Source organism: Flavobacterium sp. CG_9.10 (assembly GCF_015752245.1).
GTDB lineage: Bacteria > Bacteroidota > Bacteroidia > Flavobacteriales > Flavobacteriaceae > Flavobacterium.
The window spans coordinates 115,344-157,427 of the sequence record NZ_JADOVD010000010.1; the positions used below are offsets into that span (position 1 = coordinate 115,344).

Here is a 42,084-nt window from a genome sequence, read left to right on the forward strand (position 1 = left end):
GGTGGTCACGGTGATACAACTATGATTCCTTTAACTAGATTGGCTTCATATAATGGAATTCCGGTATCTCAATTTCTTTCAGAAGAAGCATTGAATAAAGTTGCTGCTGATACTATGGTTGGAGGAGCAACACTTACAGGACTTTTAGGAACTTCTGCTTGGTATGCTCCTGGAGCTTCAGTTGCTTTTTTAGTGGATAGTATATTGAATGACCAAAAGAAAATGATTGCTTGTTCTGTTTTTGTTGAAGGGGAATATGGCCAAAATGATATTTGCATAGGTGTTCCTTGTATCATTGGTAAAAATGGGGTAGAAGAAATTCTTGACATTAAACTAAATGACCAAGAGAAAGCATTATTTGCTAAAAGCGCTGATGCAGTTAGACAAATGAATGATGCATTAAAATCGATATTAGAATAATATTTTAATTATAAAATAGGGAAGACTGCATTATTGCAGTCTTTTTCATGAGATTAATCCATAATTAATTTGTTAATCTTAACCTAAATTATATATTTGCTCGGTTTAAAAAAATGATGTAATTCGAAATGTTGTTTTTTAGTAGTAAAAATCGATGTCAGGACTATGTTTTATTGGGATAAAACAAAAATAAATAAATAAAAATAATTAATTTTTAGTAATAATGCAGAATAAAGGACTTATTAAATTTTTCGCAATTCTATTTGCATTGGTGAGTATTTACCAACTTTCTTTCACTTTTGTTTCAAGCAAAGTAAAAAATGATGCAAAATCTTTTGCTGGTGGAAATCCTGAAAAAGAAGTTAAATATTTGGATTCCATTGGAAAAGAAAAAGTATTTAATCTTGGATTTACTGACTTTACTTTTAATGAAGTGAGTGACAAACAAATCAATAAAGGTCTTGACTTAGAAGGAGGTATTAATGTAACACTTCAAATTTCGGTTAAAGACATATTGAAAGGATTATCTAATAATTCTAAAAATCCAGTTTTCAATAAATCGTTAGCGGATGCCACTGCAAATTTAGAAGGGAATAAATCATATTTAGATAAATTTTTTGATGCTTTCGAAACTAATTCAAAAGGATCGGTAAAATTAGCTTCCCCAGATATTTTTGCAAATAGAAGTTTGCAAGGTGAAGGTGGTGTAGATTTTCAAATGACAGATGCGCAAGTACAAAAAGTAATCAAAAGAAAAGTTGATGAATCTGTAGAAAGTGCTTTTGGAGTATTAAGAAAACGTATCGATAAATTTGGAGTAACTCAACCTAATATTCAAAAATTAGGAGAATCTGGAAGAATTCTTGTAGAACTTCCTGGTGCTAAAGATGTAGATAGAATTAAAAAATTATTACAAAGTACCGCTCAATTAGAATTTTGGGAAACTTATAAAATTGAAGAGATAGGTAACTTTTTAATGGCAGCAAATGAGTCATTGAAAAAAACTGAAATCGCTAAGTCTGAAATTAAAACCGTTGCTAAAGATTCTTTGAGTGCTTTATTGACAGATGGGAAAGATTCAGCAGCGACAAAGAAAGGAAACAATCCTTTACTTGATAAAATGATTGGTCAAGGTGGTGGACCAGTTCTTGGTCTTTTCTCACCAAAAGATACTGCAGTTGTTAATGGATATTTGAAAAGAGCAGATATTAGAGTTTTATTAGCAGGAGATCAGCGTTATGCTAAATTTGTTTGGGGTATTCCTTCAGCAATTAAAGATGCAAAGGGAAAAGATGTTGATGCAGTAGAATTATATGCATTAAAAGGAAATAGAGATAACATTCCTGCAATGAGTGGTGGAGTTGTTACTGATGCAAAAGATACTTTTGATCAATCTGGAAAACCAGCTGTGTCTATGCAAATGAATAACCAAGGTGCAAAAGCTTGGGAAGAATTAACAGGTAGAGCATTTACTCAAAAAAGCAATATTGCTATTGTTCTGGATGATATTGTATATTCTGCGCCAGGGGTTTCTAGCGGGCCAATTGCTGGAGGTAGATCTGAAATTTCAGGAACTTTTGATGTTACACAAACTAAAGATTTAGCCAATGTTTTAAGAGCAGGTAAATTACCGGCTGCAGCAGATATTGTTCAATCAGAAGTGGTAGGACCATCCTTAGGTCAAGAAGCAATTGATCACGGTACAAATTCTGCACTTGTTGGATTATTATTGGTATCACTTTGGATGATTGTTTACTATGGTAAAGCAGGTTGGTATGCAAATATCGCTTTAGCAGTTAACTTATTATTCTTGTTTGGAATTCTTGCAAGTTTAGGTGCTGTTCTTACATTGCCAGGTATTGCGGGTATTGTATTGACAATGGGTACGGCAGTAGATGCTAATATCATTATTTATGAAAGAGCAAAAGAAGAATTACGTGCGGGTAAAACACTAGGTGAAGCTGTTGAAACTTCATACAGCTGGAAAGGGGCGATGCGTTCTATTGTAGATGCAAACGTTACGCATATTTTAATTGGAACTGTATTATTTATTTTTGGTTCAGGACCAATAAAAGGTTTTGCTACAACATTACTGATAGGTATTGTTACCTCTTTATTTACTTCTATATTTATCGCAAGAATTTTTATTGACAGAAATATAGCTGGAAAGAATGATTTAACTTTTGTTACAGGATTTTCTAAAAATTTCTTTACAAACTTTCATTTTGATTTCTTAGGTATTAAAAAGTGGACTTATGCTTTCTCTACAATCGTTGTTATTGTGAGTGTTATTTCATTATTTACAAATAAATTAGATCAAGGTGTAGATTTCGTGGGAGGAAGAACTTTCCAAGTTCGTTTTGAGAAGCCAGTAGTAGCAGAAGATGTAAAAGCCGAATTGACTAAAGTATTTGGTAGTGCTGAAGCAAAAATATTTGGTAACGATAATCAGTTGAAGATTACTACAAAATACAAAGTAGAAGAGCATGGAGTAAAAGCTGATGAAGAAGTAAATAGATTATTGTTTAATAGTTTAAAAAATCATTTTTCAGCAGGATTAACATACGATAGATTTGTGAAAACGTATGAAGGTAAAAAATTCGGTATTGTACAAGCATCAAAAGTTGGACCAACAGTAGCTGAGGATATTAAAACAAATGCTTATTGGGCTGTTCTTGGAGCTATGCTAATTGTATTTTTATACTTACTTATCAGTTTCAGAAAATGGCAATATGGTTTAGGTGCAATTGCAGCTGTTGCGCATGATGTTATTTTTGTTCTAGGAATTTATTCATTGTGTTACAAATTTATGCCATTTGGTATGGAGATAGACCAGCATTTTATCGCAGCTATTCTTACTGTAATTGGTTACTCTATGAATGATACCGTTATTGTATTTGATAGAGTTCGTGAATTCTTAGATGGAAAAACAAAGGGTACTTTTGCTGAAATTGTTAATAAATCGATTAATTCAACCATGTCAAGAACTATCAATACGTCATTAACTATGATTGGTGTCTTGTTTATCATGTTTATTTTTGGGGGTGAATCTATCAGAGGATTTATATTCGCAATGTTAGTTGGTATAATCGTAGGAACTTATTCTTCATTGTTTATTGCAACACCAGTATTGGTTGATACAATATCTAAAGAAGATAAAAAGTTAATCGAACAACATCATCAAGAAAGCTAAGATAGCTTTTACAGAGATTTTTATAAAAGAGATTCAACGTAAGTTGAGTCTCTTTTTTTTTAAACCAAAAGTGAGAATCTAAAGTTTTTATTTGTAATTTAATGATCAGGAAACATATCAGTCTTTAAAATAAATTTCATGTTAAAAAAAATATTTTTTATTTTAACTCTCGTCTTTACTTATCAAACATTTTTCGCTCAGTATAAAGGAAGTAAAATAATATTAGGTTTGGCTTATGGTATTGGAAATGAATTAAAAAACAGCGATTATACGTACACTAATAATTATTATAAACTACAAGTGTATTATGCCTTTAAAGATACAAAGAACTTTAGGTATGAGGTCTTGCTGCAGCCAGAACTAAACTTTGCAAAGCACGAGCTTTTGAACTTTTATTTTGTGAAGCCTAACGACCCTAATTATATTGAAAAAAGAGAACGATTTACCAAGTTGAAAAATATAAGAGAATATGTTTTTAATATAGGTTTTTTGATGCGAAAACCTGTTTTTAAAACGGCAAGTATTTATTTTTTAGGAAGTGTTGGTCCTATGTATACTGATACTGAAACAGAGCGGCTGTCAAAAGGATTTGCTTTTTCGGATGTATTGGCGGTAGGGTTCACTTTTAAAATCAATAGTGTAACAGTTGACATAAGGCCTAATTTTCGACATGTTTCTAACGCTGGATTACAAGATTCTAATTCGGGTTATAATACAAAAAATATAGAATTTGGATTTTCTTTTCCTTATTAAAAATTAAGGTAAAATTATACTTTTATACCACTTTCTTAGTTTGAAGTTGAAATTAATTACCTGGTATTGATATTATTATATCCTCGAAGTCAATAATATTTAAAAAAATAAATTTATAATTATTACTAATTTTATATATTTACTAAGCAATCCCAATATATTACCACTTTGTATTTAAAGTTATCTTAAAAATTTAAAGCGATGGAGAAATCTACTAAGTTGTTAATCTTTATGTATTTGCTTATTAATGTTAATCTTTTTGCTCGTGAAGTTAGTAATAAAGTAGAAATTAAAATTGAGACTACTACTGTTGCAACTAATTTAAATAACTCAAAATTCACCCCTGCAATTGATATTACCAGCAGTATTTTAAGAAATCTAAACAAATCCTCTGAATTTTTTAATATTGCCACTCCTCCGCCAACAGTTACTTCACCAATTTATTATTGTCAAAATAAAGTGGCTAATCCTTTAACAGCGACTCCTTCCGCGGGAGGAACTTTAAATTGGTATGGGACAAACGCAACAGGAGGAACGGCATCTTCAACAGCTCCGACTCCTTCAACAACTAGTGTAGGAACGACATCATATTATGTAAGTGAGACTGTAAGCGGTGTTGAAAGTACCCGCTCTAAGATTGATGTAATAGTTGTTGCTGATAATGGAGCTACTATTCTTAATTTTAGATGTGACCCTTCGCAGATTCCAATTTATTCTTTGGATTATTCTCCTCCAGCCACAATTAATAATTCGGTCCTTTTTGATTGGTCAAACAATCTACCCTTAATACCTGATAATTCTTATAATTATAGTTATTCTATTGAAGGTGGTCCATTAGTAAAAGGAAATACAGGAGTGTCACATTATTTAGTTCCGAATATGTTACCAGGACAATCGGCTACATTAACTTTAACGGCAGCAACACGCCCTTGTGCGCCTGCATTAACTTTAACTTGTACCGTGCCTTGTGGTACTTCAACAGTAACACCCAATTTCCCTGCAATTCCGCCGTTTTGCTCTGGAGATACCGCTCCTTTATTTGGGAATACATCACCAAACGGAATTACAGGAACTTGGGCGCCAGCAATAATAAACAATACGACTAGCGGGAGTTATGTTTTTACTCCAAACCCTACTTCCTTTCCTTGTGCCACGACACAAACGCTTGCTGTTACGATAACACCAAAAGCAACACCGAATTTCACAACCATTCCGGCAACTGTTTGTCAAAATGCGACAGCGCCAGTATTGCCATTAAATTCAAATAACACACCGGCTATATCAGGAACTTGGAGCCCTAGTACGGTCAATACTTCGATTCTGGGACCGGTTACTTATACTTTTACTCCAAATTCGGGGCAATGTGTTGTCGGACCGGCGACTACCAAAACAATAACTATTGAGCCAAATATTGCTCCTAATTTTGCTAATATAGCGCCTATTTGCTCTGGGAATCCAGCTCCTGTTTTTGGCACTACTTCGCCTAATGGGATCAACGGTACTTGGTCGCCTGCAACGATCAATACAACAGCCAGTGGGTCTTACATTTTTTCACCTGCTGCTGGTCAATGTGCTACTAAACAAACACTAAATGTTACAATTACTCCAAAAACAGTTCCTAACTTTCCAGCGATTGCCTCCTTTTGTGAAGGAAGTTCAGCGCCAATTTTAGATAATAACGTGGCTTCCCCTAATGGAGTATCAGGAACCTGGTCACCAGCGACAATTAATAATACGGCTAGCGGAAATTATGTGTTTACCCCTAATGCGAATCAATGTGCTACAACCCAAACATTAATCGTTACTGTTAATCCTCGTGTAAGCCCCGCTTTTAGTTCTTTTGCAATTTGTGCAGGAAGTGTTCCTCCTGTTTTGCCATTGACATCTCCTAATGGAGTTAAGGGGACTTGGTCACCTGCTGTAATTGATAATATGAATAACGGTTCGTACATTTTTACGCCAGATGCGAATCAATGCGCTATATCAAAAACTATAAGTGTTACCGTTACGCCTTCGAACACGCTCGTAAAAGTAGAGTGGACTGTTACGCAAGCTTTTGCTGAAAACCAAGTGGTAACTATCACCGCTACTGCGCCAGGAGATTATTTATATCAACTGGATGATGGGCCGTTTCAAGAGAGCCCAGTTTTTGAATATGTGTCATATGGTACGCATGCGATTACGGTAAAAGATAAATTTGGTTGTAATGCTCCAATAACAAAATCTAATGTTTTAGTCATTAATTATCCTAAATATTTCACTCCAAATAATGATGGCATTAATGATAATTGGAATATTTTTTCTCTAGATTATTTATCAAATAGTAGAATTTTTATTTTTGATCGTTATGGTAAATTGCTAAAAGAAATTAGTACAAAAAGTTTAGGATGGGATGGAATGTATAACGGACATGCAATGCCCTCGAATGATTACTGGTTTAGCGTTGAATATGTCGAGAATGATATTTCCAAAATATTCAAATCCCATTTTTCCTTAAAAAGATAAATATCAAAAAACCTCAAAAGCATAACTTTTGAGGTTTTTGATATTCTAATGGTTGATGTTTTTTAGACAATGATAAAAAAAACACAACTTTATATTTGTTAAATTTAATTTCTTCTAAATTATATTTACAGGCTTTTCGGCGGTGAAAATAAAATAGAAACCAATTAATATAAACGGAATACTTAACCACTGTCCGGTAGATAGCAACCCTAAAGCGTTTTCAAATCCTCCTTGGCTTTCTTTTACTGATTCCACGACCATACGAACTGCAAATAATAGCACTAAAAATAATCCAAATAAAAATCCTGATTTTTTTCTAGCATCTGTTTTCCAATACAAGAAAAACAAAATAGCAAAAACAAAAATATAGCAAAACGCTTCATATAATTGCGCAGGATGCTTCGCAGGAACTTGTTCTAATAAAGTAGCAAATTTAGGATCGGTAGCAATAGCATGGTAAGCATCTTTTGGATTAGCTATTTGAGTTGCATTAACGGCATCATTGGGACTAAATTTATCTCGAAGGAAACGAATTCCAAAAGAAGAGGTTGTTTCTTTTCCGACAATTTCAGAATTGAAGAAATTACCTAATCGTACAAAAATAGCGCCACTGGCAACCGGTATTACGATTCGGTCTAGAATCCATAATTGTGGTCTTCTTAATATGTTTTTACTGTAAAAATACATGGCAATAATAATTGATATTGCTGCGCCATGACTTGCTAATCCTTGATAACCCGTAAATTCAAAATTTGGTGTAAAGCGAAAGGGTAGAAATATTTCAAGTAAATGATTGCGGAAATATTCCCAATCATAAAATAAAACGTGACCCAACCGCGCTCCAACTAAAGTAGCAAGAACAGTCCAAATAAATAAAGAGTCTAGTTTTTCTAATGATTCACTTTCGCGTTCAAATATATTCTTCATGATGTACCATCCTAATCCAAAGGCGATTACAAACATTAAACTGTAATATCTAATTACAAAAAAACCTAAATCAATTCCTTCTGATGGATTCCAAACTATATTTAAAGCATGTGTCATTTATTGTTGTTTTTTTAGTGCGTTGTAAAAATAAAGAATTAAAGTAAAATTCGTACCAATAAAAGGTTAATGTTCATGATTGCATTTTTTTTCCGGTACAGGATCGTAACCGCTTCTGCCCCAGGGATGACAACTCAAAATCCTTTTTATCCCTAAAAACCCACCTTGAAACAAACCATGTTTTTGTAATGCCTCTATCATATAGGACGAGCAAGTAGGTTCAAATCTACAGGCAGCAGGAGTAAAGGGTGAAATTGCATTTTGGTAAAATCGTACTAAAATGACAAAGGGTGTAATTAATTTCATGATCTAATTTTCTAATGGAAAAACTATCACAATTATATCGAGAACGTGGTTCCTTCTTTTCCATCTTTCAATTGAATTCCTAAAGCTATCAATTGATCCCGAATTTGATCAGACAGCGCAAAGTTTTTATTATCCCTAGCCTGTTTTCTCATTTCAATTAGCATATTTACTGTTCCTTCCAATTTGTCATTGTTAGTGTCTGAAATTTTTTCGTCTTCAAGACCTAAAACGTCATAAACAAAGGCTTCCATTGCTTTAGTAAATTTCTTTAAATCAGTTGCAGTCAACGTTTCTTTGCCTTCTTTTAACAAATTAATAAAGCGAACACCTTCAAATAATTGTGCAATCAAAATTGGAGTGTTAAAATCATCATTCATGGCGTTATAGCCAGATTGTTCCCAAGCTGCAATATCTAATGTGCTGCTAGAACTTGAACCTAATTCTTTCAATGATTCTATAGCATCCATCAATCTTTTATAACCTTTTTCGGCGGCAACAATAGCATCATCAGAAAAATCGAGGATGCTTCTGTAATGTGCTTGTAGCATAAAAAATCGAGCTACCGATGCAGAAAAAGCTTTGCTTAAAATGGTATTATCTCCCGTTAAAATTTCTCTTGGCAAAATATTATTTCCGGTAGATTTAGCCATCTTTTTACCATTCAACGTCAGCATATTGGTATGCATCCAATAGTTTACTGGGGTTTGACCGGTACAAGCCTCATTTTGTGCAATTTCACATTCGTGATGAGGAAATTTCAAATCCATTCCACCACCATGTATGTCAAAATGATTGCCTAAATATTTTGTGCTCATCGCAGTACATTCTAGATGCCAGCCCGGAAAACCATCGCTCCAAGGCGAAGGCCAACGCATGATATGTTGTGGCTCTGCTTTTTTCCAAAGCGCAAAATCCTGTGGATTCCTTTTGTCACTTTGTCCGTCAAGATCACGGGTATTAGCAAGCATATCTTCTATATTTCTGCCGCTTAATATACCGTAATGATTGGTTTTATTGAATTTTACCACATCAAAATACACTGAGCCATTGGCTTCATAACCAATTCCCTTGTCAACAATAGTTTTGATAATTTCTATTTGTTCAATAATATGTCCTGTAGCAGTAGGCTCAATACTTGGTGGTAAAAAATTGAAAGCATTCAAAATATCATGAAAATCGACCGTATATCGCTGCACCACCTCCATAGGTTCCAGCTGCTCTAAACGTGCTTTTTTCGCAATTTTATCCTCACCCTCATCAACATCATCCACAATATGACCCACATCTGTAATATTACGAACGTAACGTACTTTGTAATCCAAATGCAAAAAGTACCTGAATATCACATCAAATGACATAAATGTTCTCACATTTCCAAGGTGCACATTACTGTAAACCGTTGGTCCGCATACATACATTCCCACATTTCCTTCGTGAATAGGTGTGAAAGTTTCTTTTTCTCCCGAAAGAGAATTGTATATTTTTAGAGTCTGACTTTTATATAATGGCATTTGAGTGTTTTTTGGAGCTATTTCCCGCTGTACGCTATATCTTTTTATGGTCTCGTTCTTTGGAACGAGACCATAAAAAGGATGCCGCTTCCATCAGGGCTAGAGCTTATCGATACTAATGAAATTTATTTTATTTTAGAACTTCGTTTCTAATTTAATGTAATCCAAAAATTCTCTTCGAGTTACACTGTCTTTAAATTTTCCGCCAAACTCAGAGGTCACTGTGCTACTTTCAATATCACTAATTCCTCTTGAATTTACGCAAAGATGTTTTGCGTCAATTACACAAGCTACATCTTCAGTACCTAAAGCAATTTGCAATTCTTGAACAATTTGCATTGTTAAACGCTCTTGAACTTGAGGTCTTTTGGCATAATACTCCACAATTCGATTCATTTTTGAAAGACCAATAACTCTTCCATTAGAAATATAAGCAACATGAGCTCTTCCTATAATTGGTAATAAATGATGTTCGCAGGTAGAATAAACGATAATGTTTTTTTCAACTAACATTTCGCCGTATTTATAATTATTGTCGAATGTAGAAGCTTTTGGTTTTTTTGCAGGATTCAATCCTCCAAAAATTTCTTTTACAAACATTTTGGCTACACGGTTGGGCGTACCTTTCATGCTGTCATCCGTCAAATCCATTCCAAGTGTAATTAGAATATTTTCAACATCTTTTTTTATTTTTTCTATTTTTTCTTCATCAGAAATAGCAAAAGCATCTTCGCGTACCGGATTTTTTGCAGATAAACCAATGTGATTGTCTCCTATTTCGTCTTGAAATTCTTCGTTATTTATCATTAAAAGCAACTATTATAGTGGGTGTATATTTTTAAGGCGTAAAGATAATTAATAAAAATTAAAGAATTTCTATCGCTTTCACTATTTAATGATGACTTTAGGCTGATGAATGGGAATTTCAGTCCATAAATCAGCTTTAAAAACTAAAGGCAATAACTTTTTGGTTATTGCCTTTACTAAAGTATTTATGATTTTTAGATTGCTGGAATAATAAAACCAAGATTTTTTAACTCGCAATTATTGGGCGGCGATTAGTTTTTTTAATCGTATGGCATTATAAATTGGAATAGCTTCTTTTAAAACACGTACAGCACTTATTAGATCTTCTTTTTTTAATACATAAGCAATACGGACTTGATTTAAACCCATTCCTGGAGTCGAATAAAATCCTGCAGCGGGAGCTACCATAACGGTTTCGCCATTGAAATCATAACTTTCCAAAAGCCATTGTGCAAAAATATCGGCATTGTCAACAGGAAGTTGTGCAATGCAATAAAATGCCGCTTTTGGTTTAGTCACAATTACACCTTCTATTTTATTTAATTCAGCTATTAGGGTATCCCTGCGCTCTCTATATTCTGAAATTACTTCATCAAAGTAACTTTTTGGAGTGTCAATTGCCGCTTCACAGGCAATTTGTTCCACAGTTGGTGGACTCAATCGAGCTTGGGCAAATTTCATGGCAGTTGCCATTACTTCTTTATTTTTTGAAACAAGACATCCTATTCTTGCACCACACATACTATATCGTTTTGAAACAGAATCAACCATGATTACATGTTCTTCAAGCCCTGGAATATTCATTACAGAATAATGAGTGTCCCCATCATAAATGAATTCTCTATACACTTCATCAGCAATTAAAAAAATATCATATTTCTTTACTAGTGCTGCCAATTGCATGATTTCATCTTTTGAATACAAATAGCCTGTTGGATTCCCCGGATTGCAAATCAGTATAGCCTTTGTTTTAGGTGTAATTAACTTTTCAAATTCGGAAATGGACGGAAGAGCAAATCCGGTGTCAATAGTTGAAATTACAGGAACTACACTACCACCTGATGCCGTGGAAAAAGCACTGTAATTGGCGTAAAAAGGCTCAGGAATAATGATTTCATCTCCCTGATCCATAATAGTACCTAAGGCAAATAATAGCGCTTCTGAACCTCCGGTAGTAATTATAATATCTTCAAATTCTACGGCTACATTTTGTTGCTTGTAAAACTGGGATAATTTTCTTCTATAGCTTTCATTCCCTGCAGAATGACTGTATTCCAAAATAGTTAAATCAATATTTTTTATCGCATTAATGGCTATTTCAGGTGTTTTTATATCGGGTTGACCTATGTTCAGATGATATACTTTATGTCCTTTTTTCTTTGCTATATCAGCAAAAGGAGCCAATTTACGAATTGGTGATTCGGGCATATTCTTGCCTTTGTTGGATATTTTTGGCATGGTTCAATTATTGAAGTGCAAAATTGCATTTTTTTTTTGAAAATTTCTGTTAAACAGAATTGTAATTGTTGTGAATTCTATACAAATATTCAATATTTTGTGTAATTTTATAAAAATGATTTTAAATGAAAAAAGTATTTTTATTGTTTTTTCTTGCGGTTTGCATTGGACCTATTTTGGGCCAAGATGAATTTAAATTTACTAATAAAGGGGATAAAGTGAGTATTCCATTTAAATTCATTAATAATTTGATTTTTATTCCAATTAAAGTCAATGGTGTAGAATTAAATTTTTTATTGGATTCCGGTGTTGAAGAGACTATTTTGTTTAGTTTGGAAGAAAAAAAAGAAATTAGCTTTTTAAATGTTGAAAAAATTATTTTAAGAGGTTTAGGAAGCGAAGAGGCAATTGAAGGATTGAAATCGACCAATAATATCTTAGAAATTCAAGGGCTAAAATCTTCCAATCATTTATTATATATTGTTTTAGACCAAGAGTTTAATCTTTCTTCTCATGTTGGAATTCCTGTAAATGGAATTATTGGATATAACTTTTTTAAAAATAATCTGGTGGAAATCAATTACGAAAAAAAAAGAATCATTATTCATCGCGACATTGAAAAAAATAGAAAAAAAATAGAAAAAAAATTCACTAAGGTTCCTATCACGATAGAGAGAAATAAACCATACATAATAAATGGTGTAATGATTGATTCAGTAGAAGTTCCTGCAAAATTATTAATTGACATTGGTAGCAGTGATGCCCTTTGGCTTTTTGATAAAAAAGCGGAATGGATAAAAGTACCTCCTAAAAATTTCCAAGATTATCTAGGCAAAGGATTTAGTGGAGATGTGGAAGGAAAAAGAGCTCGGATTTTTAAATTTAAAATGGCTGAATTTGAATTTAAAAAACCTATTGTCGCTTTCCCTGATTCAATTTCAATAAAGAGTGTGAAAATGGTGCCTGGCCGAGTAGGTTCAGTAGGAGGTGAAATTTTGAGACGATTTACAATTATTCTCGATTATACTAATTCCCTGCTTTATTTAAAGAAAAACAAAGAATTTAATTCTCCTTTTAATTACAACAGAAGTGGAATTGAAATCCAGCAACAAGGAATGATATGGGTACAAGAAACGGTTTACCTGCAGACCGTTCCAGTTATAGTGGCGGAAAATCCTTTTAAAACAAAAACAGAAAAAAACAGTAATGAATTTAGATATAAATTTAATCTAAAGCCTATTTATTCAATTGCAAATGTGCGGAAAAATTCACCTGCTTCGGCCTTGGGTTTACAAAAAGGGGACCTAATTATCTCCATAAATGGAAATCCAACCTATAAGTATTCATTGCAGGAAATAAATGCGCTTATGAAATCAGAAAATGAAGTATGGATTGTGATGGAAATTGAAAGAGAAAGTAAAATTCTAAAATTCAGGTTTCAGTTGCAAGATGTTTTATAAAAAAAAGCGCTTTATGAAATTTTCATAAAGCGCTAATTAAAATATATATTGTGAATTTAATTGGCAATTACTTCTCCTTTTATTTTCAGAGCAACTCTTCCTTCGTCGTAATTAACAGCATTGGATTCTACAGTAATTGTTTTTCGAATTGGTCCTGCATTCATAGAATATTTAATCTCTATTTTTCCTTTTTTACCAGGCAGAATAGGATCTTTTGTACTCGATACTATGGTGCAATTTGAGGTGGACTGTATTGAGGTAATGATTAAAGGCGCATTTCCTGTATTGGTAAATTCAAAAACCCGGACACCATTATCATTAGCTTTTGAAACTTTTCCATAATCAATCGTATTATCATTTGCCGTAAAATCAATTTTAGGGCCAGATTGTGCAAAACCTACACTGCTTATTAAAAGGATTGCGATTAACGTAATTATTTTTTTCATTTTAAATTTTTTTAAAATCATTTGAGTAAATATACTTTGTTTTAATTAACGTACAAATATTTATTTCTCTTTTTATAGTCTACTTAATTATTTACTTTTGTTCCCTATATCAATTACAAATATCAGACCAAAGTTTAATTTTGGTTTTAACAGTTGCTTTTTATGACAATTCCTGCACAATTTGACGCTAGAACTATTGAGAATAAGTGGTATGACTACTGGATGAAGAATAATTATTTTCACTCAGAGCCAGATCATAGAACACCATATACCATTGTTATTCCTCCGCCTAACGTAACTGGAGTTTTGCACATGGGACACATGTTGAACAATACGATTCAGGATGTTTTGATAAGAAGAGCACGTTTGAAAGGTTTCAATGCATGTTGGGTTCCTGGAACTGATCACGCTTCCATTGCTACTGAAGCTAAGGTTGTTGCCAAATTAAAAGCGCAAGGAATCAATAAAAATGATTTGACACGCGAGGAGTTTCTTGCACATGCATGGGAATGGACTGATAAATATGGTGGCGTAATTTTGGACCAATTGAAAAAACTGGGTGCTTCTTGCGACTGGGAAAGAACAAAATTCACGATGGATCCAGATATGTCAGCTTCAGTAATTCGTTCTTTTGTAGATTTATATAACAAAGGATTGATTTATAGAGGATACCGAATGGTAAATTGGGATCCCGAAGCAAAAACTACTTTGTCTGACGAAGAAGTAATTTATGAAGAACAAGAAGGGAAATTGTATTTTCTAAAATATAAAATCGAAGGAAGTGAAGATTTCCTAACTATTGCTACAACGCGTCCGGAAACTATTTTTGGAGATACTGCTATTTGTATTAATCCAAATGACGAACGTTTTGCACATTTAAAAGGTAAAAAAGCAATTGTCCCAATATGCGGAAGAATTATTCCTATTATCGAAGATGAATATGTAGATATCGAATTTGGAACAGGTTGTCTAAAAGTGACTCCTGCTCATGATATGAATGACAAAGCGCTAGGAGAGAAGCATAATCTTGAAATTATTGATATTTTCAATGAAGATGCAACGTTGAATAGTTTTGGATTACAGTATCAAGGAAAAGATCGTTTTGTTGTTCGCGAAGAAATTTCTAAAGAATTAGAAACTATTGGTGCTTTAACAAAAACAGAAATTCACCTGAATAAAGTGGGAACCTCGGAAAGAACCAAAGCGGTAATTGAGCCTCGTTTATCCGACCAATGGTTCCTAAAAATGGAAGATTTAGTTAAGCCAGCCATTAAATCGGTTTTAGTGGATGGCGAAATTAAATTGCATCCCGCTCGTTTTAATAATACGTACGCTCATTGGTTAAATAATATCCGTGACTGGAATATTTCCCGTCAATTGTGGTGGGGACAACAAATTCCTGCTTATTTCTTCGGAGATGGTAAAGAAGATTTTGTGGTTGCTGAATCTATCGATGAAGCATTGAAATTAGCACAGGAAAAATCGGCAAATCCTAAATTGGAAACAAAAGATTTACGACAAGATGTTGATGCTCTTGACACGTGGTTTTCTTCTTGGCTTTGGCCAATGTCGGTTTTTGGCGGAATAATGGATCCTGATAATGAGGATTTTAAATACTATTACCCAACCAATGATTTAGTTACTGGTCCGGATATTTTGTTTTTCTGGGTAGCTCGAATGATTATTGCAGGATACGAATATACTGGTAAAAAACCATTTACAAATGTATATTTGACCGGTTTGGTTCGGGATAAACAAAGACGTAAAATGTCTAAATCATTAGGTAATTCGCCAGATCCGTTGGATTTGATAGAAAAATTTGGTGCTGATGGCGTTCGTGTAGGATTGCTTTTGAGCGCTTCTGCAGGAAACGATATTATGTTTGACGAAGAATTGTGTAACCAAGGAAAAGGGTTTACAAATAAAATCTGGAATGCGTTCAAACTGATAAAAGGATGGGAAGTTTCAGATTCAATTCCACAGCCGGAATCTTCAAAAGTAGCTATCGAATGGTATGAAGCCAAATTGCAACAAACACTTTTGGAAATCGAAGACAATTTTGAAAAATACAGAATCTCCGATGCGTTAATGGCAATTTACAAATTGGTTTGGGACGATTTCTGTTCTTGGTTCCTGGAAATGATAAAACCGGCATACCAACAACCAATTGACAACGTTACTTTTGCGAAAGCAATAGAAATGCTGGAAAATAACTTGAAATTATTGCATCCGTTTATGCCATTCTTGACAGAAGAAATTTGGCAAATTCTTGCCGAAAGAACGACAGAGGAAGCTTTAATCGTTTCTACTTGGCCCGAAATGAAACCATTCAATGTAAGTTTAATTACTGATTTTGATAATACGATTGATGTAATTTCAGGAATAAGAACGATTCGTAAAGACAAAAATATTCCTTTCAAAGATACTATTGAATTGAAAATCGTCAATAATGATAAAGCTTCAACTTATTTTGATTCGGTTGTAACCAAATTAGGAAACATCACTTCCTTAGAATATGTTTCTGAAAAAGTGGATGGCGCTTTATCATTTAGAGTAAAATCAAATGAATATTTTATTCCGATTACTGGAAACATAAATGTTGAAGAAGAGATTGCTAAATTGAACGCAGAATTGATATACACCAAAGGCTTCCTAAAATCAGTTCAAGGGAAATTGTCTAACGAGAAATTCGTTGCCGGTGCGCCTGAGAAAGTTTTGGCAAATGAAAAACAGAAAGAAGCAGATGCTTTGTCTAAAATTGAAACTATTGAGCATAGTTTGGCCGGACTGAAATAAGATTAGATTCTTTTTTAATTAACAAAATCCCAGTACTGAAATTTTCAGGATTGGGATTTTTTGTTGGGATTACTTTTCATAGCTTACTTTGTGTTTCCACTTCAGTATCCTCTCTGAGGCAAAGTTTTAAAAATCAAGTTTAGCAATTTGCTTCTTAAAAAATAATCTAAATACCGATAAACCTAATCCTCGTTTTGTACTGGTTTAATTCACTTATTATCATCGTTTTTACCTTTACTTGTAAGAGCATAGGCAAATCCAATTCCAAATAAAACGGTTATTATTGCTGCGAAATAGGGTATAAAATTAATCATTTTTATTTTTTTTTATTACATGTAAGTAAATTCCAAAACCCAGTATTGAGGGTACCCAAAGTCCTATAAAAATCGCTTGATTTTCATGACCATAAAAAAACAAAATTTCAGAGTAAACTAACGAGGCAAAAGCCGCTACAAAAAGCAACTTATCAGTCAAATTAAAATTATTAAACATTATATCTTAATTATTTAAATCCTATTCATATGGCTTTTCGGAATACGCCCTGTTTTTTTTAGTGGGTTCTAGACTCCACTTTTATTTCTTGTTTTTGTCACATTGGGTGGTCAGCCCTTTGGCTTTAGCAAACCTAGTTTTGTTTTTTAAAACGCGCTCATAGCTAATTTGAACTCGAAATCGATTTTCGTAAGTTAGCCGAAAATAAGAGTATAAATAAAACTTTATATCGTTGTATTTATTATCAAATATATACTATATTTTTTACAAATTATCTTTTCAACAGAAACTTAATAATTAGCATATTTTAAAGCAAAAAAAATCCTTCTAGGTATTAAAACTAGAAGGATTTTAGATAGGTGCGTATGTAAATTTTTATCCAAATAAAATCAAGAATAAAATTGGAAATAGAACGCCAGCTAAAGCCAGTTTCCAGCCACGTTGTTTGAAACTGAATTTCCCCCCTTTTATCATTATTGTTCCGGTTAGTGCTATTGTTATTAAACTCAAAGCAAAAATATCTGAATAATAGATCCAGAAATTGGACTCGTTTTTATGTAATTTCATGGTTTGACTTATAATTGGGGTTTTCAGGAACGAGACGATTTCGCCTTTTCCGGTTTTTACATCAATTTCTACATCATGGTTTTCAAAAGAAATTTTTAAATTTCCTTTTTTTACCGTTTGACGTCTCATTTTATCTTCGATGCCTAACTTTTTTCCTAAATCTTCAACAAATTTATCGTCTATTTTACTTTCGTCTGGAAGTTGTACTTGAATGACTTTAGTTTCAGTAGTATATTTTTCGGGATGCCATGAATCTCTGTGATTCATCATAAGTCCTGATAATGCAAAGGAAACGATTAGTCCAATATAGAAATAGCCTAAGTCACGATGTAAATTTCTGAAGGTTTTCTTTTTCATTTTTTGAAAGCTGAATTTATTTTGGGTTGTTTTGCCTTTTGGACTTATTTAAAAGTAAAAGGTTTAATTTTAAATGAGGTAAATCAATTCGTTTGCAATACTACTTGATTTTGTTCCCATTCCAAAACTGAATTCCAAAATTTTAGTTTTTTATTAGAATTTGTATTTTAAACTCGTCATTACTTGGCGTGGCGCAATTGGATTCACACTATAATTTTCATGAACGGTATAATTCAATTCGTTAGTGATATTAGATAATTTACATAATATTGAAAATTGTTTCCAAGTATAACCTGCTGATAAATCTATTGTGGTGTATCCTTCCAATGGAATTTCTCTGTCGTAAATACCATTCGGTAACGATGCGTCAATTTGATTGTTCCATCCAGCCACTCTTTTTCCGATATAGTTTCCTATAGCTCCAAGGGAAGCCCCTTTTAATACGCCTGACGGCAAGGTGTAGAAAAAGCTTAAATTAGCGGTGTTTGCAGGCGTTCTTGCTATACGATCTCCTTCTATGAAGCTTCCTTTCAAACCAGAAGTTTTAGTATAGCGCATGTCGTTATAACTATAACCAGCCATAATATTCAAACCTTCAATTGGTTTTGCAATAAGATCTATTTCTACCCCTTTACTTTTAGTTTCGCCGCTTAAAACTTTTACTGCTGCATCTGTATTGTTTGACCCATCGGCTTTAAATTCGGCTGTTTGTGCCAAATTACTATTGGTAATCTGATAAAGAGTTACGTTTGTGCTTAAGAGTCCTTTCCAGAAATCTTTTTTAACACCCACTTCATATTGATCTATAACGGACGGTTTAATTGCTTTTAAATCAACAGTTGTTCCTGAATTTGGAGTAAAAGAGTTTGCATAGCTTGCAAATAATGACATTTCTTTTGTCGGCTGAAACACAAGTCCTATTTTTGGTGAGAAGGCTTGGTCTGCACGTTTTGGAGCTTCTGTAATTATAACAGGACTCTTAGTTAAATCATATGTGTTAACTTGTGCTTCTTGCCAAGACCAACGTAATCCTGCTAAAACCTTGAATTTTTCGGTAACTGAGATTAGATCTTGGGCGTAAACTCCAAAACGGTTCGTGTCTGTTTTTACTATTTTAGTATTCTTATCCTCTGGGATTGCTCCTCCTTGATTGAAATTATCAAAATCAAAAATATTACCACTACCGTAAGTCGTAGGATTAAATATAAAGGTATAGGCTTGTAAAAATGAGTTTTCTAGATCCACACCTGTGAATAATTGGTGTTTTACTTTCCCTGTTGTGAAATTTCCTTGCAAACTTATTTGTTCTCCAATAATTTGTTCCAAGTTATTGTTTTGTCCCAATGGTCGTTTCCAATCTCCATTAGCTGCAGGTTGAATACGTTCCGTTGCTTTAGAAGTTCTGTTGTAATCTTGGAAAGAAGAATTGAAATTTAATTCCCAGTTTTTATTGAAATCATGGCTTACCAATCCTGAAACACTAGCTTGTTTGGTTTGTCCGTTAGACCAAGTCGCTCCTAAATATAGATTGCGAGGAAGATTTGCAATTTCTTTACCAATTAATCCTGTACCAAAATCGGGTGTCCAATTGTCTTTTAAATAATCTCCTTGTAACGTAATTTCTGTTTTATCACTCACTTTGAAAAGAAAAGAGGGGTTGATATAATAACGTTCTTTTTTTACTATATCTCTAAAGCTTTCTGAATTTTCATAAGAACCTGTAAAGCGGTAGGCGATAATTTTATTTAGAGGACCATAAATATCGATTGATGGTTTGTAAAAGGAATAGCTTCCCATTTGCATTCCTATTTCTCCGCCTTTCTTGAAGGAAGGTGATTTTGTTACCATGTTTAAAATACCTCCTGGAGCGACATTTCCATATAATAAGGCTGCACTACCTTTTAGTATTTCTACTTTTTCTAAAGAAGAAACTTCTGGAACTGAGCCGCCATTTAAACGAAAGCCATTTTTAAACATATTGTTCGATGACATATCGTATCCTCTAGACCAAAATGTTTCTTGTGCTCCACCACGAGCGGAACCAACGTAAACTCCATTTACATTTTTTATCACATCGCTCAATCGTATACTTTGTTGTTGCTCTATAATTTCAGCACCAATTATTTGTACACTTTGTGGGATCTCCATTGGTTTTAAACCTGATCGCAAAGCAGAAACCGGTTTTTTTTGTTGATTTTGTGTTATAATAACTTCTTTGAGTATTCCTCCTTTTTTGTTTTTAACGGTATCAGAAACGGTATCAATATTTTCAATAATATTTGAGTTTTCAGAAGCGTTTGCTGTTTCTTGTGCTTGTGTAGAAAGGCAGAATAGTAAAGTTAATGTGGGGAATAAAATATATTTCATGTCGTTTATTTGGAATAATTAAAAATAACGGTGCAAATATAAAACCCACATTTGAATTAAAAAAACTTATTTAGATTAAATATGAATAATAATTTAAACTAATTTTTATTGAATTGAAAATCAATTTTTTATGAATTGAAATTTTGATTTAATCCAAGTATATGACAATGATTTTGAAACGCTTTTATAGTTTCCAATGTAGAAATGTTAAGTAAAACTTTCTTTTTTAATTCGATTTTAAAGAGGTGTCTTAATTTTTTTGAGCAAATTGTGTCGAATTAGAAGCACTGTTAGACGATTCCAATTAAGACCAGTTTTTTGTAGCTTAGATGCTGAATGCTAAATATTTTTTGAATTCATAATATTTTTTTACCGCGTGAAATCATTATTTCTAAACGGAAAGATTAATCCAAAAAATATTGAAATAAGAGTTTTAAAAAGAAATGGTTTTTACCGATAAATATGGATTTTGTACAAAATTAAATTTCTTTCTATTCTAAATACTTGAAGTGTATTTATGTGGTTTGAACTTTTAAAAATATTCTTCCATGCGTTTGCCACACATCTTTTTAGTCAAGCTTGAATTGTAGTTTGCAAATTCCAAAATAGCGATAAACTTAATTAAACATGGTCTTTCAAAATTTTATAAACCAATTCCTTAGTGGGTTTTTGATCTTTTAATTTTTCTCTGACCACATCAAAAGTTACTTTAAAATCGCAGCCCGATTTATAATGGCTGCAACCATAAGCGGTTTTCCCTTTGATAACCGTTCCGTTTTTACATTTTGGACAAGGCAAAGCATCTGAAGGGGCTTTATTTTCTGTTGATGGAGTAGGAGGTGCTGTTTTCTTAGGTTCTAATTTGAGTTTGAAGTTTTCATCAAAACGAATTAGACCTTCTACAATGCCTCCATCGGTTTTAAAATCTTTTAAATTTACCGTAGACCCTTTTTGAAGTAATCGCAAGTATTGAATCTCTGATATTTTTTTTCCTGCAAATGTAAAGGGCAATATAAAATCGCAGCCTGCTTTATAATTCCCACAGCCGTAGGCCGATTTCCCCTTTACAAGTGTCCCTTTTTTACATTTCGGACAAACTTCGGCCATAATTCCTGCTGCTTTCTTTTTCTCAACGGTTGCCTCTTGTTTTTGAATACTTCCTGCATGCGAAATATTGGCGCGCGTGGTTTCGCTTCGTACTTCATATACCAAAGCTTCGACCATGCGTTTCATATTGTTAATAAATCCAGCGGCGCTATACGTCCCTTTTTCAATATCTTTCAATTGCTTTTCCCAAGATCCCGTTAGTTCAGCTGATTTTACCAAATCATTTTGAATGGTATCAATAAGCCGAATTCCGGTTGGCGTTGGTAATACCTGTTTTTTATTTCTAACAATGTATTGGCGTTTGAAAAGTGTTTCAATGATATTAGCCCGTGTTGATGGACGCCCAATACCATTTTCTTTCATCAATTCGCGTAAATCTTCATCATCCACTTGTTTTCCTGCAGTTTCCATGGCACGTAATAACGTCGCCTCCGTGAACTGATTGGGTGGTTTGGTTTCTTTTTCTAAAAACGAGGGTTGGTGTGGCCCTTTTTCGCCTTCGACAAAACTCGGCAAAAGATCGGCTTCTTTTTCTTTGGCATTTGTGTCTTCAAAAACAACTCGCCATCCTTTTTTTAAGATTTCTTTTCCTGTGGTTTTGAAAACTACATCGGCTGCTTTTCCTATTACGGTGGTATTGGCTACCAAACAATCATCATAAAAAACGGCAATAAATCGCTTGGTAATAATGTCATATACCAGTTGCTGATTGTATTGTAAATTAGTTTGAATCCCCGTTGGAATAATCGCATGGTGATCCGTTACTTTTTTATCGTTGAAAACTTTAGTCGATTTTATAATTTTTTTTCCTAATAGCGGTTCCGTTAATGAGGAATAATTGGTAAGCTTTTGAAGAATAGCCGCTACTTTTGGGTAAACATCGTTTGGTAAAAAAGTGGTGTCGACTCTAGGGTAGGTGACTACTTTTTGTTCGTACAAAGTTTGAGCAATTTTCAAAGTTTCATCTGCCGTAAACCCAAACTTCGTATTGCAATATACTTGTAAGCCAGTTAAATCAAATAGCTTTGGGGCAAACTCATTGCCTTTCTTTTTTTCGATAGAAACAATTTCAAAATCACTTTCCTTGACTTTATTGGCTAAAATTTCTCCGTCTTCTTTTTTCAAAAAACGTCCTTCTTCATAACTAAAAAGCGTCTCTCTATACAAAGTCTGTAGCTCCCAATACGGCTGCGGTTTAAAATTTTCAATTTCCTTAAAACGATCCACAACCATCGCTAATGTTGGGGTTTGCACCCTTCCAATAGACAATACTTGTTTGTACCCACCATGTTTTACGGTGTACAAGCGCGTTGCATTCATACCCAATAACCAGTCGCCAATGGCTCTGGAAAATCCCGCATAGTACAAATTATCATAGTTGGATGATGGTTTTAAGTTTTCAAAACCCTCTTTAATGGCTTCGGTAGTTAAGGATGAAATCCATAAACGTTTCACTTCGCCCTTATAATTGGCTTCATTCATGACCCAGCGTTGTATCAATTCTCCTTCTTGACCAGCATCCCCGCAGTTGATGACCAAATCAGCTTTGTCAAATAAACTTTTTATAATTTTAAATTGCTTTTGAATACCGGAATTCTCTACCACTTTGGTTTCGAATTTTTCGGGAAGCATGGGTAGGTTGTTTAAATCCCAACTTTTCCAGTGCGGTTTATAATCATTAGTCTCTTTCAAGGTACATAAATGACCAAAGGTGTAGGTTACAATATAGCCATTGCCTTCGTAATAACCGTCATGTTTGGTATTTGCGCCCAAAACGGATGCGATTTCGCGTGCTACACTTGGTTTTTCTGCAATACAGACCTTCATTTTATCCTACTGATTTGAGACCGCAAATTAGGAATTTAGAAATTGGTAATAAAGAGAAATTTTATGGAGTTATGAACGAGCTCCAGATGGGAATAATAAAATCAGCTTTATTGAGTAGCGTTTTTTACTTTTTTTGAATCATTATTATTCCAAATAAAAAACGACTTTGCTTTATTCAAGCAAGGTCGTTTCTATGAAGTGTAGTAATTATTTTTTTTATTTAGTTCGTAGCATTATATATTTCTCTGTGCTTGGTTTTCCTTGTAGTATCCCAGAGATTTCGGTTACTAAACTGTCATCGGCGATTTGGGTGTAAATGATTTTTTTAGGGTAATCATGTTTTGGGTTCTCAAAAAATAATTGTTTTTCGGTTGAATTGGTGAGTTTGAAAGTAACCGGTTTGTTGTTATTTTGTCCTTTTACAGTTGCGTTGTAAGTTAATTGTTCTCCTTTTTGGTTCAGTAGTATGGATTCAAAATGAACGGTGTCTTTTCCTTTTATAAAATAAGAGTTTGCTTGGAAAGTACTGTCATTTACTTTTTTCCAATTTTCAGAGAGATTTCCATCTGGTGTTTTATTTTCCCAGTTTCCCAGAAGCCAACGGGATAATTTGATTTTATCTTTTTCATTGGAATCAGAATTTTTGCAAGCGAAAAAAGATAAAAATAATAAGATAACCGTGGCTTTATTTTTCATGTGAATTGTAACTAAAGGGTTTATTGAAAACAATGCAAAATTATGAAAAAGACTGCAACTAGCCCAGATAAAAGCGGTATCCTTTTTAGGGTTGAATGACAGAGGAATTTAACCCTAAAAAGATATAGCGGATAGCTGGAAATAGCTCCAAAAAAAACTGTCGGGAAACTAGACTTAACTATAAACTATTTTTCGTAATTTTGCACTCCAAATATAAGGACTAAGAATATGTTAGATAGACTTCAAATAGTAAAACAACGTTTCGATGAGATTTCGGATTTAATCATCCAGCCAGATGTTATTTCGGATCAGAAGCGTTATGTGCAATTGAATCAAGAGTACAAGAGTTTAAAAGCTTTGGCAGAAAAACGCGATGAATATGTAATTTTGATGGCGAATATCGAAGAAGCAAATGAAATAATAGCTGATAATAGTGATGCAGATATGACCGAAATGGCCAAAATGCAGCTAGACGAAGCAAAAGAAAGATTGCCAGAATTAGAAGATGAAATAAAATTCATGTTGATTCCAAAAGATGAAGAAGACGCCAAGAATGTTATGGTAGAAATCCGTGCGGGAACAGGTGGAGATGAAGCCAGTATTTTTGCCGGAGATTTATTTCGTATGTACACTAAATATTGTGAGAATCGCGGTTGGAGAACCTCGGTTGTGGATATGAATGAAGGAACTTCGGGTGGTTTTAAAGAGGTGATTTTTGAAGTTACAGGAGAAGACGTTTACGGAACTTTGAAATTTGAAGCTGGAGTTCACCGTGTACAACGCGTGCCACAAACGGAAACTCAAGGTCGTGTTCACACATCGGCAGCGACCGTAATGGTGCTTCCGGAAGCCGAAGAATTTGATGTGCAAATCGATATGAACGATGTTCGTGTGGATTTTTTCTGTTCCTCTGGACCAGGCGGACAATCAGTAAATACAACAAAATCCGCTGTTCGATTGACGCACATTCCAACAGGATTGGTGGCGCAATGTCAGGATCAAAAATCGCAACATAAGAATAAAGATAAAGCGATGGGTGTTTTGCGTTCCCGTTTATACGAACAGGAATTAGCCAAAAAACAAGAAGCAGATGCCACTAAAAGAACTTCTCAGGTAAGTTCTGGTGACCGTTCCGCTAAAATACGTACTTACAATTATGCACAAGGTCGTGTAACGGATCATAGAGTAGGACTAACTTTGTACGATTTAGGAAATATCATGAATGGGGACATTCAGAAAATCGTTGACGAATTAGCGCTAGTCAATAACATGGAAAAATTAAAAGAAGCCAGCGAGGTATTTTAAATAAAAAAAAGTGAAATTCGTTTCACTTTTTTTTGTATTCCTCGGGACCTTAGAAGGGAAATGTATTTTTATAAAAATAAGCTATTGAAGCCTATATTTAGTTTTGAAAACTATTTATAGGCTTCAATAATTTTATAGCTTACGAAGTCATTATCAGCCATTAATTTTATTGTTTTTTTAGCTTGAGCTTGAGAAATAGTGTAACCACTTGCGTATCCACTTGCTGTATTTATTTCCCAGAAGTAAACAGTTTTGTCTGTTTTTTTGATAATCTCACTTCTTTTTTGTTTTGAAATGGTAGTTGCCTGCGTTTTTTCGATTGGGTTTGCGAACAAAACTGTTGTTGCAATTAATGCTGCTGATAAGATAAAGTTTTTCATGTTTTTTATTTTTACTTTGTTGGATTAACGGTGCAAAGGTGTGGCAGGTTTGGATTTTTTTTGTTATATAAATTTTAAATTTTCTTACATAATTAACTCTTATTTAATTGAAAATCAAATGCTTTTAATCTAAAATATTTCGGAGTCTTTCCTGTATCTATGTCAGCATTTGCAATAATTGCAAGAAAGGATTCAGATTAAAGAAGATTGAATAAAATGTATATTATTATTGATTTTTTTTAAGTTGATAATCCTCTAATCCTTTCGGTGTTTTTTTTATAAATTTGCTGTTCACAATTTAAAAAATGACAACACAACAACTAATAGACCAAATTCAAACCAAAAAATCGTTCCTGTGCGTAGGACTCGATGTTGATTTGAATAAAATTCCGCAGCATTTATTAGAACTGGAAGATCCAATTTTCGAATTCAATAAAGCCATAATCGATGCCACTCATGATTTGGTAGTTTCATATAAACCCAATACTGCTTTTTATGAAGCTTACGGAATAAAAGGGTGGATGTCGTTGCAAAAAACGATCAATTACATCAACGAAAATTATCCCGATATTTTCACGATTGCCGATGCAAAACGGGGTGATATAGGGAATACGTCTTCCATGTATGCCAAAGCTTTTTTTGAAGATTTAAACTTCGATAGTGTTACGGTGGCGCCTTATATGGGGAAAGATTCAGTGGAGCCTTTTCTGGCTTTCGAAAATAAACATACCATAATGTTGGCTTTAACGTCAAACGAAGGCGCATTCGATTTCCAAACCTTGAATATTAATGGTAAGGAATTATACAAACAAGTGCTGGAGACCTCTAAAACTTGGAAAAGCGCTGAAAACCTGATGTACGTTGTCGGGGCTACAAAAGCGGAGTATTTCACTGATATTCGTAAAATTGTGCCAGACAGTTTCTTGCTTGTTCCTGGAGTGGGAGCACAGGGCGGAAGCTTATCCGAAGTTTGTAAATACGGAATGAATGACAATGTAGGATTGCTTATCAATTCATCTCGTGGGATTATTTACGCTTCAAACGGAACTGATTTTGCCGAAAAAGCAAGAGAAGAAGCGTTGAAAATGCAACAGGAAATGGAAGGATTAATTAGTTTAAAGTTTAAAGTTTAAAGTTTTTTTATAAAATTTTTTGAATTCAATGGGACTTAATTTTAAACCATTAAGAAATTAAGTATCATTAAGCTTGCCCAAAGATTAGAATAGAAAATTTTGTGCCTTAATTTTTCTATTTTTCTTAATGGTTAAATCTTAAAATGGAAACAATTTGCAGACATTATGTTTAAACTTTATAATCCTTAATTTTTCTTAATTTCTTAATGGTGAAAAAGCTTTAAACTTACTCATCAATAGTATCAACTTTAAACTTTAGACTTGAAACAAAAAAATCTAATCGATCAACTTGGAGCCTCCCACACATTTGCGACTTCGCCTATGCGAATCATTTCGCTTGTTCCATCACAAACGGAATTGTTGTATGATTTAGGTTTGGAAGATCGAATTATTGGAATCACTAAATTCTGTGTGCATCCGTATCATTTTAAATCGACCAAGAAAATTGTTGGTGGAACTAAAAAAGTGCATTTTGAAAAAATCAGACTGTTACAACCTGATATTATTATTTGCAATAAAGAAGAAAATACTCAGGAAATTGTTAATGAATTAAGTAAAATTTGCCCAGTTTGGGTTACTAATATCATCACGATTGAAGATAATTTCCAAATGATTTTCGATTTTGGTCAGCTATTCAATTGTAGAACCGAAGCGCAAAAATGGAACGATAAATTGGCTTTTGCCTTGAGCGATTTTAAAAACTTCGTCAAAGATAAACCGGTACTAAAAGCGGCTTATTTTATTTGGAAAAATCCTTATATGGTAGCTGGTTCAGACAATTTTATCAATGAATTATTGAAACTGAATCATTTTGAAAATATCTACCAGAACAAGGGACGCTATCCAGAAATTGAACTCAAAAAAATGCGTTTAGAAGGCGATCCGGATTTGGTTTTCTTGTCTTCAGAACCCTTTCCTTTCAAAGAAGAAGATGCTTTTGAGATAGGGCGACATACTCATCATGCCAAAACGGTGTTTGTTGACGGTGAAATGTTTTCCTGGTATGGAAGCAGGTTGCTAAAAGCGTTTGAGTACTTCAAGAAATTGCATCTGAAATTATGATTCACATTCTTCCAAGACTAATTCCTCTATAACAGTTTCAGTAGGCGTTTTTTCAATATTAAAATTTTGTTCAAAAAGTGTTTGGTATTCTTTTTGAAGCTTTTCTATTTCACTTTTCTCTTTCAATAATCCAGTCATGGGTGTAATTTTTTGCAAATTTACGTTTTGTAAATAATAATTCCGCATTATTATTTGTTAAGAATTGAATTTAAAATTATTGTTCTATTTTTGCAAAAAAAAGACGTGATCAATTACTCCATATATGAGAACAAAAACAGCAATGAATGGGTAACCTTTGTCCATGGTGCTGGCGGAAGTTCGTCTATATGGTTCAAACAGATTCGGGATTTTCAGAAACAGTATAATGTATTGTTATTGGATTTACGAGGTCACGGAGAATCAAAACCTACGTTAAAAACAGCTTTCAAGCAGAAATATACTTTTTCGGCTCTGGCCAATGATATTCTCGAAGTTTTAAATCATCTTCAAATCGAGAAGTCTCATTTTGTGGGGATTTCGTTAGGTACAATTCTGATTAGACAATTGGCCGAAATGTATCCAGAACGCGTGCAGAGTATGATACTTGGCGGTGCAATCCTAAAAATGAATTTCCGTTCGCAGGTTCTAATGCGATTGGGGAATATGTTCAAATATGTCTTGCCTTACTTAGTTTTATATAAATTTTTTGCCTTTGTGATTATGCCTAAAAAAAGTCACAAACAATCTCGATTGCTTTTTATAAACGAGGCTAAAAAATTATACCAAAAAGAATTTATAAAGTGGTTTAAACTCACCGCCGAAATAAATCCGGTGCTGAGATGGTTTCGCCAAATGGAATTAAACATCCCAACGCTTTATGTTATGGGGGAGGAGGATTATATGTTTTTACCTTCAGTTCGGAAAGTTGTGGAGAACCATTATAGATCTTCTAAATTATTTGTAATCGAAAAATGCGGACATGTTGTAAATGTGGAGCAGCCTATCGCTTTCAATGATGCAGTCCTTTCTTTTCTAAATACGGCTAAATAAAAAATGCCTGTATCACAGAGATACAGGCAGTTCTTTAACTAACCAAAACCAAAATAATAAATAACCAGTTTATTACTCTGCAAAGATCATATAATACTTGATGTTTAGCTGTTAAGATTTTGTTATTACTTTGTTGTAAATAAGTTAAGATTTTTAAATGTAGCTATATATTTTAATTTCAGGCATCTAACCTACGTCCTCCACTTTAAACTAATTGATTTCGCACCTTTAATTTTTTCTGTTTGTTGCAAATATAAAGTGTTATAATTGTTCATTACAATTGAAATATAAAAGCTGTCAATTTTTTATTTATGTGGTAGTAATCAGACCGATTTTATTGTAAACTAGTAAATTGTAGTAATCGGAAATCACATGAAAAAGTATTCTATACGAAATGAAATAGTGAAAACCATAGTCTTCCGCATTTTCAAAACAACATAATCTAGGTAGATTTATACGTTTAGGGACCAATTGTAATTTTTAAGAAAATACCACCGTTTTATTGTTGTAAACCATCGTTTTTCGTTCCGCATGCAACTTAATAGCTCTAGCCAGAACCATACGTTCTAAATCACGCCCTTTCATAATAAAATCATCTATGGAATGACTGTGTGAAACTCTCGCAATATCTTGCTCAATAATTGGTCCTTCGTCTAATCCCTCCGTAACATAATGACTGGTTGCCCCAATAATTTTAACCCCTCTTTTAAAAGCCGAATGATAGGGTTTAGCACCAGGAAATGCAGGTAAAAACGAATGGTGAATATTGATAATTTGATTTTTATAAAGTGCAATTAATTCGGGAGTTATAATTTGCATATAACGCGCCAAAACTATAAAATCAACATTATATTCTTTCAATAAATCCATTTGCTGTTGTTCTCCTTGAGCCTTAATTTCTTTGGTAAAAGGAACATACCGGAAAGGAATATTAAAACGTTCTGCAACTGGTCTTAAATCTTCGTGATTACTAATGATTAAAGAAATTTCAAGTGGTAATTCTCCCGCGCTGTATCGGCCTAAAATGTCATATAAACAATGATCATATTTAGATACAAACAAGGCCATTTTGGGTTTGTGTTCCTGAGTGTAAATTTCCCAAAACATATTAAACGGAGTCGCTAAATTGGTCTGGAAATCCTTTTTTATAGTTTCAATATCCCAGTTTTTAGCACTGAATTCGCATTCCAAACGCATAAAAAAAACATTCTCGTCCGCGTCAACATGTTGGTCTAAATAAATAATATTCCCGTCAATCGAAGCAATGTAATGAGTCACAGAAGCAATAATCGCCTTCTGATCTTCACAATGTATGAGTATGGTAATTTTTTGCATTTTAGTATTTTTAGTATTAATCGTGATGTATTTCAGGAGCTGTTACCTGCTATCCGCTAAATCTTTCCTTGTCTCGTCTCGTCTTTTGGGACAAGACGAGACAAGGAAAGGATACCGCTTCTATCAGGGCTAGGGCGTTCCGTTTATCAATAATTTTTTTCAAAAATAACGGTAAATCTTTTAAAAAAAATGAATTTAGCGGTTTAATGTTCTAAAAATAGAATTGTTTTTACACTAGTTTTTATCCTGTAAAGCAAAAACTTTTTGCAATAAAAGAGAAGTTCTGGAAGCCAAATTTGTTCTGATATTTTTTTCTTCCACTGCAACCATTTTAAAAACGCCATTCATGGCTTGATTAGTCACATAATCAGTCAAATCAGGATTTACTTTGTTGATCAACGGAATGCTATTGTATTTAGTGATAATGTTTGCCCATACTTTGTCAGCACCTACTTTGGCAAACGAATTTTTAATAACGGGGTTGAATTTTCCGTACAAAGCCGTTGAAGTGCTATTTTGTAAATAATTAGTTGCAGAACTTTCATTTCCCAGCAAGATTGTTTTGGCATCGTAAAAAGTCATGTTTCTAACCGCATCAACAAATATTGGCGTAGCTTCTTTTACTGCATCTTCGGCAGCACGATTCAATACTCTCAAACCTTCATCAGCTAATGAGTTCAAACCAATTTTTCTCAAGCCGGCATCCACTTTTCTCAATTCTTCCGGCAATAAAATTTTCACCGCTTCATTTCTGTAAAAGCCATCTACCGCGGTCAATTTCGTCACTTGTTTCGAGATCCCATTGTTCAAGGCTTCCCTCAATCCGCCTGCAATATCAATACCTCCCATTCCTTGGGTTTGCGGCAATTGATTAAGAACTTGTTGCATTTCGCTACATCCAAATAAGGAGAAGGCAATTAAAAACAATACAATTTTTTTCATAACTTTATATTTAATTGATTTTTTCAAAGATAAGCAAACACTATGCCTTTTAGTAGTATAAATATTAAAAAGAGGATAATAACCATTGTTTTTAATGAAATAAATGGTTTAAAATCAATATATTAGAGTGTTAAAATCATTCCTATAAAACAAGATGAAAATAATAGAACTTGATTTATTAACAGATGACGTCAATAATACGGCGATTTTTTATAATGAAATAATGGGATTGAAAATTATTTCGAGAGATAAATATGGGATTTCATTCGCTGCAGGTTCAACAAAATTAACGTTCAGGCCTTCTGAAAATGTGAAACCTGTTTATCATTTTGCTTTTGATATACCAAACAACAAACTGCAGGAAGCTTTTGCCTGGATGGAAAAAAAGGTAGAAATCTTAGTGGTGATTCCTCCGGATAAGATTGCAGATTTTTATAATTGGAATGCAAAGTCTTTTTATTTTTATGACAACAATGGAAATATTGTGGAATTCATAGCCCGTTATAGTTTAGATAATTCATCGGAGAAACCGTTTAATGGAGATTCAATTCTCTCAGTTAGTGAAATTGGTTTTGTGTCAAAAAATATTGAAAAATTAAGCGATGAAATGTGTGCGAAGTATAATCTCTCCGTGTTTTCGAAACAACCAAAAAGAGATAAATTTATTGTTTTAGGCACCGATACAGGACTTTTTATTCTTGTGGATGAAAATCGGGATTGGTATCCAACTTCTATAAAATCAAAATCATTCTGGACCAAAGTTGTATTTTATAATAATGGGATAACCCGAGAAATGGAAATTCCGGATTAAAAAGCGAAAACTATGGCCTTGTTTGGCAATGTTTTTTACGGCGTATATGATGTTAATTAGTAATTTTATGCTTCGATCTCAATTTGATTTTTAAACGATTGAATTGCAGTATTTTTATTTGTTGGCTAATATTGCTACATGGTTTTATTAAACTTTGTATTTCTGTTTTGTAATTTGCATTTAAGGGAGATATTCATTATTTGCTTTTCTTCAAAGCATCGATCAATTCCTCCATATTTACCACACCATAGGTAGAAGAATAATCCGATACAGCATAAGGCAATATAAGGCTGTTGTTATGAATAATCGAACCGCAAGAATACACTACATTGGGTACATATCCTTCTCGTTCAAGTTCTAATGGTGAAAGTAAGGGTTCTTTTAATCTTCCAATTTCCTTAGAAGGATCATCAAGATCAAATAGCGAAGCACCGATGCAATAACGTCTCATGGCGCCTACTCCGTGAGTAATTACCAACCAACCTTCTTCGGTCCAAAGAGGAGATCCGCAATTTCCAATTTGAGTAAATTCCCATGAAAAACGAGGCTCTTGAAGAATAACGGGATTATCCCATTGTGTACGTCTATCAGAGTACATAATATAATTGTTAACGCCATCAATTCTGGAAAGCATGGCGTATTTACCTTTTATTTTTCTGGGAAACAATGCCAAATTTTTATTTTGAGCACCGGCTCCATACAAGGGTACTACGCGGAAGTTATAAAAGTCTGTAGTAGAAATAAGTTTTGGTAGTATGGCGTGACCATTATAAGCAGTGTACGTGGCAATTATTCTGTCCGCTCCATCATCATCGAGAAAGCGAACGAAACGAGCATCTTCAATACCGCGACTTTCAGAATCTGATATCGGAAATATAACACGTTCGGTGATATCCGAATCGTGCTTGAATTGCAAATCATAAAAGGAATCCGCTAACCAAAGCATTTCCTCCATTGCCGTTCTATTTTCGTGGCTAACTATCGGGTTGTTTAGCGCTTTATTTATCAAATTTCTTAAAGCTGCATACTCGAATTGATCAGGCAGTTCTCGCATAATGTGGGCAGAGCATTTGTCTGAAGTATGCATTTCTGCCAATTTAATGAGAAATCGTTCCTTGTTGTATAAGGTTTTATATCCAATTTCTGCTTTGTCAATATTTCTCCCAATTTTCATCACTTGGAGATCATTATTTTTGTCTAAAATTCCTCTTCTAAAAACGATCGAAGAAATATGACCTTCACCTGTTGCACGAAAGGATATGATGATTCGCTTTTCTCCATTGTGAAGATCTGATTGGTCAAAATCTTCGACAATAGAAGGATTAAAAAAGGCGGCAGATTCTATCGCATATTCCATTGTACAATAGGAACCGATGAGCATTTTTCTCTCATCAGACAACTGGTCATAATTGATCTGCATTGCTTCTATCAAACCTCTTATCTTTTCACAATGCCTAAAAAATGTTTGTGAAATATTACGATGTCTTCTAGCAAATTCTCGAAGTGTATGTTCTAAGGTTTCTTGAACTTGTTTTTCACTCAAAACCATAATATTACTGACCATTTTTTGGGTTCGTAGATCACCGTTCATAAAATACCGGGTAACAACTCTGCTGCAATCAGGCATGAATTTTATATATTTTCGAATGACAGGAACTCGCATAGATTAAGTTTTAAAGTGAAATAATGCAGTTGCGTATTTTTAATAAAGAGTCGTTTTGTTATTAGCTAATTGGTAGTTCTAATGTTGAATTAGTCCAAAAATGAGCTACTTGATTGGAACATATTCTGAATAATTTTAATTATTGAATTATTATGTCTATAAACCAGCTAAAATAATTTTGACGCATTCGCCAAGTAGGTACTAAAAAAGATTATGTGATTTAAATTTATAAAAAAATATATTGCCAAAATTTTTCATTAATTCATCGAATGTTGGCTTATTTATAGATGAGTTAATTTCACAAGTTAGAAATTTTGGATACCCTAATCTCGATTTGCTACCCGTTATCAAAATTACAAAAAAAATATTTTAAATAAGTGTAAATGTTTGGTTTACAGTATAAAAAGTGTTTTTTTTAGATTATGAAATTGAATTTAACAATAACTAAATCGATTGAATATTAATTTATGAAGTTTTAGGAAAAAATAAAATACATGACTTTGGTCAAAAGTTAAAAAACGATGGGAATTGATTGCTCGCAAAAAGTTAGATTCTATTTAAGCGTATTTTTTCAGAAATAATAGAGTGAAATTTAATGATAAATTTAAGCTGTGCTTTGTAATGAAGTTAAAGCAAACAAACGCACATGATTTTCTTTATACGACTTGTAGTCTAAAAAAGAGGTTTGTCCAAAAACAAGCACGGTTATAATTATACATGAGCGTTTGAAAAATCAAAATAACAGTCTTAAATTTTCAGTTTTTAAACCAAAGATTTTTATTATTTTCGTAAATTGCAGACCTAAAATGAACATTTAAATAAAAATGGAACAAGCAAAACCATATATTCCTAAGAATAAAGTAAGAATTGTAACCGCAGCAGCCCTTTTTGATGGTCATGATGCAGCAATTAACATCATGCGTAGAATTATTCAGTCTACAGGTGTTGAGGTCATTCATTTAGGCCATGACAGAAGCGTGGAAGAAGTAGTGAATACCGCTATTCAAGAAGATGCTAATGCCATTGCAATTACTTCTTACCAAGGTGGACATAACGAATATTTCAAATATATGTATGACTTGCTTCAGGAAAAAGGAGCAGGGCAAATTAAAATATTTGGCGGCGGCGGTGGTGTAATTTTACCTTCAGAAATAGCCGAATTGCAAGCGTACGGGATTACCCGTATTTATGCTCCGGATGATGGTCGTGCCATGGGATTACAAGGGATGATAAATGATTTAGTCCAACAATCTGATTATCCTATTGGAGATAAATTGACGGATGAAATGGATCATTTGAAAGAAAAAAATCCAAAAGCTATTGCCCGAATCATTTCATCTGCAGAGAATCATCCTGAAGTTGCAAAACAGACTTTAGACGCGATTCATAAAAAAAATGCTGAATGTAAAACTCCAGTTCTTGGAATCACAGGAACGGGTGGGGCAGGAAAATCATCTTTGGTTGATGAATTAGTGCGTCGTTTTTTAATAGACTTCCCAGAAAAAACCATTGGATTAATCTCTGTAGATCCATCAAAAAGAAAAACGGGAGGAGCACTTCTTGGTGATAGAATCCGAATGAACGCTATCAATAATCCTCGCGTTTACATGCGTTCACTAGCCACTCGTCAATCAAATTTAGCTTTGTCAAAATATGTAGCCGAAGCGATTCAAGTAATCAAAGCTGCCGATTATGACATTATTATCCTGGAGACTTCCGGAATAGGGCAATCGGATACGGAGATTATGGACCATTCTGATGTTTCCTTATATGTAATGACACCAGAATTTGGAGCTGCGACTCAATTGGAAAAAATCGACATGCTTGATTTTGCTGATTTGGTGGCCATCAATAAATTTGACAAACGCGGTTCTCTTGATGCTTTGAGAGACGTAAAAAAACAATACCAACGCAACCACAATCTTTGGGATGCGGATTTAGATACACTTCCTGTTTTCGGGACAATTGCTTCGCAGTTCAACGACCCGGGAATGAATACGCTTTACAAAGCGATTATGGACAAAGTCCATGAGAAAACAAATTCTGATCTAAAATCTACATTTAAAATCACTCGCGAAATGAGCGAGAAGATTTTTGTCATTCCGCCACACAGAACGCGTTATTTATCTGAAATAGCCGAAAGCAACAGAAAATATGATGTTACGGCGGTAAGTCAAGAACAAGTTGCTCAGAAATTATACGGGATTTTCAAAACGCTGGAAAGTGTTTCAGGAAAATTACCAGTAATTAATAAAGCTGGAATTGATGACGATTCGGTTTTACCAACAGCTTTAGAAAATGAAAAACAAGGAGTTGCTGAAAATAAAATTTTCCTAAATCTTTTACTCAATCAATTTGACAAAGTAAAAATGGATTTGGATGCCTACAATTGGGAAATTATATTGAATTGGGATGAAAAAGTAAACAAATATAAAAATCCGGTTTATACGTTCAAAGTTCGTGATAGAGAAATCAAGATGGCGACGCATACCGAATCGCTTTCCCATTCGCAAATTCCAAAAATAGCTTTGCCAAAGTATCAAGCTTGGGGCGATATTTTACGTTGGTGTTTGCAGGAAAATGTTCCTGGAGAATTTCCTTTTACCGCTGGTTTATATCCATTCAAGCGCGAAGGGGAAGATCCTTCCCGTATGTTTGCAGGTGAAGGTGGACCAGAAAGAACCAACAAACGTTTTCATTATGTGAGCGCAGGATTGCCTGCAAAACGTTTGTCAACAGCTTTTGACAGTGTAACTTTATACGGAAATGATCCACATGTTCGTCCTGATATTTACGGAAAAATCGGGAATGCCGGAGTTTCTATTTGCTGTTTAGATGACGCTAAAAAATTGTATTCTGGTTTTGATTTGGTGCATGCTATGACTTCGGTAAGTATGACTATTAATGGTCCGGCACCGATGTTATTAGGCTTTTTCATGAATGCAGCGATTGACCAACAATGTGAGTTTTACATTAAAGAGAACAATCTCGAAAAAGAAGTTGAAGCAAAAATCAACAAAATATATAAAGAAAAAGGTGTCGAAAGACCACATTACCAAGGCGATTTACCGGAGGGAAATAATGGTTTGGGATTGATGCTTTTGGGGGTTACCGGAGATCAGGTTTTACCTTTTGAAATTTATAATGAAATCAAAGCAAGAACCTTATCACAAGTTCGTGGAACCGTTCAAGCTGATATTTTAAAAGAAGATCAAGCGCAAAATACCTGCATTTTCTCTACTGAATTTGCGTTGCGATTGATGGGTGACGTACAGGAATATTTTATTACTAAGAATGTAAGAAATTTTTATTCGGTTTCTATTTCTGGTTACCACATTGCCGAAGCGGGTGCTAATCCAATTACACAATTGGCTTTCACACTTTCTAATGGTTTCACTTACGTGGAATATTATTTGAGCCGTGGGATGGACATCAATGATTTTGGACCTAACTTATCATTCTTTTTCTCGAATGGAGTTGATCCTGAATATGCAGTAATTGGTCGTGTAGCGCGTAAAATTTGGGCGAAAGCTATGAAAATTAAATACGGCGCCAATGAACGTGCTCAAATGTTGAAATATCATATTCAAACATCAGGTCGTTCTTTGCACGCACAGGAAATTGATTTCAATGATATTCGTACGACTTTACAAGCTTTGTATGCGATTTATGACAACTGTAATTCGTTGCATACCAATGCGTATGATGAAGCTATCACAACGCCAACCGAAGAATCTGTTCGTCGTGCCATGGCGATTCAGCTGATTATCAATAAAGAATTAGGTCTAGCCAAAAACGAAAATCCAATTCAAGGTGCTTTTATCATCGAAGAATTAACAGACTTGGTAGAAGCTGCGGTTTTAGCCGAATTTGATCGAATTACAGAACGTGGAGGTGTTCTTGGTGCTATGGAAACGATGTACCAACGTTCAAAAATTCAAGAAGAAAGTTTGTATTACGAAACCTTGAAACATAACGGTGATTTTCCTATTATTGGGGTTAATACATTCTTGAGTTCTAAAGGTTCTCCAACGGTTATTCCAGCTGAGGTTATTCGTGCTACCGAAGACGAAAAACAATATCAAATCACTATGTTGCACCATTTGCATCAATCAAATCAGGATAAAGTAAAGGAACAATTGAACGACATTCAAGAAGCAGCGATTAAAAACGAAAACTTATTCGAACAGTTGATGGAAGCGACGAAGGTTTGTTCTTTGGGACAAATAACTTCGGCTTTGTTTGAAGTAGGCGGACAATATAGAAGAAATATGTAAGCAGAGAACCACTTTTTTGCTTTGCAAAAAAGTGTGTGAATCGCTTATCCCGCTTTTTAGCGGGATCTCATTTACGAAATCTCATTCACCATTTTTTCGTAGCAAAAAAAGTGTGTGAATAGTTTATCCCGCTTTTTAGCGGGACTTATTTCCAGGTATTTAAAAAAGATCTTTCAGTGATGAAAGGTCTTTTTTTATGTCTTTTATATTTTATTGAAGTTTGAGCTTAACACTTATAAGCTAATCGGAAACAATTATTTTGTTCAATTATTAATAAAATACAGGTTTACGAATAGGAGTAGAAGAATTCCATTTTACACTATTTTTCAGTGAAGGTGAAACTTAAATAATGTGCTTGAAAATGAATTTAATTTATTTAGATAAGCGATTGTTTTAGTAAATGTCTTCCGTAAAACAAAACATAATATTAAAAGTAGGAAATTTATTCATAATTAAAATCAATTAATTTAACATGAAAATGTCTGTTAATCAATTAATTAGTAGGATATTTTTTTTACATGTTGATGCCTTTTTTTTAATAAAGTATGTACTTTATCTTTTAAATTGGTTGTTCATCATGTTGTAATGTTCTTTTTTCTGAAATTTTTGGGTTTTTACTAAAGCATCTTCTATTAAATGAATTGCATTACGTAGGAAAATCATTTGTAATTTTTTAAAATTATTTTAACACGTAACTAACTGTTAATCAATTAACTAAATTTTAATTTTTTTTAGATTACATAATTATTTTCTTACATACCAATGTTGATTGCCGATTTAACGGGCATCTTGTCGAGTTTATTCCTACTTTTTTTAGATGCATTCTTTAAAATCCTTAATTTTATGTAAGAAAAGAATTAAGTTGTATTTATACGACTTTAGGTTAGTATTAGGAGTCATATATTGTTCCCCGCATATTATATTCCTATGTTTGAGAATTCACTTCAATTATATGTAATTGAAGATTAGTTAGTAGAGGTTAGTTGCATTTCCCCAATGTGTCAATTTCCCGTAATAACCTATTTCCCTGTTTTAATTTAGTCGGTTTGAAATTAATATAATAAATTTTTACAAATCGATTTCTGGTATGATAAAGGTGTTTTTATTCTCCTGATAAAAATATCCTTTTGAGACGGTTAGCTTCATTATTTTATTTGAAGATTAAAAATTCGCCCTGAGTCTTTAAACCTGCAATTAAAAAAAAACATATGGTTTTAAAATACTATTATTATGAAAAAACATGTTTTATTAAATTTTTTAACGTTTTTCAGTAACCGGGATAAAGTCTTGGTTGGGGATGAAAACGAATTTAAAATGGGTTTAAGTCGAGTGAATTATTCACGGACTAAAACGAGTAAATATTTAGTCAAGGAAACTTCTAAGAATAAAAATTTTATTTCAAGTACGTTTTTACTTGTTGTATTTTTTCTTTTTACAGGGGTTCTGTATGCTCAACAACCTTCCTGTAATCTTTCAGGTCCGTTGAAAGGGTATTTTGATTCTGGAGGAGGCAGCACAATAACCATCATTTCAGATGTTTATAACACAGGCCCCAACACTACTTATTCTTGGATAATCGATAAAAACATACCGGGGGCTACTATAGTTTCAGGTAAGGGTACGTCGAGTATTCAGGTAAAAGCAGGTACTAAAGGAGGAAGCTTTAAGATAAAGCTTACCGTCACAAATCCAGGTTTAAATGGAGGTCCAAGTGAATCTAGCACCTGCACTAAATCGGTCACCGTAGGTCGTATTTAAATTATAAATGATAAAAATTTACATTATGAAAATTTCAAATACTATTGAAGAATTGGGTGACTGTTGCCATAGTTCCGGTCATTCAAATAAAAAAAAGAATAAGAAATTAGGATACTTTTCGATAGTGCTGTTTTTACTGATGACATCAGTTCAGATGGTTTATGCGCAAGTTCCTACTATTACAAGTTTTTCACCGACTTCTGCCAAAGGGGGAGCAACGGTTACCATTATAGGAACCAATTTTACGGGTGCTACTTCAGTTAAATTTGGGACAGAAGCGGCCGCTTCATTTACCGTTGTCAATTCCACTACTATAACAGCTGTAGTGTCTTCATCAGGTGAGAGCGGTAGGATTTTTGTAACTACTGCTGCAGGAACTGCTGAAATCATTAACTTTATATTTTTACCACCCCCATCATGTAACATAGTGGGTCCGTTGAAAGCGTGTTTTGGTAATAATCTCACGTATCAAGTAGAAATTGCAAATAGTGGTTATAATCCGAGTTCAACACCGCTAGTTCCGGAGCTTCTCATATCATTCCCCCCGGGGCCAGATAACACTACAAATGGACCAATGATTGTATCGAATACTCCATTTGCTTATGATCCTGTTACAAATTCAGGAACTTTAACAGCAGAGTTATTTCCGGGAACAACGACAGGAAAAATTCTGGGTGTTTTAACCGTTAATGCTCCTGGAGGTAGTTGTGAATGTAGTGCCTCTATCGTAATAACAGATGTAAATATTACAACAACATCGCCTCCTATTAAATGTATTGGAGGGACTACTACTCTTCAAGTTAATGCAACTTCAAGTGGTATTCGGGCTTATAAATATACGCTGAGTCGTGCTGGATTTCCTGATATAGTCAAAGACTTCACGCCGTTCACAACGGTTTTCTTTGATAATCTTGTAGCTGGTAATTATACAGTTACCGTCATGGGTGATAGCCAGAGTAACGGCTTAGGATGTACATCAACAGTACCAGTAGTTATTTCCGATCCACCGGCAATAGTAGTATCATCAGCAACTGGGGCGAATCCTAAATGTAATGGTGGAACCGATGGTTCGCTTACGATTACCGCTTCAGGAGGAACAGGCACATTGATGTATTCCAAAGATAATGGTGCAACTTACCAAGCCTCTAATGTCTTCAGCGGATTAGCTGCTGGAACCTATTTATGGGCGGTAAAAGATGCCAATGATTGTATCTTGAAAGGTACGGTGACGCTCACCCAACCAACTATTTTGGCTTCTAGTGATGCTCATGTTGATGTGAAATGTAACGGAGGCAAAGATGGCTCTGTAACACTTACGTACATTGGCGGAACAAGCCCTTATATGGTGAACTTCAATGGTGCAGGCTTCGTGACTCAAACTTCTCCAAGTGCGTATACAGGTCTTACAGCCGGTACCTACACTTGGATAGTAAAAGATGCGAACGGATGTATTGTAGAAGGTTCAGAAACTATTGCACAACCAAGTATTTTGGTAGCAACAGATGCACATGCTGATGTAAAATGTAACGGTGGAAGAGATGGCTCTGTAACCGTAACATTCAGTGGCGGAACTAGTCCTTATATGGTGAACTTTAATGGTGCAGGCTTCGTGGCTCAAACTTCTCCAAATGCGTATACAGGTCTTACAGCCGGTACTTACACTTGGATAGTAAAAGATGCGAACGGATGTATTGTAGAAGGTTCAGAAACTATTGCACAACCAAGTATTTTGGTAGCAACAGATGCACATGCTGATGTAAAATGTAACGGTGGAAGAGATGGCTCTGTAACCGTAACATTCAGTGGCGGAACTAGTCCTTATATGGTGAACTTTAATGGTGCAGGCTTCGTGGCTCAAACTTCTCCAAATGCGTATACAGGTCTTACAGCCGGTACGTACACTTGGATCGTTAAAGATGCGAACGGATGTATTGTTCAAGGTTCAGAAACTATTGCGCAACCAACTATTTTGGTAGCAACAGACGCACATGCTGATGTAAAATGTAACGGTGGAAGAGATGGATCAATAAACGTAACATTCAGTGGAGGAACAAGTCCTTATATGGTGAACTTCAATGGCGCAGGCTTCGTGACTCAAACTTCTCCAAATGCATATACAGGTCTTGCAGCCGGTACGTACACTTGGATTGTAAAAGATGCCAACGGATGTATTATGCAAGGCTCCGAAACTATTGCACAACCAACTATTTTGGTAGCGACAGATGGACATTCTGATGTGAAATGTAACGGAGGAACTGATGGTTCAGTAACCGTAAC

At 34.1% G+C, this 42,084-nt stretch carries 28 protein-coding genes and 1 pseudogene (1 of these 29 cut by a window edge); 14 read left to right on the plus strand and 15 right to left on the minus strand.

Annotation, left to right across the window (positions count from 1 at the left end; all coding sequences use genetic code 11):
- From mdh to IWX84_RS10400, 4 genes are all read left to right on the plus strand, one after another.
- Positions 1-420, plus strand: the end of a protein-coding gene (gene mdh, locus IWX84_RS10385; protein WP_196850681.1) for a malate dehydrogenase. It extends 516 nt beyond the left edge of the window; the window shows 420 of its 936 coding nt (coding positions 517-936); its start codon lies off the left edge, out of view; the stop codon is at positions 418-420.
- 223 nt (positions 421-643) lie between these two features.
- Positions 644-3,613: a protein translocase subunit SecDF gene (gene secDF / locus IWX84_RS10390; protein ID WP_196850682.1), complete on the plus strand. Its 2,970-nt coding sequence runs from the start codon at positions 644-646 to the stop codon at positions 3,611-3,613.
- A 138-nt stretch (positions 3,614-3,751) separates the two neighbouring features.
- Positions 3,752-4,366, plus strand: a complete 615-nt coding sequence (locus IWX84_RS10395; RefSeq protein ID WP_196850683.1) for an acyloxyacyl hydrolase — start codon at positions 3,752-3,754, stop codon at positions 4,364-4,366.
- A gap of 201 nt (positions 4,367-4,567) precedes the next feature.
- Positions 4,568-6,871: a T9SS type B sorting domain-containing protein gene (locus IWX84_RS10400; RefSeq protein WP_196850684.1), complete on the plus strand. Its 2,304-nt coding sequence runs from the start codon at positions 4,568-4,570 to the stop codon at positions 6,869-6,871.
- 114 nt (positions 6,872-6,985) lie between these two features.
- Here the strand turns inward: IWX84_RS10400 and lgt are convergent, their stop codons facing one another.
- The 5 genes from lgt to IWX84_RS10425 form a co-directional block, all read right to left on the minus strand.
- On the minus strand, positions 6,986-7,915 hold the full coding sequence (gene lgt, locus IWX84_RS10405; protein WP_196850685.1) for a prolipoprotein diacylglyceryl transferase: 930 nt from the start codon (positions 7,913-7,915) through the stop codon (positions 6,986-6,988).
- A 66-nt stretch (positions 7,916-7,981) separates the two neighbouring features.
- A complete protein-coding gene (gene yidD, locus IWX84_RS10410) occupies positions 7,982-8,221 on the minus strand; it encodes a membrane protein insertion efficiency factor YidD (RefSeq protein ID WP_196850686.1) in 240 nt (79 codons plus the stop codon).
- Positions 8,222-8,253: 32 nt separating this feature from the next.
- Positions 8,254-9,732 carry a cysteine--tRNA ligase gene (gene cysS, locus IWX84_RS10415; protein ID WP_196850687.1) on the minus strand — a complete coding sequence of 493 codons (1,479 nt, stop codon included), beginning with the start codon at positions 9,730-9,732 and terminating at the stop codon, positions 8,254-8,256.
- A 135-nt stretch (positions 9,733-9,867) separates the two neighbouring features.
- On the minus strand, positions 9,868-10,539 hold the full coding sequence (folE, locus tag IWX84_RS10420) for a GTP cyclohydrolase I FolE (RefSeq protein ID WP_196850688.1): 672 nt from the start codon (positions 10,537-10,539) through the stop codon (positions 9,868-9,870).
- A gap of 237 nt (positions 10,540-10,776) precedes the next feature.
- A complete protein-coding gene (locus IWX84_RS10425; protein ID WP_196850689.1) occupies positions 10,777-11,997 on the minus strand; it encodes a pyridoxal phosphate-dependent aminotransferase in 1,221 nt (406 codons plus the stop codon).
- Between the two features lie 125 nt (positions 11,998-12,122).
- On the opposite strand from IWX84_RS10425, the gene IWX84_RS10430 reads away from it, so the two are divergent.
- Positions 12,123-13,457, plus strand: a complete 1,335-nt coding sequence (locus IWX84_RS10430; protein ID WP_196850690.1) for a PDZ domain-containing protein — start codon at positions 12,123-12,125, stop codon at positions 13,455-13,457.
- A 56-nt stretch (positions 13,458-13,513) separates the two neighbouring features.
- Here IWX84_RS10430 and IWX84_RS10435 read toward each other — a convergent pair whose 3' ends face one another.
- On the minus strand, positions 13,514-13,903 hold the full coding sequence (locus tag IWX84_RS10435) for a DUF1573 domain-containing protein (protein ID WP_196850691.1): 390 nt from the start codon (positions 13,901-13,903) through the stop codon (positions 13,514-13,516).
- A 162-nt stretch (positions 13,904-14,065) separates the two neighbouring features.
- On the opposite strand from IWX84_RS10435, the gene IWX84_RS10440 reads away from it, so the two are divergent.
- Positions 14,066-16,699 carry a valine--tRNA ligase gene (locus IWX84_RS10440; protein ID WP_196850692.1) on the plus strand — a complete coding sequence of 878 codons (2,634 nt, stop codon included), beginning with the start codon at positions 14,066-14,068 and terminating at the stop codon, positions 16,697-16,699.
- Positions 16,700-17,566: 867 nt separating this feature from the next.
- Here the strand turns inward: IWX84_RS10440 and IWX84_RS10445 are convergent.
- The 4 genes from IWX84_RS10445 to IWX84_RS10460 form a co-directional block, all read right to left on the minus strand.
- Positions 17,567-18,115, minus strand: coding sequence for a PepSY-associated TM helix domain-containing protein (locus IWX84_RS10445; protein WP_196850693.1), 549 nt, complete (start codon positions 18,113-18,115; stop codon positions 17,567-17,569).
- A 153-nt stretch (positions 18,116-18,268) separates the two neighbouring features.
- On the minus strand, positions 18,269-20,482 hold the full coding sequence (locus tag IWX84_RS10450) for a TonB-dependent siderophore receptor (protein WP_196850694.1): 2,214 nt from the start codon (positions 20,480-20,482) through the stop codon (positions 18,269-18,271).
- A gap of 621 nt (positions 20,483-21,103) precedes the next feature.
- Positions 21,104-23,416 carry a DNA topoisomerase 3 gene (locus tag IWX84_RS10455; RefSeq protein ID WP_196850695.1) on the minus strand — a complete coding sequence of 771 codons (2,313 nt, stop codon included), beginning with the start codon at positions 23,414-23,416 and terminating at the stop codon, positions 21,104-21,106.
- A 216-nt stretch (positions 23,417-23,632) separates the two neighbouring features.
- Entirely contained in the window at positions 23,633-24,112 is a 480-nt protein-coding gene (locus IWX84_RS10460) for a DUF6265 family protein (RefSeq protein WP_196850696.1), read from the minus strand.
- Positions 24,113-24,340: 228 nt separating this feature from the next.
- Here IWX84_RS10460 and prfA point away from each other — a divergent pair, with 228 nt between their 5' ends.
- Positions 24,341-25,417: a peptide chain release factor 1 gene (gene prfA, locus IWX84_RS10465; RefSeq protein ID WP_196850697.1), complete on the plus strand. Its 1,077-nt coding sequence runs from the start codon at positions 24,341-24,343 to the stop codon at positions 25,415-25,417.
- A gap of 110 nt (positions 25,418-25,527) precedes the next feature.
- On the opposite strand, the gene IWX84_RS10470 is transcribed toward prfA, so the two are convergent.
- Complete coding sequence (locus IWX84_RS10470; RefSeq protein ID WP_196850698.1) at positions 25,528-25,797, minus strand: hypothetical protein; 270 nt, start codon at positions 25,795-25,797, stop codon at positions 25,528-25,530.
- A gap of 305 nt (positions 25,798-26,102) precedes the next feature.
- On the opposite strand from IWX84_RS10470, the gene pyrF reads away from it, so the two are divergent.
- Positions 26,103-26,930 carry an orotidine-5'-phosphate decarboxylase gene (pyrF, locus tag IWX84_RS10475; RefSeq protein ID WP_196850699.1) on the plus strand — a complete coding sequence of 276 codons (828 nt, stop codon included), beginning with the start codon at positions 26,103-26,105 and terminating at the stop codon, positions 26,928-26,930.
- 321 nt (positions 26,931-27,251) lie between these two features.
- Entirely contained in the window at positions 27,252-27,992 is a 741-nt protein-coding gene (locus IWX84_RS10480) for an ABC transporter substrate-binding protein (protein WP_196850712.1), read from the plus strand.
- On the opposite strand, the gene IWX84_RS10485 is transcribed toward IWX84_RS10480, so the two are convergent.
- A complete protein-coding gene (locus tag IWX84_RS10485) occupies positions 27,987-28,130 on the minus strand; it encodes a hypothetical protein (RefSeq protein WP_196850700.1) in 144 nt (47 codons plus the stop codon). The two genes, IWX84_RS10480 and IWX84_RS10485, sit on opposite strands and share 6 nt — an antisense overlap.
- A 105-nt stretch (positions 28,131-28,235) precedes the next feature.
- Between IWX84_RS10485 and IWX84_RS10490 the strand changes: the two genes are divergently transcribed.
- Positions 28,236-29,021 carry an alpha/beta fold hydrolase gene (locus IWX84_RS10490; RefSeq protein ID WP_196850713.1) on the plus strand — a complete coding sequence of 262 codons (786 nt, stop codon included), beginning with the start codon at positions 28,236-28,238 and terminating at the stop codon, positions 29,019-29,021.
- 480 nt (positions 29,022-29,501) lie between these two features.
- On the opposite strand, the gene purU is transcribed toward IWX84_RS10490, so the two are convergent.
- Positions 29,502-30,356, minus strand: a complete 855-nt coding sequence (purU, locus tag IWX84_RS10495) for a formyltetrahydrofolate deformylase (RefSeq protein ID WP_196850701.1) — start codon at positions 30,354-30,356, stop codon at positions 29,502-29,504.
- Between the two features lie 234 nt (positions 30,357-30,590).
- The gene (locus IWX84_RS10500; protein ID WP_196850702.1) at positions 30,591-31,298 is read right to left on the minus strand and encodes a DUF4197 domain-containing protein; all 708 of its coding nucleotides are present in this window, start codon (positions 31,296-31,298) and stop codon (positions 30,591-30,593) included.
- Between the two features lie 154 nt (positions 31,299-31,452).
- Here IWX84_RS10500 and IWX84_RS10505 point away from each other — a divergent pair, with 154 nt between their 5' ends.
- Entirely contained in the window at positions 31,453-32,109 is a 657-nt protein-coding gene (locus tag IWX84_RS10505; RefSeq protein ID WP_196850703.1) for a VOC family protein, read from the plus strand.
- Between the two features lie 196 nt (positions 32,110-32,305).
- On the opposite strand, the gene IWX84_RS10510 is transcribed toward IWX84_RS10505, so the two are convergent.
- The gene (locus IWX84_RS10510; protein WP_196850704.1) at positions 32,306-33,772 is read right to left on the minus strand and encodes a glycoside hydrolase family 130 protein; all 1,467 of its coding nucleotides are present in this window, start codon (positions 33,770-33,772) and stop codon (positions 32,306-32,308) included.
- A gap of 824 nt (positions 33,773-34,596) precedes the next feature.
- Between IWX84_RS10510 and IWX84_RS10515 the strand changes: the two genes are divergently transcribed.
- The 3 genes and pseudogenes from IWX84_RS10515 to IWX84_RS10525 all read left to right on the plus strand — a co-directional run.
- Entirely contained in the window at positions 34,597-38,049 is a 3,453-nt protein-coding gene (locus tag IWX84_RS10515; protein WP_196850705.1) for a methylmalonyl-CoA mutase family protein, read from the plus strand.
- 1,230 nt (positions 38,050-39,279) lie between these two features.
- Positions 39,280-39,807 carry a hypothetical protein gene (locus IWX84_RS10520; RefSeq protein WP_196850706.1) on the plus strand — a complete coding sequence of 176 codons (528 nt, stop codon included), beginning with the start codon at positions 39,280-39,282 and terminating at the stop codon, positions 39,805-39,807.
- 25 nt (positions 39,808-39,832) lie between these two features.
- Positions 39,833-42,084: pseudogene (locus IWX84_RS10525) on the plus strand (IPT/TIG domain-containing protein); the annotation flags it as partial.

Bases quoted from the DNA above. Each gene is read 5' to 3' on its own strand.
- secDF (WP_196850682.1), top strand. From the start codon at position 644: ATGCAGAATAAAGGACTTATTAAATTTTTCGCAATTCTATTTGCATTG.
- IWX84_RS10395 (WP_196850683.1), top strand. From the start codon at position 3,752: ATGTTAAAAAAAATATTTTTTATTTTAACTCTCGTCTTTACTTATCAA.
- IWX84_RS10400 (WP_196850684.1), top strand. From the start codon at position 4,568: ATGGAGAAATCTACTAAGTTGTTAATCTTTATGTATTTGCTTATTAAT.
- lgt (WP_196850685.1), bottom strand. From the start codon at position 7,915: ATGACACATGCTTTAAATATAGTTTGGAATCCATCAGAAGGAATTGAT.
- yidD (WP_196850686.1), bottom strand. From the start codon at position 8,221: ATGAAATTAATTACACCCTTTGTCATTTTAGTACGATTTTACCAAAAT.
- cysS (WP_196850687.1), bottom strand. From the start codon at position 9,732: ATGCCATTATATAAAAGTCAGACTCTAAAAATATACAATTCTCTTTCG.
- folE (WP_196850688.1), bottom strand. From the start codon at position 10,539: ATGATAAATAACGAAGAATTTCAAGACGAAATAGGAGACAATCACATT.
- IWX84_RS10425 (WP_196850689.1), bottom strand. From the start codon at position 11,997: ATGCCAAAAATATCCAACAAAGGCAAGAATATGCCCGAATCACCAATT.
- IWX84_RS10430 (WP_196850690.1), top strand. From the start codon at position 12,123: ATGAAAAAAGTATTTTTATTGTTTTTTCTTGCGGTTTGCATTGGACCT.
- IWX84_RS10435 (WP_196850691.1), bottom strand. From the start codon at position 13,903: ATGAAAAAAATAATTACGTTAATCGCAATCCTTTTAATAAGCAGTGTA.
- IWX84_RS10440 (WP_196850692.1), top strand. From the start codon at position 14,066: ATGACAATTCCTGCACAATTTGACGCTAGAACTATTGAGAATAAGTGG.
- IWX84_RS10445 (WP_196850693.1), bottom strand. From the start codon at position 18,115: ATGAAAAAGAAAACCTTCAGAAATTTACATCGTGACTTAGGCTATTTC.
- IWX84_RS10450 (WP_196850694.1), bottom strand. From the start codon at position 20,482: ATGAAATATATTTTATTCCCCACATTAACTTTACTATTCTGCCTTTCT.
- IWX84_RS10455 (WP_196850695.1), bottom strand. From the start codon at position 23,416: ATGAAGGTCTGTATTGCAGAAAAACCAAGTGTAGCACGCGAAATCGCA.
- IWX84_RS10460 (WP_196850696.1), bottom strand. From the start codon at position 24,112: ATGAAAAATAAAGCCACGGTTATCTTATTATTTTTATCTTTTTTCGCT.
- prfA (WP_196850697.1), top strand. From the start codon at position 24,341: ATGTTAGATAGACTTCAAATAGTAAAACAACGTTTCGATGAGATTTCG.
- IWX84_RS10470 (WP_196850698.1), bottom strand. From the start codon at position 25,797: ATGAAAAACTTTATCTTATCAGCAGCATTAATTGCAACAACAGTTTTG.
- pyrF (WP_196850699.1), top strand. From the start codon at position 26,103: ATGACAACACAACAACTAATAGACCAAATTCAAACCAAAAAATCGTTC.
- IWX84_RS10480 (WP_196850712.1), top strand. From the start codon at position 27,252: ATGCGAATCATTTCGCTTGTTCCATCACAAACGGAATTGTTGTATGAT.
- IWX84_RS10485 (WP_196850700.1), bottom strand. From the start codon at position 28,130: ATGACTGGATTATTGAAAGAGAAAAGTGAAATAGAAAAGCTTCAAAAA.
- purU (WP_196850701.1), bottom strand. From the start codon at position 30,356: ATGCAAAAAATTACCATACTCATACATTGTGAAGATCAGAAGGCGATT.
- IWX84_RS10500 (WP_196850702.1), bottom strand. From the start codon at position 31,298: ATGAAAAAAATTGTATTGTTTTTAATTGCCTTCTCCTTATTTGGATGT.
- IWX84_RS10505 (WP_196850703.1), top strand. From the start codon at position 31,453: ATGAAAATAATAGAACTTGATTTATTAACAGATGACGTCAATAATACG.
- IWX84_RS10510 (WP_196850704.1), bottom strand. From the start codon at position 33,772: ATGCGAGTTCCTGTCATTCGAAAATATATAAAATTCATGCCTGATTGC.
- IWX84_RS10515 (WP_196850705.1), top strand. From the start codon at position 34,597: ATGGAACAAGCAAAACCATATATTCCTAAGAATAAAGTAAGAATTGTA.
- IWX84_RS10520 (WP_196850706.1), top strand. From the start codon at position 39,280: ATGAAAAAACATGTTTTATTAAATTTTTTAACGTTTTTCAGTAACCGG.